The organism is Nitrospirae bacterium YQR-1 (assembly GCA_039908095.1).
Taxonomy (GTDB): Bacteria; Nitrospirota; Thermodesulfovibrionia; order Thermodesulfovibrionales; family Magnetobacteriaceae; genus Magnetomonas.
Genome location: JAMOBJ010000008.1, coordinates 1 through 57,671 on the forward strand (window position 1 = coordinate 1; position 57,671 = coordinate 57,671).

Genomic DNA, 57,671 nt, shown 5'->3' on the forward strand with positions numbered 1-57,671 from the left:
ACTGTGCCCCCTCTTTTTTCACACAAGTATGACACCTCTACTTATTTTTTTGAAGATGGGGTTTACTTGACGCTTACATTGCCCCGTTGTTGCATAAACAAATGTTATTGTGTTATAACAGCGAAGGCTGCGTTTTGATGGTTAACCCTGTTTAAGCAGCCACGTCCAACATTGTACGGCTCCTGTTGCAAGGACCGCACATGTGTGACTCAGGTAACCGGAGTGCTGGTGACTTATGTTATTGTTGGGGTGTTTTTATAAATGTTTACATGTTACCCATATTTTGGTGGTGTATGAGACTTAATCAGGGCAAAGAAGTCTGCGGTGCGGGTTCTTATGGCGCCCTTTTTTTAATTTAAAAGAAAAGGAGGATGACGTATCGGAAAAGTCCGGAGTTTTAATGTATAACGTGTAACAAAAGTCTCCATTTGGTTATGTTTGTGCAGTATATTAATTTGTACCATAAGTATCTGCACACCAACTCTTAAAGAGACAGAGAAAATCAGGAACCAGGAATTGGGAGGGTAAGAAATGGTAAGAAATGCCGTAGGGTTGAGCAGATTGCTTGTTTTTTTGTCGGTTTTTCTATGTTTAGGGATAATATCCACATTGGTAGTAAATGACGCCTCCGCCGCCGGTGCCGCCGACCTTGGCAAAAAGGTATTTGAAAGCCGTTGCGTAATCTGCCACGGTGCTAAGGGAGACGGTAAAGGATTGGTTGATGTCGTGCACCGTAATGAGAAAAAGGGTATGGTCTGGGCTGTGTTTCCAAGGGATTTTACCTCAGGAGTGTTTAAGTTCAGAACTACCCCGACAGGTTGTTTACCCACTGAGGAGGACCTTGTCAGGGTGATAAGCGGAGGAATTCCCAGAGCATATATGCCCTCATCGGCAGATCTCTCGAAAGAGGAATTGAAGGCCGTAACAGGGTATATAAAGACATTTTCCAAGCGTTGGAAGGAAGAAAAGGCGTGTAACAGCATACCCATTAAGAAGCCCTCTTTTGTAGGCACCCCTGACTCAGTTGCAAAGGGTGAGAAACTATGGGAGAATATGAAATGCTGGGAGTGCCATGGTAAAGAGGGTAAAGGTAACGGCACAAAGGCGGACAGCCTGAAGGATGACTGGGGCGATAAAGTTATACCCTTTGATTTTACATCGGGTGCAACAAAGATGGGTTTTGCTCCTGAGAATGTATATGCCGCTTATACCACAGGGCTTGACGGGACAGGTATGCCCTCTTATCAGGATTCTTTAAAAGAGGACGACAGATGGCATCTGGTTTCTTATACTTTAAAATTAATGGGAAGGCTTTAGATAGGAGGAGGTAGATATGTCTTTTGATAGAAGGAGCTTTCTTAAGTATTTGGGAGTGGCAGGGGCCTCTGTAGGCGCCGGTATTGTCGCCCTTGAAAACGTAACGAAAGGTAGCACCCAAAACAAGATTCTTGGCGCCACAGAGGCGCACGCAGAGACCAAGGGCGGCACTCAGAGCTATGAGGTAAAGCCCGGCGAGCTGGACTCTTATTATGGTTTCTGGAGCGGCGGACACTCCGGTGAGGTCAGAATTCTCGGACTGCCCTCAATGAGAGAACTCAAGAGAATACCTGTATTTAACATGGATGTGGGTTCGGGTTACGGCGTAACCAACGAAAGCAAGGCGCTGCTGCGCGGAAAGTTCTGCGGCGATACCCACCACGTTCACGGTTCATATAAAGACGGTATATATGATGGTAAGTATCTGTTTGTCAATGACAAACTCAACAACCGTGTAGCACGTATCAGGATGGACTACATGGAAGTGGATAAGATACTGGATGTTCCCAATGTTCAGGGAATGCACGGTCTGTTTACACAAAGAGCGCCTAAGACCGAGTGGCTGGTCTGCAACGGTGAGTTCCAGGTGCCGGTTCCAAATAATCCCGCCGATCCGCAGAGCAAGTACTACGGAGTGCACACAATAATTGACGCCGAGAAAATGGAAATTGTGTGTCAGGTTATGATAGACGAGAATATGGATTTGGCGGCAACCGACTATGCCGGAAAGTACTCCATGACTACGTCATATAACACGGAAAAAGGCGTCACGGTATCTGAAATGCTTGTTAACGACAACGACGCACTTTTTGTCTTTAACTGGGAAAGAATCCGCAAGGCCCTAAAGGACGGCAAGTTTACCACTGTTGGCGGTGTTAAGGTGATTGACGGCAGAGAGGGAAAATCCGACATCGTGCTACGCATTCCAATTCCTAAAAACCCTCACGGAGTAAATGTCACCCCGGACGGCAAGTATGCCGTATGCTCAGGGAAGGTTGCAACGGTTTGTTCCATTGTCGAAATAGCTAAGCTGGATGACGCCTTTAACGGAAAAATTAAGCCTAAAGACTGCATTGTTGCACAGCCACACATCGGTCTTGGCCCCTTACACACCACTTTTGACGGCAGAGGGAATGCCTACACCTCCGTGTTCATAGACAGCACCAACGTGAAGTGGAACATCCAGAAGGCTATAGATGCTGAGAAAGCAGGGGCGGAGGAAAAGAAGAAAAACGCCCACATCGTTGACGTTTTAGATATCCACTACCAGGTGGGGCACATAATGGCCTCAATGGCGGAGACAAAAGAGGCTGACGGTAAATGGCTCGTTTCTCTTAATAAGTTTGCCAAAGACAGGTTTCTAAATGTAGGCCCTGCTAAAAACGAGTGTGAACAGCTTATTGACATATCCGGAGAGAAACTTAAAATTGTTCATGACTCAGCCACCTACATTGAGCCTCATGACTGTATCATAGTAAGAAGAGACTTAGTGGAGAAAGTCGTAAAGGACAGATACAATATGTTTGAGCACCCTCTTGCAGTTACAAAGAGCGGTGTGGAGAGAAAAGGAAACAAGGTCACTGTAAAGCTCACGGCTAACGCTCCTGTTTATGGTTTGCAGGAGGTTAAAATCAAAAAAGGTGAGGAAGTTACAGTTATTGTCACCAACAATGATGAGATTTCCGACCTTGGACACGGCTTTGCACTGTCCAACTACAATATCAATTTTGTTGTAGCTCCCTTCCAAACTAAGTCGGTAACATTTAAGGCTGATAAACCGGGTGTTTACTGGGCATATTGCACGAATTTCTGCCATGCCCTCCATCTGGAGATGAGAATGAGGTTTATCGTAACTTAAAACAATTTGCATTAATCACTCTCAGGCGGCGGACACAGTGTCGCCTGAGAGCCATCAATTAATGAAAAAAAGGGGTTTAAATTGAAAGTCAGGTGGTTTAGCAAAACAACAACAATGACAGTGCTGTTAATATCTTTTTTATACACAGCAGCGTTTGCAGGAGCTGGAAGTTGGTCTTATTTCGAACACAGGTACAGTTCTAAACCGGAGGATGTGTTAAAGGCTGATAAGTTTGTACAAAAGGACCGCTTCCTGGAGGGGTATCTGGGTGGTAAACTTGTGGGTTATGTTATTAACTCAAAGGACTGGAGCTTAAAACATGTCGGATATTCCGGCAAGCACATTGAAACCCTTATTGGAATGGACACAGCTGGTAATCTTACAGGAGTTAAAGTACTATTCCACTCTGAACCTATTGTACTGATAGGACTCAAGGAAGAAAACTTTATCAATTTCATAACCCAGTACGTGGGCAAGAGTGCACTTAAGGGGTTATACCTTGGTAACGATGTTAAAATGGATGCTCTGACCGGAGCTACCGTTACGGCGGTAGTTGAAAACGCCATAATATTGGAAACGGCAAAGAAGGTTGCCTCGGCAGCCGGCTTGATTAAATACAGCGATAAAAAGGGTAAAAAAATCGGGAAAAACTATGAGGCTATGGGTTTTAGCGATATTGTGGCCTCAGGGGGCGTGAAAAACCTTGTCATAAATCCAAAAGACCTTGGGTTAGAGGGTAAGGAGGCATATTTGGATTTATATTTTGCAGTAGTGTCGGTACCTTCCATAGGTAAAAACATTTTGGGTGAGCGTGCTTTTAATGAACTGATGTCTGTGCTAAAGGAGGGGGAAACTCCTATTTTTATAGCAGCCCGGGGACAGGGCTCGTTTAAAGGCTCGGGGTTTGCCCGCGGCGGCGTTTTTGAGAGATTCAGCTTAGAGCAGCAGGACAGAACCTATGTGTTTAACGATAAGGACTACAGAATTCTGACTGAAATATCAGCTAAGGGGGCGCCTGAAATTAAAGAGGGCGGAGTGTTTATTATAAGAGCAAAGGACTTTGACCCCACAGCGGCTTTTAAATTGAAACTCATACTGACTTTCAGAGAAGGAGTGGCAAAGAAGTTTTACTCAACAGCTGTTGACTACGAGTTGCCGGAAAGGTTTATGGAGTGACGGACAGTCCGATGGAGGCGTCTCTGTGGAAATTTATCTGGGCACAAAAGACCGTTGAGATAACGTTTTTTGTGGCCGCAATTGCAGCAGTATCAGTGGTTTTTATTCTGAGAGACTATCTGACAAAAAGGCCCGCTGTTTTTAATATAGTACGCTATCTCATTTTAGCGGCCTCGTTTTTTTATGCAGGATTGTATTTAAAAGCCCAACCCACAACTACAAATATTGCCATTGCTATTAGTGCAGCCAAAGACGGCACATTTCCGTTGGAACTGTTTCTTATGGAGCCGTTTATTTTTCTGTCTTTTGTGTTTATAGGCATCAGCTCCATTATCTGGGGCAGGGGGGCTTACTGCGGATGGCTGTGTCCATATGGCGCCATGCTTGAGTTGCTAAACTCCATTACCCGCCGGATACCGCGGCTTAATCTCAAAGTCCCCGGCTCTGTGCACAAAGTGCTGTTGAAGCTAAAGTACATAATTCTTGCCGCTATACTTGGGGTTGCATGGTTTAACTTTATGCTCTCGGAGTTTCTGACAGAGGTGGAGCCGTTTAAAACCTTTGTGCTTAAACTCAACAGGCCGTGGTATTTTGTTGCGTACTTCATTGTGCTTACTATTGCATCAGTTATTATTTATCGTGCTTTTTGCCGATACCTTTGCCCATTGGGGGCTGCTATATCAATTCCTGCATTTTTAAAATTTTTGACGGTAAGCAAACTTAAAAGAAGAACTTTGTGCGGCAGTTGCAGGGTATGTGCGAAGTTATGCTATAGTGCCGCAATAAGCAGCTCAGGCGCCATTAATTACTCCGAGTGTATGCACTGCTTTGACTGCCAGGTGCTCTACTGGGACCAACACAAGTGCACTGAACTTATAGGTAAAAAGAAGTGAAACTGAGAAGTTTTTTGTCAGCGGTTACAGTTTTTATTTTGGCGGCATTAGCATTTTCCGTTACGACGGAGGCTGCTGTTTTGAAAGTAGGAGAGGGAGGCTTTAAGACGATTAACGATGCGTTAAGTAAGGCAAAGCCCGGGGATACAATAGAGGTCAACGGCGGCACATATGCCGAGACACTTAAATTAAAAAAGAAAATACATATAAAGGGAATAAATAACCCGGTTATAACTTCAAAAGGCGGAAATATTATAGATATAACCAGCTCAGGCGTAACCTTTGAGGGTTTTAAGATTATTTATGAGGGAAAACACGTAGGGGATGATGTGGCCGTCCTTATCCATAATGATTCACTGGCGATAAGGATACAGAACAATGTTTTTAAAAATGTTATGTTTGGGATAAAGGTTGTGTCAAGTTTGGATGCTGCAATTGTTGACAATACGATAGAGGGAATAAATGATAAGGATGAAATAAACAGGGGAACATGTATAACCGCGGTGGGCACATTGAATCTTGAAGTAAGCGGAAATAAGATTACAAACTGTCGGGACGGAATCTACATGGAAGTCTCCCACTATGCTACAATAACCGGCAATGAGATAACAAAGTCACGTTATGGCATCCATACTATGTGGGTTGATTCGGGTACCTTTAACGACAACACTGTCATTGACAACCTCGTGGGTATGGCCATTATGTACACCAAGCATTCAAGGATAAGCGGAAATATTGCCGTTGGAAACAAGACTCACGGCTTTTTAATAAATCAAACTATACGAAGCGAGATAAATGAAAATGTTTCTATCGGTAACACAAAAGGGATTTTTCTGTACAATTCCATAGAAAATGAGGTAAAATCAAACCTTGTAATGAACAATAATCTTGGCATACACAGTTGGGGCGGCTCAGAGGAAAACAGGATAACCGGCAATTCGATAATTGACAACGAGGTGCAGGTTAAGTATGTAGCTGCAACAGATCAGCGCTGGGACGGTAACTACTGGAGCGATTACCTTGGCTGGGACATGTCAGGGAAAGGCTCAGGTGACATGCCTTATGAGTCAAACACAGTGGTTGACCATATTTTTTGGCGGTATCCCATGGCAAAACTACTATACAGCAGCCCTGCCCTGCATGTTTTAAAAATTATAGAAAAACAATTTCCTGTATTGAAAGTCCCTAAGGTGACAGACATTGCTCCCTCGATGGTGCCTTTTCATAAAGACTGGAAAACACTAAGGACAAAGTATGAAAACTATCAACCTGCCCATTACCCCGTTGACATAGAGAAACTCTCCATTTCAGGAGGCATGTATTGAAAATTAGCTTTAATGAAGTAACAAAGCGTTATGGAGAGGTCACGGCTCTGGATAGCATTACGCTTGAGATAGTGCAGGGTGAGACATTTGGCCTTGTGGGACCAAACGGCTCCGGTAAGTCAACACTGATGAAACTGCTGCTTGGTATCATAAAGCCGACTATGGGCGGCGTGTTATTTGACGGCGTATCACCGGATGAAAAAGGCTGGACGGAACTTAGAAAACAGATCGGGTATATGCCTGAACGGGTGTCGTTCTATGACAACCTGACAGGAATTGAAACGCTTGAGCACTTTGCCCGTATAAAGGGTGGAAGTGTAAACAATATCAAAGATGTGCTTGCAAAGGTGCTCTCTGAGGAGGCGCTCAACAGAAAGGTGGGGGGATACTCTAAGGGGATGAGACAGCGGATTAATCTTGCTCAGGCACTTCTTAATAACCCTGCCCTGCTGGTGCTGGATGAACCCACATCGGGGCTTGACCCCGTAGGGGTGCGGCAACTATACGGAATACTTGATGAATTAAAAAGAACAAGGGATGTGACTATAGTGCTCTCCTCCCATATATTGGCTGAGATTGAGGAAAAGGTTCAAAGAGTGGGGATAATGAAAGAGGGAAACATTAAAGCAACCGGAACACTTGAAGAGCTCTACAGGGGTTTTAATCTGCCTCTTAGGTTGGTTATCATACTAAGTGGCGGCAATCAGAGCTTTGTAGAGCAGTTGAGAGCCGAGGGGCTGGAAAATGTTGTTGTCAGAGACGCTACATTGACTGCCGATTTGCCCAGGGATAAAAAAATGGGGATTCTCAGTTATGTTTTAGAGCATAAGGACTCATTTGCAGATTTCTCAGTGCGTGAGCCCAGCCTTGAGGAGGTATTCTTTGGTATTCACTGATGCTTTGAAAGCCATGGCCGTTAAGGAGCTTTCAGATAAGTTAAAAAGCAAATGGGTTATTGTTATAACCTTGTTGTTTGCTCTTTTCACTTTGATAATTGCCTATTTTGGTTCGGTATCATCGGGGGTTGTTTCATTTATGAATATGAGCGCTACCATTGCAAGCCTCACAAGCCTTGCCGTGTATTTTATTCCGATTCTGTCACTGACTCTGGGCGGGGGCATTATCGCAGATGAACGGGACAGGCAAACGCTTGATTTGTATCTGGCCTCGCCAATTTCGGTTTTTGAATTTTTGGCTGGAAAATTTCTGGGTCTTGCCGTCTCTTTGGCTATCCCTATAGTTGTAGGGTTTTGTCTGCCCGGCCTTATGCTTATTTTTAAAGCCGGTTCCGGGGCGCTTCCAGGGTTTTTGATGTTTGTGCTTAATTCCATGTTTTTGGGAATTATGTTTTTAAGTATTTCGTTTCTTGTATCGGTGGTTATCGCAGAGAGAAGCAAATCCATAGCATTCACTGTTTTTTTGTGGCTTTTGTTTACTATCCTTTACGATTTGGCCCTTGTGGGAGTGTTGATTGTTACAAAGGGGGTGCTTAGCCCTAAAATATTTTCTCTCCTGCTTGTGCTTAATCCGGTGGATGTCTATAGAATACTTAATTTTCTCACAATAGGGCAGTACTCGATAATCCTGGGGCTTGCCTCTGTTGACCTTCCGGGGTTTATGAACAGGTATATTTTATGGGTGGTTAATTTCCTCTGGATTATTATACCGTTGTGGATTAGCTATTTTGTTTTCAAAAAGAAGTATCTAACTTAAGCATATAAAAGGAGGGGTTTTTTTATGCGTATCAAGACATGGATTTTGATGTTTACCGGTTTAGCATTGGCGGTGGGCACTGTGGCCTATGGGTATGACAGCGTTGACGTTAAAAACGGTGCAACCATAAAGGGAGTTATAAAAAACAGCGGCGGTACACCACCCGATGAGGTTATAACAGTGACGGCGGATGAGCCGGTCTGCGGTAAGACGATTAATGCTGAAAAATATTTAATTTCAGATTCAAAAGTAAAGAATGTTGTTGTCTTTGTCACAGATGTAAAAAAGGGGAAAACGGTACCTAAGAAAAACGTGGAAATTACAATAGATAAATGTAAGGTATTACCGCATGTTTCGGTAGGCTATGCCGGTAACGAGTACATTATTAAAAATAATGATCCCATTTTACACACGGTTCAGTTGAAACAGGGCCTTGCTTACCAAAAAGAGGCCTCAAGACGGCCGCTTGAGGACGGTTCCACTATTTTAAACCTTGCATTCCCCACACAAGGCATGGAACTTAAAAAACCGATATTGGATTTTCATAAGTTTACAAAAGATACAGGCTATGTACGCGTTAAGTCTAATTCCCATCCGTGGTTAAGGGGCATCGTGTTTGTCTTTGATCATCCATACACAGCGCTTTCCAACGAAAAAGGAGAGTATGAGATAACCGGACTGATGCCGGGAAAATACACTTTGAGATTTTGGCATGAGGGGCTTGGTGAGGTGGAAAAAACCGTGGTGGTATCAGAGGGGGAAACTAAGACACTTGATGTTGACTTAAGCGATAAAGCCAAAGCTCAGACTGATTCTCAGGATAAAGCATCACAGGCAGGTTCTAAAATAAAGTTTAAGGAAACCGTTTACAACTTTGGTACTGTGCAAAGAGGTGACAGCATAACCCATGCGTTTAAATTTGAAAATATGGGAACGGATGCTTTAGTTATTAAAAACGTGGTGCCTGCATGAAAGCGCTGTACTAAAGCTTCCGCCGGTTCGGTGGAAATAAAACCTGGTGAGGCATCGGAAGTGAAAGTTACCATACTGTTTGACGGCCTGCCGGGTGCCGCCAAAAAGACGGTTGAGGTGTGGAGCAATGACTCAGACACAGGGATGGTTACTTTAGTCATTGAAGGAATTATCACAGACAATGGTACAATGACCGGTGGGAATAGATAATTGTGGCAGAGATAAACAGAAGAGAGTTTGTGATGGGTGCTCTGGGGGCGGCGGGGATTGTGTTGTTAAGCAGACTGCCGGCCTTTGGAAAAACCATTGATGACAGAGCTGTAAAGAGCGTTTCCTTACGGGTAACGTGCAGGACTGAGTTTTTAATGTCTGTAAAAAAAGAAAAAGTTTGTATATGGATGCCAGTACCGCAAAATGACATGTGGCAAAGTGTTACGGGCTTTGAGTTTAGCTCTGCACTGAAACATAAGTATTACGGGGATGAAACAAGTGCATTTAAGCTGCTTTATCTGGAGTCAACAGGCGTCAAAAAGGGGCTTTCGCTTACTATGAAGTACAATCTGAAAAGGCGGGCCTGCAGCGCCGCCGCCGATAGCGGCAGGACCCCGAAAGACTTCCTTAAACCATCGGAGTGGGAAAAAATCAATGACAAGGTAGCGGCTTTTACCGGCCATCTTGCCGGTGGACAAAATGACCCTGTTAAAGCAGCACGTATTTTTTATGATGCCGTAATTGACAGGATTAATTATGTGCACGAGGCTTGTACCCGCGGCGTTAGTGTGATGGCTTTTGAAGACAAAGCAGGTCGTAGTGATGACTATAATGCACTTTTCAGAACTATGATGATTCACAGGGGGATACCCACTGTGTGGGAGCAGGGAATAGCGCTGCCGTTGCCGTCAGAGACGAAAAATGAAGGAAAAGTGGAGGCCGACTGTATAAACGCCCACAGTTGGGTTAGTTTTTTTGCGGCAGATAATAAATGGTACCCGGTTGACCTGACACTGGGAAAGACAAGGCCGGAACTCAGGGACTATTGTTTTGGAAATCTTCCTCCCAACAGAATAAAAATATCTGTGGGGCGTGAAATTACCCTGACACCGCCTCAAAAAGAGATACTCAATACTTTTGCCTACACATATGTGGAGTCAAACGGCATTCCTTTGATCTACGGCCACCATTACAGAAATGTTATTAACTATGAGCTGGTTGGTATGGAAATATAAATGGTTATCGGAATAAAAAAAATTCTTTCATCAATAATTGTTTTTATGGTAATATGTGTTGCTGTTGCTTATGCGTCAGAGGGTGTAAAGGAGGGAGAACCTCCACCCACGTTTATAATGATTGATGAAAACGGTAAGGAGTTTGATATAAAGAAACTGATGGACAAGCCGGCAATAATGTACTTTACTCACAACAACTGCCATTATTGTACACAGATTGTGGCTTTTTTGAAGCGCGCTCAGAGTAAGTACGGTAAGGATAAACTTAGTATTATGGGAATAAACATAATGGCGCGGGATGCCACCCTTGTTAAGGCCTACAAGAGGGATTTGGGTTTTACCTTTCCCATGTTTGCCGGCAACAGGGCTGATGTGCTCACTGCGTATAAAATTAACTATGTGCCGGTGATTGTTTTTATAAATTCTAAAGGGCTGGTAAGTAAAGTTGTTGGACATTACATACATGAAAATGTGCTTCAGGAATATATAGAGGAGATTATGAACAGATAAAGTATTTTTAATGTCAAAATCTTGATTTTCAAGATAGGTGAGAAAATTTTAACGGTAAATGTGGAGGTAAAGTAAATGAAAAAATTAGTAGCTGTGTTTTGTATGATGGTTTTTCTTTGTGTAAGCGCTGTTGCGTTTGCGGCTGATAAGTATGAGGTGGTGGATGTAAAGGATGGTGGCAGCATTAAAGGTACAGTGAAAACCTCAGGTGCTCCTAAGGACCCTGTACTGGATATCAACAAGGACACAGAGTACTGCGGCAAATCACACCCTGCCGGGATGTATTTAGTAGGCGGCGGCGGCGAGGTTAAAAACGCTATCGTAGTAATAGAGGATATAACCAAAGGAAAGGCCGTACCTAAGACCGACACCGTTGTTGATAACAAAAAATGTGCCTTTGAGCCATTGGTAAGTGTTGCATATATGGGACAGAAGTATATATTGAAAAATAGTGACGCCATATTCCACAACACATCACTTGGATTAATTCTTGGTGAGGGCAAGAAAAGAACCGTTTATAATTTAGCTCTGCCTAACAAAGACCAGACAATAGAGAAGCCGGTAAAAGTAGCGGGTCTTCAGAATGTCTCCTGTGACGCCCATGCCTGGATGCGTGCATTTGTCTATTCTTCACCGCACCCGTACATAGCAATCACTGACGACAAGGGAGGTTTCGAGATAAAGGACATTCCTGCCGGCAAGTATAAAGTGAAGTTCTGGCATGAGGGATTCGGCGAGGCTGTAAAGGATGTAGAGGTAAAGGCAGGGGCGGCCTCAACACTTGATCATTCATTCGCAAAAAAATAACTAAAAGTTAAATATAAAGGGTTCACCCGAAAAGGGTGAGCCCTGTTGTTTTTTTTTTGAATAATGATTGAGTGCAGACTAATAAATACATAGGGAGATGATTATGGCAGACGTTAGCCCATCTAAAAGCCTGATAAAAGGTGTTATAAAGCTAACATTGTTTTTGGGCATAGGTTTTGCTGTACTTTTTATCTTAAACAAGGTTTTGTCGGCGCCCACGGAAGATGGTTACAGATTTTTCCCTGTAATCGGAAGCCGAGTTTGGGTATGGATAATAGCACAGCTCCACATTAATTTTGCGGCGTTTGTATTGGGTGTTCCGATTTTTGCTGTTTCAATGGAGTTCTTAAGCTGGAGGCGTAACGATGAAAGGCTGGATAGAATCGCCTATGATTTTACTAAGCTCTTTACGCTGGCCTACACGCTGACGGCGGCGGCAGGTACGGTACTGATGATAAGTTTGCCCGTGTTGTACCCGAACTTTATAGGGCATTTGATGAAGATACTTGGCCAAACATGGTGGGTCTATGTTGTTGCTATGTATGTTGAAACCCTTGTTTGCTACTATTACTATTATTCATGGAAGCAGATGAAAGGCGGCAAAAAGGGAGCACACGTTGCAATAGGTGGTGTTCTTAACATTATGGGACTAGTCATGCTGCTTATAACAAGCTCGTGGGTTGGGTATATGACAACCCCTGCGGGAGTAAGCGAGACCGGAGAGCTCGTAAACAGGTGGCAGGCGATTAAGACGTATATGTGGATTCCACTGTCGCTTCACAGGCTTTTTGCCAATGTGGTTTTTGGCGCAGGTATAGCGGCGGCTTATGCAGCTTACAGATTTATAACTGCTGAAAATGATGAACAAAAGGCATATTACGACTGGATGGGTTACACATCCGCCATGATTTCTATAGGTTTTTCATTAATTCTGCCGGGAATCGGTTATTTATTGGGCGTTGAAATTTACACTTTTAACGAACAGATGGGAATTCAGCTTATGGGTGGTTTTTTTGCATGGTTGTGGGTTATGCAGGCAATACTCATAGGCGCAATACTAATGTTTGTGAACTACTACCTGTGGATTTCACTAAATAAAATGCCGGGTGGTGACAGGTATTTTAAATACGTAAAGTATCTGTTTATAGTAAACCTGCTTGGTTACGCCGTGTGGCTTACGCCTCACAGCATAGCGCTGAGCCTGGAAGAGGCAAGACGCATGGGTGCATACCACCCTGTCCTTGGCAGTCTTGGCGTTATGGCTGCTAAAAACACGGCTGTTGTTGTATCTTATCTGGCCACGTTTTTGAGTTTTTCAATTTTTAAGATAAGCAACAAAGAGCCTGTGGTAAGTTGGGCTAAAACAGGACATATTATGAGAGCACTTGTGATAATTATTTCAACTGTCGTTACAATAGCCATAGGTATTTACAGCTACATGGTGACATCGGCGGTAAGAGTTAAGGTTCTGTCTCCAATCCAGTTCGGAGTATTTTTCATTGCCATAATACTTCTCTTCGTGATTGATTCGATGATGTATAAAGGGGCTAAAATCATCGGTGAGCCTAAGTGGGGCAAGATGCCTGAACGATCGCAGTATGCGCTTATAGGGATAACCGTTACTTTTACATGGCTTATGGCAATGATGGGGTATATGAGAAGCGGAGGCCGCCAGTTCTGGCATGTTTACGGAATTCTTAAAGACACAAGTCCTGACGCTTTTTTGCCGACACACGGCTACGCTGCTGTTATCTGCTCAGTGGTTACAGTGTTGTTTTATGGCTTGATAGGGCTGCTGTTTTGGAGCATTATGAAACTTGAAAAGATGGCGGAGAAAGGGAGGGCTCAAACATGAAAGGCGGTGTGCTGAAGTTATTGATAGCAGTGGTAGGCCTCAATGTGTTTTTTGCCTATATAGGTTTATATTTTTTACCCCAGTCTGAGTCACGTCCTCCTAAGGAGTCAAAGATAGAGAAGGGTATCTCCCAGGAAGACCTGATAGCAGTGGGAGAACAGATAGTTTTTGGTAAAGGACAGTGCATGGTCTGCCATCCGGTAAAAACAGAGGTTGGAATGCGTGCCCCTGCAATATCCACAATAGGTGCTGAAATGGACAAGAGCGCCAAAGAAAGAAATATGAAATTTGACTCTTATGTGTTTGAGGCATTGGTTAACCCGGCTGAATATATTCAGAAGGGATTTGAAAACATGATGCCGTCAATCCATAAGCCTCCTACCTCGCTGACTGAGGGCGAGTTGATTGCAGTGTCTGCATATTTACAGAGCAAGGGAGCCAAGGTTGACCTGTCCTATCCTGAATCGGTCCCTGTGCTGCAAGCAGAAATTGACAAAGAAGCCAAAAAAGGAGGTAAATAATAGGAATGCTGAAAATTTATCCTATAATTGCTGCCATTGGGCTTTTAATAACGGTGGTTTCTGTTTTTAAGAAATCTCCATTTTTTAATTTCCTTGGTTTGCTTACACTTATCTATGGCCTCTTGAAAAGCGCAGGGCTTTTTATGCCGCCTTTTCCGGGACAGGTTATAACAATGTACATGGCAATGTCGGTGTTTTCACTGTTTATTTATTTCTCGATTCAAGAAAAGACCTTTGAGGCTTTTCTTGAGCCGATGAGGGCTGTTTTGGCCGATGACAATAAATTAATTCTGAGAATACTGATTGTGTTTATCGCTATCCCTGTATTTGCCGGGTATATCACTTATGAAAAGGTGAAACCCAACTATGAGCCTCCCGTATCTGCAAGGATAGTGCACCCGGAGCCGGTCTCCTCGATAGAGTTCAGGGGAAAACCCATTACCATTATCGGGCTTGAAAATCCGCTGAGAAAGGATACGGCCAATTTTGAAAAGAATTTTGAGGCAGGCAAGAAAATCTATTATCAGAACTGTTTTTATTGCCACGGTGACGATCTTGACGGCAGAGGACACCTTTCGCAGGGCTATAACCCGGTACCGCTTCCTTTCAGAGGGACTGACACTATAGCGCAGTTGCCTGAGTCCTTTGTGTTTTGGCGTGTAGCTAAGGGCTGGAGAGGATTACCTTCCGGCAGCGGCCCGTGGAATTCCTCGATGCCTTCTTTTGAGGATTTCCTTACGGAAGATGAAATCTGGCAGGTTATAATATTCATTTATGAAGCCACGGGCAATAAGCCGAGAAGTTAACTAACACAGAGGAGTTGAAAAATGAAGAGAATTCTTTTAACGATACTACTGACTGTGGTTTTATGCTCGGCGTGGTATTCACCTGCAGGGGCTGATGACAGTCAGGGCAAGAAACTTTATAATGGATGGTGCGCGCAGTGCCACGGTTATGATGGGGATGCAAAATCTTACACTGATAAATTTTCAGTGCCAAAGCCCAGAGATTTTACAATGGGTACTTATAAATTCAGATCAACTCCATCCGGGGATCCTCCGACTGATGCAGATATCACAAAAGTTGTAAGAGACGGCAACCCTGGTACTTCTATGCCGCCATGGGACAGATTTACAGACGATGAGGTAAAAGCCATTGTTGCTCACGTTAAGACATTTGCCCCTGATGCTTTTAAGGATGCCGGTAAGCCTATAACTATAGGGACACCTCCTAAGGCCAGCGCTGATTTGATAGCAAAGGGCAAAGAGCTGTTTAACAAAGCAAAGTGTGTTGAGTGCCACGGCACGGCAGGGCGCGGCAATGGAGAGAAGGGCTGGCAGGATAATTTCAAAAACGATTGGGGCGATTCGATAATGCCTGCCGACTACACCCATCCGTGGGAATTAAGAAACGGTTCAGCGGTGGAGGACATTTACAGAACAATATCGGTAGGACTAAGCGGCACGCCTATGACCTCCTATATGGATTCTCTTAAGGATGAGGACAGGTGGGCATTGGCCGTGTTTATAAAGTCTTTACAACAACAGAGAAAGCTGGGCGTGGCGTTAAAGGTCAAAAAAGCCGCCTCGATACCGGCAAAAGCAGATGACCCGGCATGGGACAGTGTTGAGTTTATGGACTTGCCGATGGGTGGGCAGCTTATGTTTGAGCCACGTGATTTTACTCCTCTTATCACAAATGTTCGCGTAAGAGGGCTCTATACTGACAAGGAGCTTGCCTTTATGGTGGAGTGGAGCGATAAAAAACCCAACAATGGCTCAGATGGTAAACCTGCTGATTCTATTTGGATACAGTTTCCGGTAAAGGTTACAGAGGCTGTGGAAAAACCCTATTTCTTTATGGGAGACAAAAAACATCCGGTGTTTTTATGGAACTGGAAAGCTTCCGCAGCTGGCGACGTTGTTGAGCAGATTGCTAAGGGAAATGAAAATGTTGAGGATTTACCAAAAAAGGATGTTACAGTTATTACAAGTTACAACGACGGCCTCTATAGGGTGGTCTATAAGAGAGCGTTGAAAACAGGTGGTAAAGATGACTTTGAGGTTATCCCCGGCAAGTTTGTACCGTTTTCTATAGCGGCCTTTGACGGCCAAAATGGGGAGAGCGGTATTAAGGGTGCAGTTTCAGCATGGTATTACCTTATGCTTGAACCTTCAACTCCTTTAAAGGTATATGTGCTTCCGCCGCTTGTTGCGCTTTTTGTTCTTGTTGGCGGTGTTTCGCTTAGCAGGAGTTTAAAGTCTAAAAAATAATGGCAGGCTTAAGGGGTATCAGTCATTGGGCTTTAGCCTTGTTATTTTTAGTTATAGTTGGTTGCTCTAAAGGGGAGGATACAAAGTATCCTCCCCTTTCATTGGACAGAAGCAGTGTGTGCAGTGTGTGCGGCATGATACTTCTGGATTTCCCCGGCCCCAAGGCACAAATGATTTATACAAATAACCGCAATGATTTCTTTTGCGGCACGTTGGATTTATTTACATTTTATCTACAGCCGGACAGCCCCAAAAATATAGCTGCAATCTATGTTAATGACATGGGCAAAGAGGACTGGAATAAGCCCACAGGGCACTGGATTGATGCAAGGAGCGCTTTACTGGTATATGGGGGAGAGGTAAGGGGCGCTATGGGAGACGTGCTGGTGCCATTTTCTGTAGAATCACAGGCAAATGATTACATAAAGAAATACCGCGGTAAATTAGTTGGTTTTAATGACGTCAATATGGATATGTTACGCCCTTTTATGTCAGGGCATCATAAGAAATAGTACAAGTGCCCTCAGGCCGGTTGGTACAGCATTTTGGAGCTTGCCACCTCGTTCCTCTTTTGACTGCAACCCTGTAAGAGTTTTCATTTGAGAAAATAAAAAAAGTGACTTTGTTTAAATAAATATGCTATTATCAAAAGCAAATATGACAGCGACTCTGTAGCATCACGGATGCAGTAAAAAAAAGCACAGTATTTTTGAAAAATGTTAAACGTCATCCGTTAGGATTTTACAGCGGCAACTACAAGGGTTGATAACTTTCTTAAATGCAGTCGGGCAATGGCCCTGTGCAACGGAGCTGTGTGAACCCCGTCAGGTCCGGAAGGGAGCAGCGGTAAGCGCTTGCTGCGTGTGCCACAGTAAGTCTTTGCCCGGTTGCATTGAGGAAAGATTGTTCACCTCATAATCTCTGTTGACGGAGCGTGTTTTTTTGGCTTATATAGTTTTAGCAAGGAAATGGAGACCCCAATCGTTTGATGACTTAACAGGTCAGGAAACTGTAGCTAAGATACTCAGAAATGCACTGGCCGAAAAAAGGGTTGCTCATGCTTACCTCTTTTCCGGTCCAAGAGGTGTGGGGAAAACCACAACAGCGAGGATTTTTGCTAAAGCCCTCAACTGTGAACGTGGCCCTACCCCTGAGCCGTGCCTTAAATGCCCACAGTGCCTCTCTGTTGCAGGGGGCTCATTTCTCGATGTTATCGAAATAGACGGTGCTTCCAACACCGGTGTTGATGACGCCCGGGATATCAGGGAAAAAGTAAAATACACTCCCTCATCCGGCAAATACAAGGTTTACATAATTGATGAGGTGCATATGCTTTCGGTACAGGCTTTTAATGCACTTCTTAAAACTCTTGAGGAACCTCCCCCTCATGCCGTCTTTATTATGGCAACCACATCTCCGCAAAAGGTCATACCCACTGTGCTGTCCCGTTGTCAGCATTTACAGTTCAAACGAATACCGTCTGAGAAAATCATAGAGAGAATTACACATATTACTACAACAGAAGGCTTCAGCATTACAGCAGAGGCGGCAAATTTATTGGCAAAGGCCGCTGACGGCAGCATGAGAGATGCACTGACGCTGCTTGACCAGATTGTTTCCATCTCCCCGGAAATTACACAATCCAGCGTGAACACTCTCCTTGGGCTCGTTAACATTAATGTTGTAAAAGATGTTTTTGAAAGTCTGTTTACAGGAGATAGAAAGGCAATCCTTCAGTGGGTTGATTATCTCTATGAAAATGGCTACGATTTAAAGATATTTCTCAGAAATCTTATTGATTACACAAGGGATGTGCTGGTCTCACTTTATGTAAATCCTCAGGATAACCCACACCGTAAGCTGTGTTCTGAGGAGCTGGTGGTTGTGCTTCTTAGTGAGCTTGTTAAGGCGGATGGATTATTAAAAACAGCATTTTCAACGCGCATAGTGCTTGAGATGTTTTTAATAAAGGCGAGTTTTTTGTCCGATCTCAAGCCCATTGCCGGATTGATTGAAGAGTTTAAATCTATGAGTGCAAAAGGTGCAGACAACGCACCCCCTGCAGGGCAAACACAACCAGATACACTGAAAAGGGAAAAACTAAATCACGAAGATAAAAAAACAGTTGAAATTGAGAAGACTGAAAGTAAAGTACCACAGATGGAAGATATAGTTGAAAGTGTGGAAAATAAAACAGAAACTGCATCGGCGCTAAGCGTGGAGCCGGCAGGGGATATACCGGCAAAGCCTGAGACTGTGGTAAGTTTGTGGGAAAAATTGCTTGATGTTATAAGTGATGAAAACTCTCCTCTGTGGTCAAGACTAAAAGAAGCGGCGGCGGAGGTGACTGAAGACAAGGTTACGTTGTCCTACGGGGCCGGCCTGGATATACATAAGCAGCCAATTTTAAAACATGTCACTTATATAGAGGGGATTTTAGAGAAATTGTCCGGCAATAAATATAAGTTAATATTTAAGGAAGGCAAAAAAGTGGATAAACCGAAACCGGACTTAAAGCAGGCTGCACTTTCAGACCCCAGAGTAAAAGAGGCGATGGATCTTTTTGACGCTACCTTTGTAAAAGTGGAGCCGAGGGAAAAGGCTGGAAAATAGAATAAATAAACACACGGAGGAATGATGTCCAAAAAAATGCTTGGCAATATAATGAGAGAAGCGCAGAAGCTTCAAGAAAAGATGATGAAAATGCAGGAGGAGGCAAGCCAGAAAACGGCTGAGGCAAGTGCCGGCGGGGGCATGGTAACAGCAGTGGCAAGTGGTGCAGGAGCGATAGTATCTATAGCGATTGACAAAGAGGTGGTAAACCCCGATGATGTGGAAATGCTTCAGGACTTAGTCGTAGCGGCTTGTAATGAGGCATTAAAGAGGGCACACGATCTCGTGCAGGATGACCTTTCAAAGGTAACGGGAGGACTTCAGTTACCGGGGATGCCGGATATTTCCGGTTTGTTTGGCAAGTAACACACGGTATGTCACAGGGAATAATCGAAACACTTGTTAATGAGCTAACCAGACTGCCCTCAATAGGCAGAAAGACTGCGCAACGGCTGGCTTTTTTTATTCTATCTATGCCCGATGACGAGGCAAAATCAATAGCAGGAGCAATTTTAGCTGTTAAGGAAAGGGCACGCCTTTGTAGTGTTTGTTTTAATATCGCAGAGGGGTTGACGTGTGCGCTGTGTGCTGATACGTCAAGGGATAGTGATAAAATATGTGTAGTTGAGGAGCCCGGCAGTATTGCGGTTATAGAAAAAACAGGGTTTTTTAAGGGCCTCTATCATGTATTGCACGGCAACCTCTCGCCAATTGACGGTATAACCCCTGAGAAACTTAAATTAAACGCTCTCACAGAGAGGGTACGAACCGGTACGATTTCTGAGGTTATTCTTGCCACAAACCCAAACACAAAGGGTGAGATGACAGCCCAGTACATAGCCAATCTGCTCAGACCCTTTAATATATCCATAACGAGAATTGCGTACGGACTTCCCATGGGCGGCGACATAGAGTTTGCTGATGAGGTAACTATGGGAAAATCCTTTCAGGGAAGGACTAATCTCTGATCTTCCGTGGTATTTAGATTATTACCTGTGGTATGATAGTTAACTTTTCCTCTAACCCACGGAAACCTGTAGGTAGCAATATTAATCTGTTGATAAAAGAAACAAACCCCAACGCAAACGGATTCTGGAATAAATTTTGAATTGATAAAAACACTGGTAAATGTTAGAATAAATAACTTAAAATTTTATAAAGCAGGGAAGTGCCGATTATGCGAGTTGATGATATACGTTTAGGTTTAACTTTTGATGATGTACTCTTAGTGCCGCGCAAGTCCAGCGCATTGCCGTCTGAGGTAAACGTTGAGACCTGGCTTACAAAAGACATTAAAATGAACATACCGATAGTGAGTGCAGCAATGGATACCGTTACGGAGTCACGCCTTGCTATAGCAATAGCACGCGAGGGCGGCATTGGAATAATACATAAAGCAATGACCCCTGAAAATCAAGCATTAGAGGTTAATAAGGTAAAAAAATCGGAAAGCGGTATGATTGTTGACCCCGTAACAATATCTCCCGGCTCACTGGTTAAAGACGCACTGATTCTTATGGAAAAGTACCGTATATCCGGTGTTCCGGTTACGGAAAACAACAAATTGATAGGAATTCTCACTAACAGGGATTTGCGGTTTGAAACTGATACATCAAAGAAAGTCAGTCAGGTTATGACCGGCATTAATCTTGTTACCGCCAAAGAAGGAACTAATTTAGATGAGGCAAAGGAACTCCTGCACCAGCATAAGATAGAGAAGCTTCCCATTGTTGATAAAAACTTTAACCTTATGGGGTTAATAACCATAAAAGATATCGAAAAGAAAAAGAAGTATCCCAATGCCTGTAAAGATAAGTACGGCAGACTACGGGTGGGAGCGGCGGTGGGAATAGGCAAAGACGCTGTTGCAAGGGCTGAACTGCTGTGTGACAACGGTATAGATGTGGTTGTGATAGACACTGCACATGGGCACTCGGACGCTGTAATAAACACTTTGAAAGAGTTAAAAAAGAATTTTAAGATACCGGTACTGGCCGGCAATGTTGCAACAAAAGAGGCGGCACAGGAGCTTATAGAGGCAGGGGTGGATGGCATTAAGGTAGGAGTCGGCCCGGGCTCTATCTGCACAACACGGATAGTTGCAGGGGTCGGTGTGCCCCAGATAACAGCTATTATTGAGACCTGTGAGGTAGCGCATAAGCATGGGATACCGGTTATAGCAGACGGTGGGATTAAGTACTCAGGTGATGTAACCAAAGCACTGGCATCGGGGGCAAGCACGGTTATGATAGGGAATCTATTTGCAGGTACTGAGGAGTCACCGGGTGAGACTATCTTGTTTCAGGGCAGAAGTTATAAGGTTTACAGGGGGATGGGGTCACTCTCGGCCATGGCTGATGCTCAGAGCGCCAGGGACAGATATTTTCAGGGCGACATAGACGACGCAGGAAAGCTTGTTCCCGAGGGCGTGGAAGGAAGAGTGCCTTACAGAGGGCCGCTGTCGGAAACTGTTTATCAACTGGTCGGAGGCCTTCGTTCAGGCATGGGGTACTGCGGTTGCCGCACACTTGAGGAGTTGAGAGACAATGCACACTTTGTTCAGATTACAAATGCCGGCCTCAGGGAAAGCCATGTCCATGACGTTATAATAACCAAAGAATCACCCAATTATAGAACCGAATAATGTTTGAAGATAAAATCCTGATTTTGGATTTCGGTTCACAATACACACAGCTCATTGCGCGGCGCATACGAGAAAGACACGTTTATTCGGAGATATTTCCTTTTAATGCTCCATTTTATAAAGTAAAAAATTTTAATCCCAAAGGGATAATACTTTCCGGGGGGCCTGCAAGTGTGTTTGACAAAGACGCACATCTGATTGGCAAGGAAATCTTTTCACTTGGTGTGCCGGTTTTAGGCATATGTTACGGTATGCAGTTAATGGCACATCTGCTGGGCGGCGCCGTTGAGAAATCCGACAAAAAAGAATACGGCAAGACTGAGTTAACAGTTACCGACGACACGGACTTACTGTTTGGCCTGAGCAAAACCTCCACAGTGTGGATGAGCCACGGTGATATTGTCGTAAAGCCGCCCAACGGTTTTACAACGATGGGACAGACTCAAAATTCTTTATATGCTGCAATTGCTGACAGGTGCCGTAAATTCTACGCCCTTCAGTTTCACCCTGAGGTTGTACACACTGAGGAGGGCGGCACGATAATAAATAATTTTTTACATAACATATGCAACTGTGCCGCCACATGGGAGATGTCCTCATTTATAGAGTGGGCCACAGGGGAAATCAAAAGCACAGTCGGCGGTAACAAGGTAATTTGCGCTTTAAGCGGCGGTGTTGACTCATCCGTGGTTGCGCTTCTAATTCACAAAGCCATAGGGGAGCAACTGACCTGCATATTTGTTGACAACGGTCTTCTAAGAAAAGGTGAACGACAGAAGGTCGCAGATACTTTTCAAAAGCATTACCATATTAATCTGATAACGGTAGAGGCGTCTGATAGATTTTTGACCAAACTTGCCGGAGTAACCGAGCCGGAAAAGAAGAGAAAAATTATCGGCAATGAGTTCATCAAAGTGTTTGAGGAAGAGGCTAATAAGATAAAAGGTGTGGATTTTCTTGCACAGGGGACGCTCTATCCGGACGTTATAGAGAGCGTATCGTTTAAAGGGCCCTCTGCTACAATAAAGTCCCATCACAACGTGGGAGGACTCCCTGATGTGATGAAACTCAAGCTGGTTGAACCGCTTAGAGAGCTTTTTAAAGATGAGGTAAGGCTAATCGGGCTGGAGCTGGGGCTGCCTGAGGAGATATGCTATCGACAGCCTTTTCCAGGCCCCGGGCTTGCCATAAGGTGTATTGGTGAGATTACTGCAAACCGCCTGCATATTCTCAGAGAGGCGGATGCCATAGTGCTTGAGGAAGTAAAACGTGCCGGGCTTTATAAAGATACGTGGCAATCATTTGCCGTCCTTTTGCCGATAAAAACTGTGGGGGTTATGGGTGATGAGAGAACTTATGAGCATGTAATAGCCATAAGGGCGGTAAACAGTGTGGATGGGATGACGGCGGACTGGGCAAAGTTTCCTTACGATGTTTTATCCAACATATCCAACCGGATAATAAACGAGGTAAAGGGCGTAAACAGAGTCGTTTACGATATAACGAGTAAACCTCCGGGTACTATTGAGTGGGAGTAAGATTTTTCAGTTTATTGGATTCATGAAGGGATATTTATAAGGGGAAAGGGCTTCACCATTTCATCTTGATAATCCCGCAGGGTATAGCGGCACAGGGGCTGTCGGGGAGATTCATTAAAAAAAGGAGGGGCAACCCCCTCCTTTTTTGTGATATATATATTGTTAAATCTAAAATCCCAGAACGTTCTTATTGCCCCCCGGACCAGATGTGCTGTCGTCCTCGCAGATGTAACCAAGTACGTTACGTTTAGGGTTTGTTGTTCCCTGGAAACAGGACATTGTCATACTTTTGCAGTTAAGGTCTGAGCCGGTTGAGGCTAAAGAAAGTTTAGCGCCATAGGCAGTGACTGAGTTAACTGTACCACCGGTTTCAGTGGTAATGTCCTTACTTTCTGAACCAAATGTAACACTCTGGCTGCTAAAGGAGATCATTTTTGTGATGCCGGCTCCTAAGGTGGCAGTGAATGTGTTTGCTGTGCCTACAGGTTTGGTGCTTGAACTGGTTACAGCTACAGATACTGTAGCCTCAGCGGTGGCGGCATTGGATAAAAAACAATAAACAACATTACTGGGGTTGGTGTGAAGATACGGCATATAGTAATACACGTTAGAGGCGGCGCCGACGTGAGCAGGATTCATACCACTAATTCCTATAAACATTGAAACAGTCAGTGCAAGGGTTACTACCGCCAAAATTATCATTTTCTTAATCTTCATACTTGTCTCTCCTTTAATAATTTATTAAGTTTTAGAATTCTAATAAGTTTCTTAAGCCACCGGCTCCGGCTGTGCTGTCATCCTCACACAAGAATCCGGCAACATTTCTTTTAGGATTTGATGTTCCCTGAAAACATGTTAAGATTTCATTTTTGCAATTAACGTCTCCTCCCGTGCTTGAAACAACCCTAAGGTGGCCTGAAAAAGGCTCAGAGCTGCCAACATCGGTAGAGAACAAAACACTATCTTCAGATGAGCCGGTTAGCGGTACAAGGTACAAACCCTGGCCACTGAATCTAAACATTCTTGTTGTCCCTGCGGCTACAGTTGAAGCAAATGACTGTGTCCCCTGAGCAGGCTTTGTATTGTAACCGCTGGTCACCCCAAATGAAACTTTTACTTCAGCAGATGATGAATTTGACAGAAGACAATAGGTTACGTTGTTTGCATTGGAATGAAAATACGGTAAGTAAAATCTAACGCTTTTTGCAGTAGCCCCTACCACCGAATTATTAAAATTAGCCGTTACCATAGCCTTTGATGCAAAATTTACTGTACATTGATTTGAGCTTGCCGAGTTGCAGCCACTCCACGATGAAAAGACTGACTGCGATGAGGCTGTTGCCGTTAGTGTAATCTGTGCACCGGTTGTTTGCGAGGAAAGAATTCCCTTTGGGCCTTTCCATGTTATTGTGCCGGTATTGGCGGTTATTGTTCCGTCACCGAAACCGTTTTTAATTACATATAGGGCATCTGTTACTGTTGCCCCCGAAAAAGTTGCATAATAGTTCTTATCGCCGCCTCCTCTGAATCCTGGTCCGGGCAGTGGTGATTTTGCCTGCTCTGCTGCGCTGCGCTCATATCCGATCCTTTTTGCCGTGAAGTAGTTATACATTTCCGTCCCTGCCGGAGCAAAACTAAAAACCATTATGAGCAGTGTCAGAAAGGACAAAATGTACATAGGATTAAATATTGCTGTAGGCGCAGTAAAATTATCTTTTACATACTCCTCAATTGTGTTGACCATCCCTTATTTTCCTCCAAAACTGTTTGATTAAATGTTCACAATATACTACACTTTCGTCTTACCCCTTAATCACCTTAATCTTCCACCCCCCCTGAAAATAACCTTAATGCACCTATGCATGCTATTTCTTTACTTTCTCAAATTTTATCGTTATCACTTTACCGGGAGCAAAAACAGCTGCACAATCGCTTCCGGTAACTGTATTACAACCATTCCATGAGAAGATGACAGACTGAGATGATGCTGTCCCCATAATTGACAACTTTTGTCCTTGTTTTAACGCACCTATCTTTCCCACAGGGCCTTTCCATGATATAGTATTGCCCACAGCAGAAACCGTACCTCCGCCTGTGCCTTCTTTCACAATGTAAAGGACGTCAGGGGATGAAGCCGTAACAGCTGCAGCATGGAATTTCCCATCTCCGCCCGGAGGGCGAATTCCAAAGCCGGTCTCAGACTTCCGGTCTCTGAAATCAGGGGAAACTGAGTGCTCACTGACAACTAAGGCCTGCGGTGTGCTTAAAGAGCCCTTTAACATCTGAAAATCCGGAACAGCCCTGAATGTTGTAAGCACAATGCTCAGGAAAGACAGCACATATACAGGATTAAATATGGGATGTGCCGTAAAAAAACCTCCACCCATTATCTTTACATCTTCTCTCATTACCCCTCCATAACGATATCAGCACAATTCCACAGAAATTGTTTTAAAGTTAAAAAAACTTAAACTGATAAACCAATTGCAATAGCTAAAAAATCAGGAGACATTTTTACTAAACCTTATATCTATTCACCTGCAAGGGTCTGGAAAGTGTGATGGTGGAGCTCTTCCTCAGCCAGAATCTGCTCAAAAAGCAGCCTCGTAGTTGAGTCACCCTCATCATTAGCCTGTTTGATTATTTTTTTATAGAGTGCAATAGCATACTCCTCTTCCCTGATATTCTTCTGCAGCATTTCCTGCTCTGTGCCGGTAATATCCACAGGGTCAGGCGCGGTTACAGGCACGTCACCAAGGTAGGTAAGTCTCTCGGCGATTTTTTCTGCATGGAGCATCTCCTGCATAGCTATCACCCGAAACTCGGTACTTATAAATTTTGCCCTTTTACCTTTTATCATTATATGCTGAAACATGTACTGGATGCTTACCTGTAACTCCCTTGCTATTGCTGCATTTATTAGTTTTTTAAGTTCTGCACTTGCCACTTTTTCCCCCTTAGTAAAATAATAATAACAATAGAGAATAGTACAATAAGCGCTATCTCTTTGTCAACAAAACTGTGGAGCCGCCTCTGACTCTGCCAACCAGTTGTATTACATAATCAGCACTACACAACACACACAAGAAGAAAGGAATAAAAGCAGGCAATCTGTAACGTGCCATTGCTAAGTAGTGGGCTGTTGCAACCAGAAAAACCACCGTAGAAATTGAAAATATGAATAAAACAGTCTCTCTGCTACTTACCGCCGCAAAACCACTTTTTATCAGCTTATAAATATAGAACAACATTACTATCATTAACGAGTAAAATGGTATTAAGCAAAATATCGTGTAGTATATAAAATCAGATAACTCATAGATCAACTTCATTTTCCAGTTTTTGTATGCCATGTCAGGATATTCCTTATGATACTTTTTGATGACATCCGGGACATCGGATTTCTTAATTAGAAAAACCGCCGGAAACCAATAATAATCCCTGCCCGTAAATATTCTTTTCATGTTGTCATAAAGTACTTTCCTGAACTTATCAGGATGCTCTTTTATGTAAGCATAAGTAACAATTTTATACCCCCTGCTTAGTGCCAATTGTGCTTCATTTACAGTTTTCCCCTCTTTCAACAACTGAAGAAACAGCTCTCCCGTATATGCCGGTTCTTTCCATCTGTAGTATTTTGTGTCACTTTTATCTATCTCATAATATACATAATTTAAGAAAATGGCACTCCCGTCATTTACCGAATTAACATACTCTCCCGTCAGGCGTTTCATTCTTAATACCTGTAAGGAAAATGACATCAGAATAATTAATATTACCAATACAAATACCACAGCATTCCTGTTGTTCTTTTTCACACCGGAGTAAACACTCAGCAAGACAAATATGGGTAAAAGATATGCCACCATGTTATTTCTGCCAAAACACAGCAAAAAACTGTAAACAACCAATCCCGTAACCACTAATAAAAAAACGCTTCTCTTAAGGCTCTCCAGCAGTGTCAACATTAAAATCAACATAAACAGAAACGACATAAGCCCGGCCATTACTAAGTCTATCCCTATCCCTGCTAAGAATACTATGAATGACGGGTTGTAAATTATATAGATAGTAAATAAAATCCAGTTACGCTCTGAACACTCTTCTTTATAGAATATTTTCAACGATACAAATACACTTAGTGAAATCAGTAAAAATACAAATATGTTAATCACATGGGCAGCCTTTATCATGTCTCCACCTGTGGCATAAGAGATACCCGACATCAGCAATGGATACGTATGTAAATAGGTCATTCCATCTGTATAACTCCGGCTTTCAACATTAACCGGTATCGAATGGTACCCCATGTGCGGACTGAATTTTAAATCGCCAAAAATCTTGTAGTTCCTTGCCAAATCTATAAAGGCATCAGCATCTGAGCCGTAACCTGCATAATTACTCCTGTTGCTGTCCTTTATATGATTTGCCAAACTAAAGGTAATAACGCACAGGGCTAAAACTATAGCCAGTTCTTTAAAATTTAAAAAACTATCGGATTTTATCATTTACCTCACAGGCCGTTTCCCCTCTATAAGATCAAGAAGTGAGTTAAATGCCTCTACAAACAAGCGTACCCCGTCATCCTCAAGTGTCGCAGTTACAACATCAAGGTTGATGTTTAAATCACTAATATCATCTAAAACCGCTGAGGCTTCATCAAGGCCTCTGTCAATGGTTCTCTCAATTTTTCCATGGTCTTTAAAGGCCGTTACAGTCTCATGAGGCATAGTGTTAATTGTCTGGGGGCCTATGAGGGACTCCACATACAAGCAATCACTGTAGGCAGGGTTCTTGGTGCTTGTGCTTGCCCACAAGAGCCGTTGCAGGCGCCCCCCACGCTGCTTTAATGCCAAAAAACGCTCTGTCGAAAACAGTGCCACCATTGACTGGTAAGCACTTTTGGCATATGCCACAGCAGATTTACCCTTAAGGGACTCGATCCATTGTTTTTCATCGGGGTTGGTTGTGGCATTTATACGGGCATCAAATATTTTATCAATCGCTGTATCCATTCTACTTATAAAAAAGCTGGCTACTGAAGCCGTATTAGCTATACTACGGCCTCTTTTTAAAGCCTCTTCAAGCCCTTCAATGTAAGCCATGGCCGTCTCTTCATACCTCTTGACTGAAAAAAGCAACGTTACGTTTACATTAACTCCATTTGCCGTCAACTCCCTTATGGCCTCCACTCCCTCCTTTGTGGCCGGCACCTTTATCATTATATTGGCCATGTTGAGCCTTTTATATAGCTCCAAAGCTTCTGAAATCGTTGCCCCGGCATCATAGGCATAGTTTGGGTCAACCTCTATGCTTACATAACCATCCACCCCCTTGCTGGATTCATATATCGGATATAACATTGTAGCTGCATCAATTATGTCTTTAGTCTCAAGGCTGTAGAATACCTCTTTTGAACTCACCCCGGGCTCTTTAAAAAGCTCCGACATCTGTGCATCATACTCCTTGCCATCCCGTATAGATTTATAGAAAATACTTGGATTTGACGTAATTCCTAAGAGGCCGTCTTCATCCATCATTTTTTTTAATTGTCCGCTACCTATAAACTCACGGCTTATGTTGTCGTACCAAAAACTCTGCCCGGCCATTTTCAACTCTGTCAGCGGATTTGTTTTTACCATTAAACGTACCCTCCCCAATGATTTTTTTTGTCACCTTATCTTCAATATTATTTTCATGATTATCTTCATCTTTAAAAACAATATTACCCTCTCCATACAACAGGCTTCCTTCCGGCAACCCTTCTAATGCAGTCTCCTATATAATCACATGTTTGTAAGACACATAAATATGACGTCAAAAAAACCGGCATCCTGTATCGTACCTCTGAAAGAAAATACGCTGTGGCTGCCATGAAAATTACCGATGAACAGGAAAATATAAATAAAATTGCCTCTCTTACTACGATTTTCTCAATACCGCCGTTTAACAGTTTAACACCATTGACTAAAATCACAATCACTAACGACCAAAATGGTAATAAACAATAAACAACATAATATACTCCATCAAAATATTTGTAGATTTGTCTGAATTTCTTGTCTTTATACGCCATGTCAGGATACACATCGAGATACGCCCTGATAGTGTCACTGTAGCCATGATATTTAATAAGAAATATGGCTGGAAACCAGTAATAGTCCCTGTCTATAAATATTTTTTTCATGTTTTTATATAGTGATTTCCTAAATATATCAGGATGCTCTTTTATGTAAGTATATGATAGTTTTTTGAACTCCTTGCTTATCGACAACTGTGCCGCATTTTCGCTTTTACCGTCTCTTAATAGTTTAAGAAATAACTTATCATTATGAGCCGGCTCCTTCCACTTATAATACATCGTATCATTTTTGTCAATATTGTAAAAAACGTAATTTAAAAATAAATTATAGCCGCTGTGTATGGAATTAACATATTCACCGGTCAGGTGTTTCATTCTTGTTATTTGTATTGACATAGCTGCTAATATAATAAGTACCATTAAAATAAACACACTGAAAAGCCTCCTGTTTTTTTTGGTAAAAAAATAAACAGTAAGAAAAAAAAATATTGGTAAAATATATGCCACCATGTTATTTCTCCCAAAGCATAATAAAAAAGTGTAAAGGGCCAACCCGGCACTCATTATAACAAAGGAGCTCTTTCTGATGTTTTCGCTGAGCGTTAATAACAAAATCAACATCATTACAAATGACATGAGTCCGGTCATTACCATATCTATTCCTATTGAGGCCAGAAACAGTATAAATGCCGGATTGAGCACTATATAAATTAAAAATAAAATCCGGTTACGCTTTGACGCCATGTCCTTATATAAAATCTTTATTGATATATATGCACTACATGAAATTAATAAAAATAAAAAGATATTAATCACTCGTGCAGACTTTACCATGTCCCCGCCGGTTACATAAGAGACGCCTGAAATCAGCAACGGATACGCATGTAAATAGGTTAAACAATCCGTATAGTTACTGCTTTTTAAACTAAGTGAAACTGCATGGTAGCCGATATCAGGGCTGAACTTTAAATCACCAAATATTTTGTAGTTTTTAGCCAAATCCAGATAAATATTTACATCGGAGCCGTACCCTCCATAATTATTCTCATTATTATCTTTCATTTGACCGGATAAAAACAGAGTTAAAACACATAAGAGTGCAACCATTGCCAGCTCTTTGAAGTTCAGCAGATTATCAGATTTAATCATCATTTTTAAAGACCGCTAATGGGGCAGTAAACAGAACTAAAAACACGGTAATACCAGGGTTGAAACCAAAAATATAGTAAGTGGAAGGACTCCATCCTTCCCCTTAAACCCCATCCTGCGAGGGAAACAATTCCCCTTGCCCCCCGTTTCTCAGAGTTTAGAGGGTTCACCTTAAACTTTACCGGCAATGTAGTCCCTTTTTTATTTAAAAATTTAAACTATATCTATGAATGCAGCCTGAGATAAATCCATCTCCATTATATGCTCCGGCTTATTCAGGTACTATTTTTTAACATAAAACCACTGATTATTTCAACGGGCAGCTCCTTATGCGGGCTATAATCTGAAGCAGTCCATATCCTCCAAAAATTGAAATAACCGGCATAACCGGATGTCTGAATCTGCCGTAGCCGGTTACCCCACCACTTAGCAATATAAAGTATGCCAAAACGATAAACATAAAAATGCAGGCGGCATCCGTCTTTTTCATGTTTACCACCCCCCCCACCATAAAGACATAACAGAGGATAAGCAGCAAACCCAAAAATACATTGGCGGCAAATAAAAGCGGCGCATCCGATGCGGCATTCTTTAGCACTTTTACCGGAGACAAGTCCAGAGTGCCGCCGAAAATATCCTTCTTCCCCTTGTAGCTAAACAACTCGGCATATTCAGTTGCTCCGGGGGAAAACAACACCGCCGCTATCCCTTTTATGTATATGACTGCAAAAGTGCCTACATTATCACTTAACGTCTTCAGTGCTTGTCTTTGCATATAAGCAAAGCCGCTGGCATAATCAAGCCCTTGTTCTGCAACTATTCTTTTAAATATTTTCTCTTCCGTATCCTGTACCTGATAGAATGGAAGTTTTTCATTTTTAGCCATCACTGATACCCTGTGGTAGAAATAAAGATTAAAATCAGATACGGATGAAAAACGCCCATAGCCGGTTTCTTTGAGATTCCTCATCTGCCATATGCCTGTTAACAACAGTGAAACGAAAAGCATGAGTGCTAAATTGATGATTAACCGTTTCTTCTCCTTCTGAGTTTTTGAAAAAACTATGTAAATGCCCTGCAATATCACTGCAAATATGGAAAGATACAAAGCCACAGGGCGTATATACGAACATATGGCGGCAAAGAGGCCGGCGGCAAGCGCATATCCGGCTGTGGGGTTTTTTATAAGCTTTATAGCAAGAAAAAGAAAACACATGAGAGTGAAAGTAAACAGAGTTTCAGTAAGTAAAATTAACGAATATACAACAGATAGGGGCTCAGAGGCATAAAGAAAGGCGGATGCCGCAGCTACCGCTTTATCTTCAAAAATAATAAGGGCACTCTTAAAGACAAGATACACAGTCAGCGCACTCAGAAGGATTTGGATAAGTATCGTGGTAATTTCCACATGTGAGGACAGCAGTCCTGGAATAAGGAAAACAGGATAAGCCGGAGTTCTGAAAACTTCAGGGCTGTGGGCGTTGCTGAAGGAGTGGGAGAAAAGCAGCTGTTTTGCCAAAGCCAAATATGGGGGCGTGTCGGAGCGGGTAAAAACCGCCGGAGTCTCCGACATTAACCATGCCGGCAGAAAAACAGACAGACGTACAACAAGACAAAACAATACTATATGCCACGGGCGTGCTTTTTTCCAAAAACCCCCTGAAATTATTGTCCTGTTCTTCAATTAAGCAAAAAGGTTATACCTGATTATACAGTAGATGGCTCTGATACCGTCTTTCCAGTTGATTTTTTTACCTTCAGCGTATGTGCGGCCATAGTACGATATAGGGACTTCATAAATTTTCAGGTTCTTTTTAGCGATTTTTGCGGTAAATTCCGGTTCAAAACCGAAGCGGTTTTCCACAAGCTTTATGCCCTCAAGTATCTCCCTGCGGAAGACCTTATAGCAGGTTTCCATATCGGTAAGGTTAATGTTTGTAAGCATGTTTGAAAGCATGGTTAAAATTTTATTTCCAATGTAGTGCCAGTAGTAGAGAACTCTGTGCGGGCCTCCCAGAAACCTTGAGCCATAGACAACATCGGCCACACCCTGCTCTATCGGAGTCAGAAGTTTTGGGTACTCATTTGGGTCATACTCCATATCGGCATCCTGAATTATGATTACATCACCGGTTGCAGTCTCAAAACCGGTACGAAGGGCCGCTCCCTTACCCAAATTCCGGCTGTGGTAGGATACCTTTACAGAGTCTCCGTTTTGAACTTGTTTTAAATATTCCCTTGAGCCGTCCGTTGAGCAGTCATCCACTATGACAATCTCTCTTTCCATATTCCCTAACGGGGCGTTTTCCACCCGCCTGATTATCTCCGCTATGGTTTTCAGCTCGTTATATATCGGTATCACTATGGATGCCTTCAAATTCCCGCCTCCTTCACTGTGCCAACTCTCTTTTATAACCTCAGAGTGTAGTAATTATAATAAATTAAATCTGTAAAAGGTCAATGATTCTTTAATTTTCCCTGCCGGTGTTTTCATATAGCATCATATACAGGAAAAACTTCTCGCTCTTTACAATGCTCTTTGTGAATTGCTTTAACGGAACCAGCCTGTAGTGCCGTAGCTCATAGTTTTTAACAGGACTGTTAAAGACAAGTAAGACGTCAGACCTAACGGACTTCATATAACTCTGCGTAACCTTTAGTACGTCAACCGCCTCAGTTCTTTTTTCCGCCCTCCAAACGGTAAATGTACCCATTTTGCCTGGTACAGGGTAAAAGAAAGGTCTGTCAAGGTATGCCGACACTCCGCTGGAGGCAAAATCCCAGAAACCGGATATCGGCATATTTTGCCAGTTGTTTTGCTTTATGTAGTTTGCCGCTTCCTTACTTTCCGAAAACTGGTATATGTAATCAAGCGTATTTGCTATTAATGCACTAATTACTCCTGCTGAAAATATGACAACCGTGAAGCGGTTTTTATTTCTCTCAAAAAAATCTAAAAACACATTGAAAGAAGTTTTTTTTGTGAACTCCGCTGAAGTGTAATAACCAGCTATCCACAGAGTGCTGACAAATGCAAAATAATAATGTGCCTTGTGGCGCAGCGAGCCCTCATAAAAAATGTAACCAAACGCTGTAACTCCTACTATGGCGGTAATGTAATAAAAAACGGCTGTTTTTTTCCTCAACACAATGAACAGCGGAAACAGAAACAACACAAAGGAGGCAAACATCCTTAAAATGTATCTCGTTTCTCTTTGTACAGGCAAGTAGCTTAAAATATTCGTTCCTAAAAAAGTCATTTCAATGCGAGGTACGGGTATAAAAACATTCCACATTTCTGAAATCTGATCCTCTATTCTTCCTGCAATGTCAGTGTTAATAAGCACCGGATTGTACCAGTAGGAATCAGATGGAGGCGTCATTTGAATTAATGAAAGAACAAGTCCCGCCGTAAAAATTAAAAGTGATATGTAAAACCGTCCCGTCCTGTAAACACTGTAATCCTTCATAAGCACGGGTTCAATAAAAATAGTGGCTGCAAGGGCTATTGCCAATATTGTTGAGAGGGCATTACACTGGCACATTAAAAATAAAACGGCAGAGAGCATTATGTAATTTCTGTTTTTTAAGTCCTTACCGAAACATGCACAGAAAATGAAAAGAAATAAGGTACCGATAGCATAGTTTCTGCTTATTGTTGCAAATTCAAAGAAAGGGAAGTAACCGAAAATAAACAGTGTTCTTAGAAGTTTACTAAAGGGGGCAAAGCGTAAAAATATGAATGCTGAAACTGTGGCAATAAGGAGATGAACCGCTTGCATAGCAGCCGGATTTCGTGTTATTTTAGTCAACGGATAAAGAATCAGATGCCAGAGCATGGGATGGCCCTGATAGCGCATGTTTTCAACAAGTCCATCAAGTGAGGCGGCGTCCCGGGCTATCATCCAGGCCTCAAGCTCATCACGCCACATCTCGTGGTGCACAATGTTAAAAAGAGTAAGAATAAAGAAAGCAAGGGTACAAATATATACAAATCTCAGATTATTATGTGTATCGTCCATAGTTTCCTGCTTATTGCTCATTCTCACTCATATCTCATTATGTAGAGATAGAAATTCTCATCGGTCACAATGTTGTTTGTGAACTCTTTGAGTGGAATTAATCTGTATTGTTGAATGTCATAGTATTTTGCAGGGGTGTTTAATACGACTAAAATGTCCGACCTTACAGTACTACAGTACTTCTCAATATTTCTTAGTACATCGTCCTGTTTAAATTTCCGCGTATTCCAGACAGTGAAGGAGCCGGTTTTATCAGTAACAGCGGAATAAAATGGTTTGCCAAGATATGCTGCCACTGCGTTTACTGCAAAATCATGGTGGCCGGCAACAGGCATACTCTGTAAATTGTTTTGCTTTATATAATAAGCGGTCTCCTTACTTCCTGAAAAAGGATAAATGCAATCAAGAGTGTTGGCTATTGCTCCTGCGATAACCCCAACCAAAAAAATTACTGTAATATATGTGTTTTTATTTCTTTCAAAAAAACTAAAGAACGGGCTAAGGGAGCGGTTCTCTGCTGGATAATAGTTGTGAAGCCACAAGGCTGAGACAAATACAAAGTAATAATGTGCATTGTGACGCAGCATGCCCTCATGAAATATGTAGCCAAAGACAAACAGCCCTGCCACTGCTGTTGCGTAGTAAAAAGCCGGCATTGTTTTTCTGAATAAAATAAAAAGAGGGACCATAAATAACCCTAAAGAAAAAATCAACCTCAGGACATATCGTATTTCTTTCTGAACAGGTAAATAACTGAGAAAATTTGTATGCCAAAAATCCATTTGAATACGAGGGATAGGTACAAAAACATTCCAAAATCTTGAAATCTGATTAGCTATCCTCTGTGGTATGACGGCATCAAAAACAAATGGGTTGAAACTGTTTGTATCCGCAGGGGGGATCATTTGAGTTATCGAAATAATAAGTCCCGCAGCAAAAATTAGAATCGATACATAAAAGTTTACCGGCTTGTAAACTGTGAAATTCTTCAATAACAAGGGTTCAAGAAAAACGGTGATTGCAAGGGCTATTGCCAACACTGCTGATAGTGGATTACACTGGCACATTAAAAATAGAATTGCCGACAGAAAGAGATAATTTCTGTTCTTTAAATCTTCTCCATAACAAGCACAGAAAATAAAAAGAAATAAAATCCCGACGGCATAGTTTCTGCTTATCGTTGCATACTCAAAAAAAGGGAAATAACCGAATATGAACAGTCCCCTTAAGAGTTTGTTAAAAGGGGCAAACCTTAAAAAAATGAATGCTGAAAGTGTGGCAATAAACAGATGAACCATTTGCATAGCGGCCGGATTTGCCGTTAAATGCTTAACAAGATAAAGAATAATAAACCACAGGGAGGGATGTCCCTCGTATCTAATATTTACAAAAAGCTCCGGAAAGGAATTGGCCGACAGAGCTATCGACCATGCCTGAAGTTCATCACGCCACATCTCATGGTGCAGAATATTAAAGAGGGCAAGAATAAAAAAAACTAAGGTACAGGTATAAATATATTTTAAGTCGTTATTAGTGTTTTCCATATTTTTATTTAGATTATGCGTCAAGGTTATTCATACTTTATCATATACAAGAAAAAGTTTTCACTCTTTACTATGCTCTTTGTAAAGTGTCTAAGAGGAATTAACCCGTTTTGCTGCACTACATCATCGGGTAAAGGGTTTTCATTTACAATAAATAAAACGTCGGTTTTTATAGAATTTCTATATCTATCAACATATTTAAGCACATCCACCGTTTCATCCTTTATGGATTTCCAGACAGTGAAGGTGCCGGTTTTGTCAATTACCGGATAATAAAAAGCTCTGTCAAGATATGCTGACACAGCACTTGCCGCATAAAACCAGTGGCCGGCAACAGGCATATTTTGCTGGTAATTTTGCTTGATATAATTTGCCGCTTCCTTACTCTCTGAAAAAGGATACATGAAATCAATGGTGTTTGCCGTTAATGCTCCGGCCATACTCAGCGAAAAGACAGCAGTTATGAAACGGGTTTTATTTTTTTCAAAAAAGCTGAAAAACGCATTGAGCGGGATTGTTTGTGAGGGATAGTAACTGTTCAGCCACAAGGCCGTTACAAATGCAAAGTAATAGTGGGCCTTGTGGCGGGTATAGCCTTCATAAAAGATATAACCAAATGCCGTAACGCCAATCACACTGAGAGCATAATAGAAAGCCGGTATTTTTTTTCTAAGTACAATGAAAAGCGAAAACAGGAGTAATCCTAAGGAGAGAGACAGCTTTAAAACATATATCATTTCCTGCTGAAGAGGCAGATAACTCAGAAAATTAGTATGCCAGAAATTCAATTGAAAGCGAGGGACGGGGACAAAAACATTCCACAGTGAGGAAATCAGGCCGGCTGTTTTCTGTAGAAAAACAGGGGTAACAATGACGGGATTATAGAAACGGGCATCTGCCGGAGGAATAAGTTGAATTACAGAGAGTAAAAGGCCTGAAGTAAAAATCAAAATTGAAACGTATAACCGTCCTGTCCTGTAAACACGGTAATCCTTCAAAAGCAGTGGTTCGAGAAAGATAGTGAGCGCAAGGGCTATCGCCAGTACTGTTGAAAGGGCGTTACACTGGCACATTAAAAATAAAATTACCGAAAGAGTTAAGTAATTTCTGCTTTTTAAATCTTTACCGAAACATACACAGAAGATAAAAAGAAACAGAATGCCGGCGGCATAGTTTCTGCTTATTGTTGCGTATTCAAAGAAGGGGAAATAACCAAAGACAAACAGCGTTCTTGAGAGTTTATTAAAGGGGGCAAACCGCAAAAATACAAATGAGGAAAGTGTGGCGATAAGTAGATGAACCATCTGCATAGCAACGGGATTTCTTGTTAGCCTGGTTATCGGATAGAGAATTAAATGCCAAAGCATGGGATGCCCCTGATAGCGCATGTTTTCTATGAGCCCATGCAGTGAAGAGGCCTCTGCGGCTATCATCCATGCCTCCAGCTCATCACGCCACATTTCATGGTGCAAGATGTTAAATAGGGTCAAGATAAAAAAAACAGAGGTGCAGATATATACAAATTTCAAATCGCCGCCGGCTCTTTCCATAACTGTCACATCAGCCCTGGGGTGAGTACCTATTGATACTTACACTTATAGTTAATGCTGACAACAAAAAACCGGATACTGTATTACCGCCTGTAAGCGGCAATACAGTATATATATCTACAGGTGACGGAAACCCCTCTGCCTGAGTCAACTGGATAAGCATCAGTAAAACATTATCATCATGTTATGTATCATCAATAAGTGTTATGATACAAAAATGCAGCACAATGGTGCAATTACAAATGCAAACGGTTTTTATTTTTATACCGTTTAATTTATACTAAAAAGGTTGAACATGGACAGGATAAGTGTGATAGGGGCAGGGAGCTGGGGAACTGTGCTGGCCAATATGCTGGCACTCAAAGGCCACACTGTCACACTTTGGGCATATGAGGCGGAAACGGTGCAGAGCATATTAAGTACCGGAGTAAATGAAATCTTTATGCCTGAGCTTAACCTTTCTTCAAACGTAAAACCCACTAATGACATCAATGAGGCTGTTGATTCTGTAAAATATGTGATATTTAGTGTGCCTTCCCAGTTTTTGCGCAGAGTGCTGGATTTAATAAAGTTAAAATTACCTCAGGACGCAGTAGTGGTGACAGCGGCAAAGGGAATAGAAAAGGTGACACTTATGACGGCAAGCGCGGTAATAAGGGATTTTTTGCCTAATGAGGTGGCAGCTCTGTCGGGACCCAGCTTTGCAAAAGAGGTGGCATTAAGAAAACCGGCAGCCGTTTCCCTTGGAGTTCAAAACGATACAAACGGTCATATCCTGCAGGAGGTATTAAATACAGAGTATTTCCGGGTATATACAAACGACGATATTTTAGGGGTAGAGCTTGGCGGAGCCTTAAAAAACGTAATAGCCATAGCTTCAGGTATCTGCGATGGTTTGTCATTAGGGAATAATGCAAGGGCGGCATTGATAACACGGGGGCTGTCGGAAATAGTGCGTCTTGGAGTTAAGGCAGGCGCCCGTGAGCGTACATTTTCAGGATTAAGCGGCATAGGGGATTTGGTGTTAACCTGTACGGGGGTGCTTTCGAGAAACTATACGGTTGGAAAGAAACTTGGTATGGGGCAGAGTCCGCAGGAGATTGTCAAAGGCATGAAAGCGGTGGCGGAGGGTGTTGAGACCTCACAGTCAGCCTATGAGTTATCAGTAAGACACGGAGTTGAGATGCCGATAGTCGAACAGGTGTATAAGGTGATTCATCATGGTAAGGACCCCGGCTCGGCCGTAAAGGAGCTGATGTCCAGAGAGCTTAAGCGGGAGTTTTAGCCTGGGTGGATACAGAATCTCTGAAGAGCCTCCTAAATTCCTTTAAAAACGGAGCTACAGGACTGGATGATGTAGTGAAAACTCTGAAACATCTGCCGTATGAGGACCTGGAATTTGCCCGTGTTGACCACCACAGGGAGCTGGTATCCGGAATGGGGGAGGTGGTTTTTGGGCAGGGTAAAAGGCCTGAGGAAGCCATAGCGATAGCACAAAAGATTTATGAAAAAAGCGGTAAGGTTCTGCTGACCCGCGTAAGTGAGGACGTCTATAACGGCCTTGGCATAGAGGGCGCCGTGTATGACAAACAAGCGCGCCTTATAACAGCCTGCAATAAGAACACTGAAAACAAAGGGAAGGTGCTGGTAATAACAGCCGGCACGGCGGACATTGCGGCGGCAAAGGAGGCGGCACTGACAGCGTCCTTCTTAGGCAGTGTTGTGGAAACACTGTATGATGCCGGGGTGGCGGGGCTTCACAGAATACTAAAAAACATGGAGCTGTTCTCTACCGCCAATGCCATAGTGGTGGTAGCCGGCATGGAGGGGGCGCTTCCCTCCGTGGTAGGGGCTCTTACAGATAAACCTATCATTGCAGTGCCCACCTCAGTTGGTTACGGCACGTCTTTAGGGGGGCTGACCGCCCTGTTTGCAATGTTAAATTCATGTGTTCCGGGCATAGCCGTAATGAATATTGATAACGGTTTCGGCGGCGGCTGCTTTGCCCATAAGATAAACATGTTGTCGGTACGGGGATAGTTATGGAAGGAGAGAAACCCTCAAAGTCTCAGCGTCTTACCGGAGATTTTGTAATTAAGGCGCTCCTTGCCCAACGCACAATAAGCAATGAACAGGCTGAGACGATAACAAAAGAGTATGAGGTCAGGCGGATGCGCCTCCAAAAAGTACTTGACTCCGCACTGGTTGGTAAACACGGCGGCATACGGGAAATCATCTCTCCTGCCGAGGTTATCGCCTCTTATGAGCTTGAAATGCCGGGAGCTGCCGGTAAGATTATAAATGAAGACATTATAACGGAGGCATTAGCCAAAGAAATAGCAATCCCGTACAGAAAACTTGATCCGTTAAAGCTTGATCTCTCGGTTGTAACCGGACATGTACCGCGTCCCTTTGCCCTCAAATATACACTTGCGCCTGTTCAACAGAGTGGAGATACTATTGTCATAGCGGTAGCTGATCCTTTTAACATGGAAGGCATAGACAGCATAAAGCAGCTAAAGAGGTTGAAGCTGCAGCTGGTACTAAGTTCCCGCAGTGATATAATTAAAATAGTCAGGGAGTTTTTTGGTTTTCATTCATCTGTGGCGGCGGCAAATGCACAACTGAAACCAACCACTGATCTGGGTAACCTTGAACAGTATGTAAAGATGAAGGGCCAGGGCGAGATAGAGATGACCGACTCACATGTGATTAACGCAGTGGAGTACCTGTTGCAGTATGCCTTTGACCAGAGGGCAAGTGACATTCACATCGAGCCTAAACGGGATAAGTCAGTGGTGAGGCTGCGTATAGACGGTGTTATGCACTATGTTCATTCGATGCCAAAGCCTGTCCATGCTCCCGTGACATCCCGGTTGAAAATGATATCAAGAATGGACATAACGGAAAGACGCCGCCCTCAGGACGGCAGAATCAAAACTACATATAAAAACAAAGAGCTTGAACTGAGAGTATCCACATTACCTGTAGCATTTGGCGAGAAAATAGTAATAAGAATTTTTGATCCTGACGTTTTGATGCAAACTGTGGAAAATCTGGGATTTTATCCGCGTGAGTATCAGCAGTATAATTCATTTATAAACAGACCTAACGGTATAATCATGGTAACCGGTCCTACCGGAAGCGGTAAAACCACGACTCTGTATTCGTCACTACGGGCGCTGTCCTCTCCGGAGGTTAACATTATAACCATCGAGGATCCGATAGAGATGGTGTTGGAGGATTTTAACCAGGTGGGAGTTCAGGCCGCTATAGGAGTCACCTTTGCAAACATCTTACGGACGATTCTGAGGCAAGACCCTGACATTATAATGGTCGGAGAGATAAGAGACAAGGAGACGGCGGAAAATGCCATTCAATCGGCGCTTACCGGCCACCTTGTACTGTCAACACTTCACACAAACGATGCACCGTCAACAATAACGCGTCTGCTGGATTTAGGAATACAGGCTTTTTTAATTTCCTCAACAATAATAGGGGTAATTGCACAGCGGCTGGTGCGCAAAATATGCCTGCACTGTAAGCAGGAAAGAAAAATGTTACCGGATGAGATGGAGTACCTGCAATTGAAAGCCGGTGATTATGTGGTGCACTATGGGCGGGGTTGTGCCGAGTGCAGGGGGACCGGGTACATGGGACGCACGGCTATATTTGAAATCATGGAGTTAACGGAAAACGTTAAGCGGATTCTGACGCCCAATGTAGATGCTGCAGTGCTTTATAAAGCGGCAAGGGCAGACGGGATGGTAACCCTGAGGGAATCCGCCGTCAGAAAGATGCTTGACGGTGTAACAACCTACGAGGAAGTCGTTTCTATGACAGGGTAAGCGCTCTACCCAACTGCAGCTTGGTATGACTATTTGAGCTTGTCAAAGTATCAGATATTAAATCTTAACAATTATCGTATATAATAATCCATGCGCCGGAAAATTAAAATACGATATTATCTGACCTCTTTTGCCGTTGTTGAGACGGTACTGGTTCTGTTATTACTATTTTTTATGAACAGCAGAAAAGATGAGATACTCACTAATGCCACAGTGCGGTTGCAAGACACCTATCAGAGTGTTTTTAATAATTTCAGCCTTCAGGGACAAACCATCTACAGTGACATATCCAGCAGGCCGGAGATTCTTAAAATTATTTCTGATGCCGACACAGCAAATCAGAAAGAAAAAGCGTTGTTACGCAGCAGGTTATACGATATATTAAACCCGTTTTATGAAAAGCTGAAGAGTCTGGATGTTGTTCAACTACATTTTCATCTATCCGACGGCACCACATTTCTGAGATTTAATATGCCGTGGCTGTTTGATGATAATCTTACAAAAGTAAGATACTCCATAAACTACATCCTGAGTGAGAAACAGCCTGTTGAGGGGTTTGAGCATGGCAGATATAACAGCGCATTCCGGTATGTATTTCCCATTACTAAATACAATGTTTTTATAGGTAGTTTTGAAACAAGCATTCATTTCAAAGATTTTAAGAAAAATCTGTTTAAAATTTTTCCGGCAGAATACTTTTTAATAGTTAATAAAGAGGCCATCAATAAAGAATACACTATCTCAGCTTTAAACCAATACACGAAAACCTCCTTAAATGGTGATTATCTGATTGAGCCGTCTGAACTGAAAAATAACGACTGCGCACCCTTAAAAAAAAATAATCTTGAGGAAATTTTACAGTTTATAAAAACTGACGTTACCGGTAATCTGCAAAAGCGTATAGCTTTTTCTCATCTGCTTAAAAGTAACGGAAAGTACTACATAATTTCATTTGTACCGGTACAAAACACGGAAAAGCGTATAGGGGCCTACCTTGTGTCTGTTGTGGAAAATAATGATATAACACTATATAATGATTTTACTTTAAGATTAATTGCCGGCACGTTTTTTCTTGTTTTGATTATTTCACTGCTCTATGTTAACAACAAGATTATAAAGCATAAAAAATTAATCGAGTCTGACCTTAAGTTTTTACAATTATTTCTGGAGACTATCCCAAATCCTGTTTTTTTTATGGATTACAGCGGAAAATATAAAGGTTGTAACAGCGAATTTGCCGATATTCTCAGGTTACGCAAAGAAGATATTTTAGGCAAGGGGGCATATGAAATCCTTACTGAGGAACTTGCCGGTATTTTAAGCAGGGACGATAAAAAGCTGATGAAAACAGCAGAGAAGCAGACATATGAGGCACGGATTACATATAGTGACGGTAGGGTGCATGACGTGATAATTGTCAAAGCACCGGTAATGTCTTATCGTAGAAGCTATGGAATCGTTGGCAGTCTTTTGGATGTGACTGAGCGTAAGCAGATGGAACAGCTGCTGGTAAACAATGCCCGTATTGCCTCTATGGGAGAGCTGATAACGGCGATAGCCCATAACTGGAGGCAGCCGCTTAATGAAATCGGCCTTACAATTGCCGACATAGAGGATGCCTTTGAATTCGGCCAGCTTGATAAGGACTATCTGCGCGATTCCGTACAAAGCGCAATGAACACTCTCCATAGCATATCAAATACGATCAATGAGTTTAGAAGTTTTTATAAACCCACAGAAGTACCGGATGAGTTTGAAATCGGCTTAGCAGTTGAGGATACCTTGAAAATGTTTACAGAGGCGATAGAGAGCTCAGGAATTAGCTGCATTTCAACTCTGCTGAAAGATATAAAAGTGAAGGGTTATGAGAGCGAATTTAAACAGGTTTTTTTAAGCATTCTCAACAATGCAAAAGATGCAGTTACGGAGAATTTAATCAGAAATTCAGAAAAAGCCGGCAGCGGCAGGATTGAAATCAATATGAGCAGGGAATCAAATAAGAAAGTTACTGTTACGGTAGCAGACAATGGAGGCGGAATTCCGGAAAGAGTTATAAACAGGATTTTTGACCCCTACTTTACAACAAAGATGCAGGGTAAGGGTATCGGTATGGGTTTATATCTTGGAAAAATAATAATAGAACATAAGATGAAAGGCAGACTATATGCTGTTAATTCCGGCAGTGGAGCTGTCCTTACAATTGAACTAGGCTATTGATGACGACAATATCCTTACCCTTTGATTAAAGATTAAAGCCAAAGCAACCGATAAATAAATGAGTGCTTTAAATGTTGTGCGTGGGGGGTGTAGTAATGGAATACACCGTGGATTATGTATCAGAAATTCCTGCTTTGAGGGATGCCGTCCCTTACGAAACTAAGGATAAGCTGCTGTATAAAAGGGCAAAAAAGTTTTTTTTTAAGAAAACGTGGAAGAAAAAAACGTCTGAAATTACAAAGTCTCGCAAGAGGCATATTATTGATATAATGGTATGAAGGAGATTTACCTAAGCAGCCCAGGGTGAGCTATAACAGCTAAAACAATAGAAAGATATGTTTAAAGAAATACTACAGTACAGAGAGCTCCTTTATATGCTCACGTTGCGGGATATAAAGATCAGATACAAGCAGTCGGTGATGGGATTTTTATGGGCTTTTTTTTTGCCGATGGTAATTGTAGTCTCAGGGTTTGTAGTTAAAGCCGCATTTTCATTAACAGCCGGTAAACCTATGGAGCATCAGGGCTTTGCAGCTATGGCAATTAAATCCATCCATTGGTCATTGTTTATAAACTCTGTCAGATTTGCCACAAACAGCCTTATTCAAAATGGAAGGTTGATTGTACACATATATTTTCCACGTGAGATACTTCCTCTGTCGTCTGTTTTAGTGAATTTATTCGACTTCTTTATCCCCCTGTTTTTGATCATGTGCGTATTTGTGCTCACAGATGTGGGTATCAGTGTCCATATTCTGTGGTTACCTGTTTTACTTTTTTTGTTTATTATATTTATAGTGGGAGCAGGGCTTATTTTATCCTGTGCCAATTTGTTTTTCAGAGACGTAAAGTACATTGTTGAGGTACTGCTGGCCTTTGGAATATTCTTTACACCGGTGTTTTATGACGCAGGGATGTTTGGAAAATGGGAAAACATATTGCTGCTGAATCCTGTTGGAAGCATCCTTGAGTGCATAAGCTCAGTTACCGTGTATCATCGCCCGCCTGATATGTTTTGGTTTAGCTATAGCACTCTGTGTTCTGTTGGGATTTTCCTTATCGGCTGGAGAGTTTTTCATAAAGCAGAGTCATTTTTTGCGGAGATATTATAACATGCCGGAAATGGCTTTAGAGTGTCAGGGGCTGTGGAAGAGGTTTAAAAAGGGTGAGAGGTTTAACTCGCTGAGGGATTTACTGCCGGGAGCGTTAAAGGGTTTTTTCTCAAGAGACAGTCAATTGAAGCAGGGGGAGTTTTGGGCGCTTAAAGACGTATCGTTTGAAGTCCAAAGTGGTGAGGCCTTTGGCATAATAGGACCTAACGGAGCCGGTAAGAGCACATTATTAAAGTTAATCGCCAAAATTTTGCAGCCCAACGCAGGTGTAATAAAGGTAACGGGAAGGCTTGCCGCTCTCATTGAACTGGGTGCCGGGTTTCACCCTGACTTAACAGGCAAAGAAAATATTTATCTCAACGGCGCCATTTTGGGGATGAAAAAACGTGATATAGACAAACGATTTGAAAGCATAGTGGAGTTTTCCTCTTTGTCGGGTTTTTTGGATACACCGCTTAGGCACTACTCAAGCGGCATGTTTGCCCGGTTGGGGTTTGCCGTTGCCACGCATGTGGATGCCGGCATTTTGCTTATAGATGAGGTGTTGAGTGTCGGGGATGCCGGTTTTCAGGTAAAGTGTATTTCAAAGATGCACGACCTGATAGCCCAGGGGACAACCGTAATCTTTATAAGCCACAATGTAAGACAAGTAGCGAGGCTTTGTAAACAGGTGCTTGTACTGTCAAAAGGAGAGACTGCGGCTCTTACAAACGCCGATGAGGCGGTTAACCTCTACTATAGTCTTGTCAGCGGCACATCGTCAAAAGACACAGACGCACGGGATAAGGCCATTACCGTTACTCCCTCAGATGACATGTGTAATCCCGTGGACTCCGTGCAGTTTGGAAGTGATATTAATCTTTTTGTCAAATGCACGCTGCCTGAGAGTTTTCCAAAGTCGTATCTTATTGTCAAAGTTGGTAACCACTACGGTGTGGACTTTCTGTCGTTTAACACAGAAAGAGCCGGAATAGAGATACGTGCGGGCACAACGGAGCTGCTTTGCCGGATTGAAAACCCAAGGCTTTTACCCAACCGCTACAGAATAGCCGCATGGCTTATGGACACACTTACCGGGCAGGTCATAGATTATTTCCTGCATCAGGAAAAGGACTTGATAATAGAGCCCCCTGAGGCGGAGATGTTAAGACGGCTTCCAAACCCCGAGGCCACAGTGTTAGATGCTGTTTACACATGGAGACGTCTGTAGCTAATACCAAGTAGCAGTCATTCGATTAACTTTGTTGGCTTTGTCGAAAGCTCCTTGGTATAACGTGATTTATATCATGATGTTTTTTTCATACTATATTTTATTTTTCACCTCTGTGGCAACAGAAAATGCTTGCCGCCGTTTAGCTCATAGTTTGCCTTAAACAGAATATCACTCCATTGTTTTGTGGAATTATCAAAAGCGTCTCCGTACATGCGCCAAAAAAGCTCATGCGGGGTGGCAAGGTAAACATAATCATACTTGCCCGAACTCAACTGCTCATACCACTGCCCGATTGTCAGCTCACAGCTCCAGATATCCCCCTCAAAAAACGGCTTTCCTATTGACCAGCACCCCATGTTAAAACGCCTCGGGATTAATTCGTAACTTATAACCCTGTGCTCAAACCCCGTTGTTCCTAAAAACACTATAAATACCTTGCTATCTGCCAAAGTCTTTGTTTTAATAAACTCTATCTGTGCGCTAAGTTTGTGCCTGAACCATTTGACCTCATAATCAGGGTGCGCAAACACTGTGGTTACATTTTTAAGTACCGGATACCGTATGAAAAACAATGACGTTAACAGTACATAAAAAATCAGCAGCTTATATTGTCCATGCTTAGGCTTAAAACCACTTTCAGGAAGTATAAAGCCATATAGAACCAGTGAAAACGACAGCAGATACGTCCCCGTATATCTCTCAAATGAGGCAAGCAGTTTTCCCTCATACGGCCCAAGATTAAACAAATATACTTTTAATATCCCTGTCAGGTATATTACAAAAAACACAGCCATGACTGTAAAGACCCACAGTACCCGCCCCCTGTATCCACTTCTTAGCGCAAACACCGTAGCAAATAAGCACATAAACAGTATAAACCACGCCTTTATGTTAAATGAACCAACTTCTCGTCCCCGGTCTTTAAGTGCACTAAGAAAGTTATTTACTATTTCCCTCTGGGTTTCATCTTTTGGGGATTTCACGGCGTCAATAAGGGACTGTTTGGATGATTGAATCAGATTTGGAATCTGTCCGCCATTTTCGTGCTTTATGTGCATTTTCCAACTGGTTGAGGCTATTGGTGAACTCAGTGCAAAGGCTAGGACTGTAATAATGAGCGCACTGCTTTGAACAGGCAGCTTATCCCGTAAAACTCTGACGATGAAATGCCCTGAAATCATAACAGTTAACACAACTGCAAAGAAAAACCCTGAGGCTTTAAAAAGAGTGAGGGCAAATAAAACAGGTATATACACGGCCAAAGATTTTTTGCCGCCGCTGTCTCTGAAATAAGCCGCTGCCGCCATGCCGAAATAGACGCCAAGTACCTGATCAACCATTATTGAGACCATTGTTTGAAAAAAAATAATAACCAGCGTATAAAAAACTGCTATTGTGATTATTATAAACAGCGCATGCCGTCTAAAGGAAAACCCACGAAAAAAAACCATAATAGGCGCAAGCAGTAGAACAAATTGAGCAAAGTAGAGAGTGTGCTCCTTAAAGCCGGAAACTGCTGTGAAAAAGTATTGAAACAAATTAGCACCGGGACTGTAATACCAGAAAGTCACAGGGCCTGCCGGGGTGCTGAGTGCCCCGCTTTGGTACATATCTTTTGTCATAAGTCCCCAGTGGGAAAACTCATCCCATGAGGAAAGTGTGTATCCACGGGTTTTATATATGAAAAATGCCGACAACACCAGGAAAGTAACGATTCCCGGTGTAAAAAATTCAAAAAACAAATTTCTATATCTTAATACAATTAACAGTACCGCTAAAATAAGAAAAAACAGTCCTAAGACAAAGACAATGAGGCTGCCGGTTTTTAAAATCCCCAGAAGTGACGACACATAGACCAGAGCAACAACAAGTGAGACGCCTGAAAACAGGGAAAGTTCGGCATCCTCCCGCATCAGAAATTTAATTGCAAATCCGTATCCTGTTATTGATAGTAATGTAATAATTTCAAACACGGCTGTTGTTAGCATAAAAATAGTTGCGCTGGTTTGTAAATAGGCTCAAAAGTTTCATACCAAGTTGCTACTTGGTATTAGTATTAGAAATTACTTATCTTTGAATTAAAATACCCTTTTTATAGTAGCTTTTCCATATCGAAAACCCAACACCAATCAATATACAGATTATGTGAATCAGCACTAATATCTTTCGCATGACCGCAATACCGCTTCCAAGAAAAAGCACTATCCAGTTTATTTTAGCCACATAAAAAAGTAAACCCAGCGGGAACATAAGAAAAAATATGGCCAAACTTGCCATATATCCAAACAAAACCCCTTTACCTATAACTATCAATAGTTTTTTTGTACTCTCTTCCATCTTCCTTCACCCTCTGTTAAGTTTTTTATACGGTTATTTTCTACCGTTTTTTTCTTTTCATAGACTTCATCCACCATGAGGTTATCTCCGGCGGCGGCGTGTTTGGATAACCGGTCACAGATTTCGTTTTCCTCATCTCCGGTGTGCCCCCGTATCCAATAAAAACCGGCTTCATGTATGAGTGTAAGCGATAATAGTTTTTCCCACAGGTCGGAGTTTAACGCAGGCTTACCATCGGCCTTGCGCCAACCGCGCTTTTTCCAGCTCTGTACCCATCCCTTTGTCATAGCATCAACAAGCAGCCGGGAATCACTATAGATATTTACAGCACACTTTCTTTTTAAAACCGAAAGGCCGGCTATTGCCGCCATAATTTCCATGCGGTTGTTAGTTGTAAGACGGTAGCCGCCTGAGACCTCTTTCCGCTTATCTTCAAATAGCAAGACAGCCGCAAACCCGCCCGGCCCGGGATTACCGATGCAGGCACCGTCTGTATATATCTCTACCAGAGGTAAATCTTCCAAGCTCACAGCAGCCTACACTCTTAACTGCCCGTCTCCCAGCACTATAAATTTCTTGCACGTCAGGTCCTCCAACCCCATAGGCCCGCGGGCATGTAACTTATCCGTTGATATACCTATCTCAGCGCCTAATCCAAACTGTCCACCGTCGTTTAGCCGTGTTGATGCGTTAACCATTACGGCTGCCGAGTCCACCTCTTTTAAAAATCTCATCGCCCTGCCGTGGTCTTTTGTCACAATGGCCTCTGTATGTGATGAGCTGTATGTGTTTATATGCTCCATAGCCTCATCTATGCCGGCCACCACACGGACATTCATCTTAAGCGCCAGGTACTCATTGTAGTAATCCTCATCTTTAACAGCCTGCAACTGCGGGCATAACTGTACGCTCTTTGCACAACCCAGAATTTCCACCCCGGCAGCCTTAAGGCGTTGTACCATGTTGGGTAAAAACTCCGCCGCCACAGGGGCGTCAACCAGCAAGGTCTCCATGGCATTACACGTGCCCGGTCGCTGCACCTTTGCATTAAAACAGATATTATAAGCCATCTCTAAATCACAATCCCTGTCTATAAACACATGACACACGCCCTTGTAGTGTTTCAGTACCGGAATTGTGGAGTTTTCAACAACAGCCCTGATTAACCCCTCCCCTCCGCGTGGTATCACTAAGTCCACAAGAGTATCCAGTTTCAGAAGTTCATTAACGGCCGCCCTATCGGTATTTTCTATAAATGTGACAACTCCGTCATGCAGTCCCCCGCCTCGTACCGCTTCTTTGAGGATAGAAACTATTGCGGCATTTGAATTAACCGCCTCAGAGCCGCCCCTTAAGATAACTGAATTACCGGCCTTTATACACAAACCTGCAGCATCCGCAGTCACATTAGGCCTTGACTCATATATTATGCAGATTGACCCTATTGGAACCATCATCCTGCCTACCATCATTTCATTAGGCCGTTTCCACATTCTAACTATCTCGCCAACCGGATCAGCCATTGCGGCCACCTCTCTGAGGCCGGCTGCCATCTCCTCTATACGCTTAGGGTTAAGCATCAATCTGTCAATCATTGCATCACTTAAACCTGCAGCTTTAGCTCTTTCCACATCTTTAGCATTTTCGCTTATTAAAGTGTCGCTCCGTGATATTAACAGGTCAGCCATTTTCCTTAAAACCTTGTCTTTAACTTCCGTGTTAGCCTTTGCTATTGACCTTGCACCGGCCTTGGCCTCCCTCGCCTTTGTTTCCACATATGCTCTTATACTCACCGTACCTCCTTATCTGTCTTGCACTTATATGCTCCTTCGCATATTTTATAAATTGATTCGGCTGTTTTATCCCATGTACAACTTTTAGCGTGTTTTAATCCCCTTGCTATCATATCATTTCTAAGGTCATTATCTCTTGCCACTGTTAAAATCAGTTTCCCCAGCGTTGCTGCATCCTCTGCCTTAAAAAAAAGTGCAATGTCCTTTCCGGTTTCATAAAGCGCCTCTATGTTTGACGATATCACCGGCACTCCGGAGGCCATTGCCTCTAATAGCTTCATCCCCGAGCCCTCTGATAGAGTCGGCTCTATGAAAATCTCCGCAGCAGAGTACCACATCGGCAGCTCCTCATACGTTACCGTATCAATGTATATCAGCCTCTCATCTTCAGGCAGTTGCCCGTCATAGTGGTCCCTCTCCCCTATTATAACAAGCTTATAGGGGATGCGGTCACATATTTCAAAGAAAGCCTTAATAACAGCCTTTAGATTTTTATACGAAAACAGTGTGCCAAAATAAAGTATATACGGTGAGTTTATATCCTTTGACATTATAAATTCCCGCTTGGCTTCACTGTGCATGGGTTTAAAAAAAAGAGTATCCACCGCCGCCCCTACCACTGCAATCCTGTCAGGGTTTAGATTAAATTCCCTTACAAGTTCGTTTTTTATAAACTCCGACAAGGTTACTACCTCTATGTGCTTTTGTGAGAGCTTCTCAAGAAAACTTTTGAAATACTGCCCGATGAGTCCGAACTCCTCCGTGGCGTACACAGGGTTTAAGTCATAAACCGTGACGACAAGAGGCGTGGTGGTTACTACAGGGAATTCAGTGTTTGGACAGAACAGGACGTCTATTTCATGTTCTTTCAGCAGATACGGCAAAATAGTGTTGTTAAACATGAGTCTGCTTAGGCTGTTTAGCACATTAAGGGGGCCTGAAATATCCTCAGGCGTCTCCACAAGACGGTAATCACCGGCCTTCCAAAGAGGGTACGGGGCAAATACAGTTGTGGTTTGCTCCATAAGACACAGGCGTCCTCCAACCTCTTTTGTAAACAGACCGGCACTAACGGGCTTTTTTCCTAAAAAAGCGGCATTTATCCCTAATTTCATCACTTTTACAGCTTCCCTTGTTTTTGACTTTCAGGTATAATGATAAGAACCTTTGAGTTATTATAGTATAAAAGGACTTGTTGTTGTAAGTTTTTTTGAAAACAGGCAGGGTGTATTAAACAGGGTATGATAGTTTCAGGGTTAATTGTAGGGTTTATGCTGGGGTGGGTGCTGCAGCGGGGACGCGTATGTATGAACTCCGCCTTCAGAGATATTATTTTTGTTGCCGACACGGTTACATTCAGAGCCTACCTGACCGCCCTTTTAATAACAATAGTCGGGGCAAACCTGCTTGAGGACTACGGGCTTGTCAAGACTCTCTATAGACAGGGGTTTATGCCATATGCCAACATCTTAGGGGGCTACATCTTTGGTATCGGGATAGTGGTGGCGGGAGGGTGTGCCAGCGGTATCTGGTACAAGGTCGGCGAGGGAATGGTACCTTCATGGGTGTCGGTTATGGGTTTTGCTATCGGTCTTCTGACCACTACAGAGGGAATACTTTTGAAGGTTTATCAGATAATTTCAAACTACCAGTTGTGGCTTACCAACAGCGGCATAAAGCTGCTCACCACAAAAGAGGTCGAAGAGTCCTGGGCGGGCGGATTTGATCTCTATCCGCTTACGCTCTTTAACTTATTTGGTGTTAACAAGTGGATAGTTATTGCCGTGTTAGCCGTGTTGTTTCTGATTATCATAATACGGGGGGAATTCTCAAGGCCGAGGGTTGGGTATGCGTGGTACGTATCGGGAGGTTTGCTGGGACTTACGGCGGTGGCGGCGTGGTGGGCCTCCGACCATTTTGGCGGCAAACCACGCGGACTGTCATTTTCCGGCCCCACCATTGAACTCTTCAGGTGGGTTGCACAAGGGGATGAGCCCACGTGGAGCATTTTTTTAATCATCGGGATGGTCATTGGCTCATTTGTAAGCGCCAAAGGATTAAAGGAATTCAAATTAAAAACCACCGCCAATGCACAGGAACTGGTAAAGGTGTTTTTTGGAGGAATTCTTATGGGATTTGGTTCGGCTATCGGAGGCGGCTGCAACATCGGACACGGCCTTACAGGTGCTTCCACCCTAGCGGTTTCAAGTATTGTCGCTATAATATTTATTGTTTTAGGTAACTGGACTATGGTCTATTTTATGTTTATCAGGCCGATGAGGGAAGATGATTGACGGCAAAAAACACAGAACATGGAGGCTTAATATGATAAAGAAATTTTTGTTTTTGACACTGCTTTTGACATTTGTTTTTAGTAAAAATGCTGTGGCTGACTCATTTGACACGATAGATACTATGGAGGATGTTTACAAATCATCAGAGGCTTGTGCCGGCTGCCACGGCAATATATACAACCAATGGAAGACCTCCGTGCATGAATCATCTGTGCTGCATTCACTTGACGGCATATATTCCTTCATTATAGAGGGAATCGAGAGAGACCCTGCAAGAAAGAGTAAACCGCTTAAGGCAGAGGTTATGAAGTGTCTGAGCTGTCATGCTCCGGTGATGGAACATGCTTCAGAGAGGCTTGTAAAGGAGGTGGTTAACGCCATAAAGATAGCCGGAGGAAGTACTCCCGATAAGGAAGCAAAGAAAAAGGCAAAGGATATGCTTTCTCACTTAAACGTCTCCTGCTTTGTATGCCACAATCTCAAGGCGGTGCATCCGCCCGGGCAGCCGGAGGGTAAAACCATGTATGGGCTTAAAGGGCATGGTTCTACCCCGTATCACAGTATAAAGAAGACTACGTTTCTTGATAACGCCATATTTTGTATGCAGTGTCATGGGGTTTACACCGCTCCGGACAGGGAGCAGATAATTTGTAGCACCATATCACAGAGCTACAGGGACCAGTATGTGGCAGCCGGAGGGCAGGTCACGTGTCAGGAATGCCACATGAGGAGACACAATCGCGGGCACACTTTCCCGGGTGCCTATGTGCCGGAGATGCTGAGGGAGTCAATGACATTGGAGGTAAGCGCCCGTGCTATTAAGAACCAGCCCTATGGGGATAAGAAGTGGATACCTGCTGCGGCAATCACGGTAGATATTACAAACAATGCCGGACACAGGATACCCGATGGCTGCATGTGGACTTCCCGAGTGCTTATGACTATAACAGCAACCGGCGAAAACGAAAAAGTCATCTGGTCCGCCAAAAAGGAATTCTTTGAGCCCGGGCTTGACATAGAAGGAAACAGAAGATATGACGCATGGGAAGTCAAAGACATCCTGGACTACGCCCTGCCTCCTAAAAAAACCACCACCGAAAAATACTATGCAGTATTTCCGGAAAAAGAAAAATTAGTGAAACTCGAGGTCAATATCGTCTATATTCATAAAGAAGGCCTCCAGTTTCAGGTCCATACCGATAGAAAAGTGCTGAGATATAATTGAGAGAGGAAAGTTAAGAAAAGATTTTGGAAAGGGCAAAGCCCTTTCCTTATTCCAATTCAAAGTCAAAAGTAAACGCAGGCGGCTGGGAGAAAGCGACACCTCCCCTTTAGAGGAGACTTCAAGGAGCTTTCAACGATGCCGGCAAAGTTAATCGAATGAATGCAACTTGTATAAGTATTTGTTTATGGAACCTTGCAAAATGTGACACTATGCAACATTAACTTATCACACAGTTTCTGCCGGTCCTCTTTGCCTCATATAGGTTTTTGTCCGCCAGGGTAATAAGCATTGCAGAGGATGCATCCGATGACGGGATGACGGTTGCAACTCCAAGACTTACTGTTACATGGTCCGTTACCACCGATTTTTCGTGTTCGATATCAAGTGCAGATATGCACTGCCTTATATTTTCGCCTACCACTACAGCTCCTTTGCTGTTGGTCTCAGGCAGGATGCAGGCAAACTCCTCCCCACCATAGCGCGCAAACATGTCCATACAACGATTCATGATTTCGGCAACGGCTTCCGATATCTTTTTAAGACAAGCATCCCCTGCCAGATGCCCGTACGTATCATTATATAATTTAAAAAAATCGACGTCAAACAGTATAAGAGAAAGCGGCAGTTTTGTGCGCAGGCCACGTTTCCATTCACGCTCGAGATAATCATCGAAGTCTCTCCGATTATGGATTCCTGTCAAACCATCTGTCCTCGATAGCCACTCAAGCATGTCCTTATAACGTTTCAATTTCAGATGGTTATCGACCCTTATTTTGACAATTGCAGGCCGTATGGGTTTGGTTATGTAATCGACAGCGCCAAGTTCAAGACCTTTGACCTCATCCTCCTCAGACATGTTGGCCGTTATAAAAATTACGGGGATACTCCGTGTACATTCCTCCGAGGAGAGCTTTCTACACACATCAAAACCGTTTATATCCGGCATCACTACATCCAAAAGTATCAAATCAAATTGGTCACGGCGTGCAATCTCCAATGCCTTACTGCCGGACATTGCAAAGGTAATGTCATAATTACCTTCCAGTACACTGTTTAGAGCGTGTATGTTAATAGGTTCATCATCTACTATGAGGATACTTTCCCTTTTTTGGTTGATTACCATAATCAGGTTTCCTTCAATTGCACATAAAGTAAGCAAGCAAAGTTTTTTATGGCATCGTCTGCACCGTCGAAATCAAGGTTAAAGATGCACTTTTCAATCTCATTGAAGCCATCCATCAGGGTATCGTCTCTAAAGCATTCCTTGAGAGCCGGCAGAAGCTTTGAAGCTTCCATCTTATTTCTCTTCACAAGAGAGTATAATTCATTGAGTATTTCTGCTATTTCCCGGCTATTTCGTTTGTTCGATTTCATATCAAAGGGTTCCTGCAAATCTTTTGTTTCATAACTATTGATTACATCAATTGATTCAAACACTGCAACAAGAGAATACCTCAGAGTTTCTATGATGTTTTCAACATTATCGTATTTACCGTCCTCAAGTACCGACTCCAACTCAGAAGCAGCATTTGCCGCACCTACCGCTCCTAACAATCCACACACTCCTTTAAGTGTATGAGCAATATCTCTTACCTCTTTGTGTTGCCTTTGTCTGAGCCAAGAGTCAATAGTGTCGATAACGCTACGATAGTCTTGTTCGAATTTACTAAGCAATTTTTTGTAAAAACCAAACCCCCCACTTGTTCTCTTTGTCCCTGCTACGACATCCAGGCCTTTTAATCCTATCGCATAGGAGGGTATCTGTTGGGATGTATAATGTTCTTTGTATAGTTTTGCGGCAATCCCAAATTGCGATTGCGTATCATAAGACAAATCATTTTTATTTGTTTTGAGCCACTTGGATAGTACCACAAACATTTTAACAGGGTCAACAGGTTTCGATAGATAATCGTTCATCCCAAGTGAGAGGCACTTATCCTCTTCCGACTTTGTGGCGTTAGCCGTCAATGCTATAATCGGGATATCAACAAGTGAAGGGTCTTTTCGAATCGTTAGAGTTGCCTCATATCCATCCATAACAGGCATGTGAATGTCCATAAGGACGATGTCTATCTCCTTTTCCTTGAGTTTGCTTAAAGCATTGCGGCCGTTGTCTGCTATGGTGACGATTACACCGGCATTTTGTAGCATCTCACATACAACTTGTTGATTTATTTTGTTATCTTCCACTACAAGCACATGTGCTCCAAACACTCTTTTCATAACCAACTCATCTGCTTCAGCTTCTTTTCGTGACGAAAAACTTCTGATAGCCGAGTGCCCGAACATACTCATTATTGCGTTATACAAAAGCGAGCGATTCACAGGCTTTGTCAAAACTGTCTGGATGCCTGTGTCTTGCAGATTCTTTAAAGCCTCTTCTCTGCCGTGAGCGGTTATCATTATTATTACATAGGAGGCAGGGTATTTTTCCCTCAAAACCCTAGCAACCTCTATTCCATCCATGCCCGGCATCTTCCAGTCCAAAAGGATAAACCTAAACGGTATGGTCTTTAACGAATGCTCTATTTCTCTGATGGCTTCCTCGCCCGAAGCTGCCGTAGTTACGTCAAAATTAAACGACTCCATGATGTTTTTTAGAACTTCACGCGCAATCAGACTGTCATCCACTACTAAGGTACGACTGTTGGCAAGTTCTTCAGGAACATAAAACGTCTTCTCTTCAATGCTCTCCCCTTTGCCAAATACTACGGTAAAGGAAAAAACACTTCCTTTCCCAGGCTCACTCTCCACCCAAATCCTGCCACCCATCATATCGACAAGTTTCTTACATATTGCTAAACCAAGGCCGGTTCCGCCATACCGTCGGCTTATAGAACCGTCAGCCTGACTAAATGACATAAACAATCCCTTTATCTGTTCCCTACTGAGCCCAATGCCGGTGTCTTTGACCGAGAAAAGCATCTCCACGTATTCACCATCCGTTTTGGTAACACTTGCGTTAATGAGTACAGAGCCGGATTCGGTAAACTTTATCGCATTTGTAGCCAAATTGAGTAAAACCTGCTCCAGTCTCAGAGGGTCGCCCTTTAAGTACCATGGAAGCACATCGCAGGAGTTGAGTAAAAGTTCAAGCCCCTTTTCCTCAGCCGGCAGACACACCACGTTAGAAACTTTGGAGAGCACTGTATCCAGCTCAAAGTTGATAATCTCGAGCTCCAGCTTGCCGGCTTCTATCTTTGAAAAGTCCAGAATGTCGTTGATTATCCTCAGCAGTGACTCCGCAGAACCCTGTATCTTGTACAAATAATCGTTCTGTTGATACGTAAGTTCAGTTTTTCGCATGAGCCGTCCAAGACCGATAATGCCGTTCATCGGTGTACGTATCTCGTGGCTCATGTTTGCAAGGAACTCACTTTTTGAGCGATTTGCAGACTCAGCTGCATCCTTAGCTACTCTCAGTTCATCCTCCGTTTTCTTTTTATCCGTAATGTCCCTGAAACTCCACACTCTTCCGATTATCTCCTCACCCTCTTTTTGCGGCTTAGAGTATCTTTCAAAGAGTTTGCCGTCTTTAAACTCTATATCGTCAATGCTCTCGGCTTCAGGTTGTGAATATAATTCCCTTACCTTTGCGATAAACCCTTCAGGGTCCTTCAACTGTTCAAGTACAAAGTTGATCACTCTGTTGTCGTTTTTGGATTCCATTATAGATTCCGGCATTTGCCACATGTCCAGAAATCTCTGATTGTATATAACGATGTTGCCTGCCCTGTCCACAGCAAGGATTCCGTCGGCTGTAGAATCCAGTGTTGCCCGCAGAAGTGAAAGTGCACTTCTCAATTCCTTTTCGGCCATTTTTCTTTCTACAATTTCGTCCTTGAGTTCCCTTGTCCTGCCCTCGACAAGTAATTCGAGGTTTTTGTGAACCCTGGCATTTTCAATCGATATGGCCATTTGAGACGACAGAAGTGTCAAGACTTCCACTCTATCGTCCGTAAAAGCACCTGCCGCAAGAGAGTTTTCCAGATATAAGACACCAGTTAAAGTGCCTCTATGAAGAAGCGGTATTGCAAGTATGGA

General features: G+C 42.9%; 49 protein-coding genes and 1 other RNA gene (1 of these 50 running past the window's edge). 31 read left to right on the top strand and 19 right to left on the bottom strand.

Features of this window, described 5'->3' with window-relative positions; all coding sequences use genetic code 11:
• Positions 1 to 531: 531 nt before the first annotated feature.
• The 22 genes from H7844_05880 to guaA all read left to right on the top strand — a co-directional run bounded on the left by H7844_05880 (position 532) and on the right by guaA (position 23,241).
• Positions 532 to 1,317 (top strand): c-type cytochrome, encoded by a 786-nt coding sequence (locus H7844_05880; GenBank protein MEO5356812.1) that lies wholly within the window; start codon positions 532 to 534, stop codon positions 1,315 to 1,317.
• 16 nt (positions 1,318 to 1,333) lie between these two features.
• Positions 1,334 to 3,175, top strand: coding sequence for a TAT-dependent nitrous-oxide reductase (nosZ, locus tag H7844_05885; protein MEO5356813.1), 1,842 nt, complete (start codon positions 1,334 to 1,336; stop codon positions 3,173 to 3,175).
• 81 nt (positions 3,176 to 3,256) lie between these two features.
• Positions 3,257 to 4,351: a hypothetical protein gene (locus H7844_05890; GenBank protein ID MEO5356814.1), complete on the top strand. Its 1,095-nt coding sequence runs from the start codon at positions 3,257 to 3,259 to the stop codon at positions 4,349 to 4,351.
• A complete protein-coding gene (locus H7844_05895; GenBank protein MEO5356815.1) occupies positions 4,348 to 5,244 on the top strand; it encodes a 4Fe-4S binding protein in 897 nt (298 codons plus the stop codon). Before H7844_05890 ends, H7844_05895 begins: the two co-directional genes overlap by 4 nt.
• A 14-nt stretch (positions 5,245 to 5,258) precedes the next feature.
• Positions 5,259 to 6,569, top strand: coding sequence for a nitrous oxide reductase family maturation protein NosD (gene nosD, locus H7844_05900; protein MEO5356816.1), 1,311 nt, complete (start codon positions 5,259 to 5,261; stop codon positions 6,567 to 6,569).
• Positions 6,566 to 7,465, top strand: coding sequence for an ABC transporter ATP-binding protein (locus tag H7844_05905; GenBank protein MEO5356817.1), 900 nt, complete (start codon positions 6,566 to 6,568; stop codon positions 7,463 to 7,465). The genes nosD and H7844_05905 overlap by 4 nt, the downstream gene beginning before the upstream one ends.
• Positions 7,452 to 8,282 (top strand): ABC transporter permease, encoded by an 831-nt coding sequence (locus tag H7844_05910; protein ID MEO5356818.1) that lies wholly within the window; start codon positions 7,452 to 7,454, stop codon positions 8,280 to 8,282. Before H7844_05905 ends, H7844_05910 begins: the two co-directional genes overlap by 14 nt.
• A 513-nt stretch (positions 8,283 to 8,795) precedes the next feature.
• On the top strand, positions 8,796 to 9,464 hold the full coding sequence (locus tag H7844_05915; protein ID MEO5356819.1) for a DUF1573 domain-containing protein: 669 nt from the start codon (positions 8,796 to 8,798) through the stop codon (positions 9,462 to 9,464).
• 2 nt (positions 9,465 to 9,466) lie between these two features.
• Entirely contained in the window at positions 9,467 to 10,480 is a 1,014-nt protein-coding gene (locus H7844_05920) for a transglutaminase-like domain-containing protein (protein ID MEO5356820.1), read from the top strand.
• The gene (locus tag H7844_05925) at positions 10,481 to 10,990 is read left to right on the top strand and encodes a TlpA family protein disulfide reductase (protein MEO5356821.1); all 510 of its coding nucleotides are present in this window, start codon (positions 10,481 to 10,483) and stop codon (positions 10,988 to 10,990) included.
• A 75-nt stretch (positions 10,991 to 11,065) separates the two neighbouring features.
• Complete coding sequence (locus H7844_05930) at positions 11,066 to 11,797, top strand: carboxypeptidase regulatory-like domain-containing protein (GenBank protein ID MEO5356822.1); 732 nt, start codon at positions 11,066 to 11,068, stop codon at positions 11,795 to 11,797.
• 103 nt (positions 11,798 to 11,900) lie between these two features.
• Complete coding sequence (locus H7844_05935) at positions 11,901 to 13,652, top strand: cytochrome ubiquinol oxidase subunit I (protein MEO5356823.1); 1,752 nt, start codon at positions 11,901 to 11,903, stop codon at positions 13,650 to 13,652.
• Positions 13,649 to 14,173 carry a cytochrome c gene (locus H7844_05940; protein MEO5356824.1) on the top strand — a complete coding sequence of 175 codons (525 nt, stop codon included), beginning with the start codon at positions 13,649 to 13,651 and terminating at the stop codon, positions 14,171 to 14,173. The genes H7844_05935 and H7844_05940 overlap by 4 nt, the downstream gene beginning before the upstream one ends.
• A 5-nt stretch (positions 14,174 to 14,178) precedes the next feature.
• Complete coding sequence (locus H7844_05945) at positions 14,179 to 14,979, top strand: cytochrome c (protein MEO5356825.1); 801 nt, start codon at positions 14,179 to 14,181, stop codon at positions 14,977 to 14,979.
• Positions 14,980 to 15,000: 21 nt separating this feature from the next.
• Positions 15,001 to 16,446 carry a c-type cytochrome gene (locus tag H7844_05950; GenBank protein ID MEO5356826.1) on the top strand — a complete coding sequence of 482 codons (1,446 nt, stop codon included), beginning with the start codon at positions 15,001 to 15,003 and terminating at the stop codon, positions 16,444 to 16,446.
• A 134-nt stretch (positions 16,447 to 16,580) separates the two neighbouring features.
• Positions 16,581 to 16,958 carry a nitrous oxide reductase accessory protein NosL gene (locus H7844_05955; protein ID MEO5356827.1) on the top strand — a complete coding sequence of 126 codons (378 nt, stop codon included), beginning with the start codon at positions 16,581 to 16,583 and terminating at the stop codon, positions 16,956 to 16,958.
• Positions 16,959 to 17,234: 276 nt separating this feature from the next.
• Positions 17,235 to 17,332, top strand: an RNA gene (gene ffs / locus H7844_05960) — signal recognition particle sRNA small type.
• A 56-nt stretch (positions 17,333 to 17,388) separates the two neighbouring features.
• Positions 17,389 to 19,059: a DNA polymerase III subunit gamma/tau gene (gene dnaX / locus H7844_05965; protein ID MEO5356828.1), complete on the top strand. Its 1,671-nt coding sequence runs from the start codon at positions 17,389 to 17,391 to the stop codon at positions 19,057 to 19,059.
• Between the two features lie 24 nt (positions 19,060 to 19,083).
• Positions 19,084 to 19,425 carry a YbaB/EbfC family nucleoid-associated protein gene (locus tag H7844_05970; protein ID MEO5356829.1) on the top strand — a complete coding sequence of 114 codons (342 nt, stop codon included), beginning with the start codon at positions 19,084 to 19,086 and terminating at the stop codon, positions 19,423 to 19,425.
• A gap of 8 nt (positions 19,426 to 19,433) precedes the next feature.
• Positions 19,434 to 20,027 carry a recombination mediator RecR gene (recR, locus tag H7844_05975; GenBank protein MEO5356830.1) on the top strand — a complete coding sequence of 198 codons (594 nt, stop codon included), beginning with the start codon at positions 19,434 to 19,436 and terminating at the stop codon, positions 20,025 to 20,027.
• Between the two features lie 209 nt (positions 20,028 to 20,236).
• On the top strand, positions 20,237 to 21,703 hold the full coding sequence (guaB, locus tag H7844_05980; protein ID MEO5356831.1) for an IMP dehydrogenase: 1,467 nt from the start codon (positions 20,237 to 20,239) through the stop codon (positions 21,701 to 21,703).
• Positions 21,703 to 23,241 (top strand): glutamine-hydrolyzing GMP synthase, encoded by a 1,539-nt coding sequence (guaA, locus tag H7844_05985; protein ID MEO5356832.1) that lies wholly within the window; start codon positions 21,703 to 21,705, stop codon positions 23,239 to 23,241. Before guaB ends, guaA begins: the two co-directional genes overlap by 1 nt.
• 168 nt (positions 23,242 to 23,409) lie before the next feature.
• Here the strand turns inward: guaA and H7844_05990 are convergent, their stop codons facing one another.
• The 12 genes from H7844_05990 to H7844_06045 form a co-directional block, all read right to left on the bottom strand.
• Positions 23,410 to 23,958 (bottom strand): hypothetical protein, encoded by a 549-nt coding sequence (locus tag H7844_05990; GenBank protein MEO5356833.1) that lies wholly within the window; start codon positions 23,956 to 23,958, stop codon positions 23,410 to 23,412.
• Positions 23,959 to 23,989: 31 nt separating this feature from the next.
• A complete protein-coding gene (locus tag H7844_05995; GenBank protein ID MEO5356834.1) occupies positions 23,990 to 24,985 on the bottom strand; it encodes a hypothetical protein in 996 nt (331 codons plus the stop codon).
• Between the two features lie 121 nt (positions 24,986 to 25,106).
• The gene (locus H7844_06000; GenBank protein ID MEO5356835.1) at positions 25,107 to 25,649 is read right to left on the bottom strand and encodes a hypothetical protein; all 543 of its coding nucleotides are present in this window, start codon (positions 25,647 to 25,649) and stop codon (positions 25,107 to 25,109) included.
• Between the two features lie 122 nt (positions 25,650 to 25,771).
• A complete protein-coding gene (locus tag H7844_06005; protein ID MEO5356836.1) occupies positions 25,772 to 26,188 on the bottom strand; it encodes a ferritin-like domain-containing protein in 417 nt (138 codons plus the stop codon).
• Positions 26,189 to 26,240: 52 nt separating this feature from the next.
• Positions 26,241 to 27,749, bottom strand: coding sequence for a hypothetical protein (locus H7844_06010; GenBank protein ID MEO5356837.1), 1,509 nt, complete (start codon positions 27,747 to 27,749; stop codon positions 26,241 to 26,243).
• A complete protein-coding gene (tal, locus tag H7844_06015; protein MEO5356838.1) occupies positions 27,750 to 28,883 on the bottom strand; it encodes a transaldolase in 1,134 nt (377 codons plus the stop codon).
• An 83-nt stretch (positions 28,884 to 28,966) separates the two neighbouring features.
• On the bottom strand, positions 28,967 to 30,475 hold the full coding sequence (locus H7844_06020) for a hypothetical protein (protein MEO5356839.1): 1,509 nt from the start codon (positions 30,473 to 30,475) through the stop codon (positions 28,967 to 28,969).
• A 304-nt stretch (positions 30,476 to 30,779) separates the two neighbouring features.
• Positions 30,780 to 32,156 carry a glycosyltransferase family 39 protein gene (locus H7844_06025; protein MEO5356840.1) on the bottom strand — a complete coding sequence of 459 codons (1,377 nt, stop codon included), beginning with the start codon at positions 32,154 to 32,156 and terminating at the stop codon, positions 30,780 to 30,782.
• Complete coding sequence (locus H7844_06030; GenBank protein MEO5356841.1) at positions 32,157 to 32,849, bottom strand: glycosyltransferase family 2 protein; 693 nt, start codon at positions 32,847 to 32,849, stop codon at positions 32,157 to 32,159.
• A 91-nt stretch (positions 32,850 to 32,940) separates the two neighbouring features.
• The gene (locus tag H7844_06035) at positions 32,941 to 34,494 is read right to left on the bottom strand and encodes a hypothetical protein (GenBank protein ID MEO5356842.1); all 1,554 of its coding nucleotides are present in this window, start codon (positions 34,492 to 34,494) and stop codon (positions 32,941 to 32,943) included.
• A gap of 23 nt (positions 34,495 to 34,517) precedes the next feature.
• Entirely contained in the window at positions 34,518 to 36,038 is a 1,521-nt protein-coding gene (locus tag H7844_06040; protein MEO5356843.1) for a hypothetical protein, read from the bottom strand.
• Positions 36,039 to 36,064: 26 nt separating this feature from the next.
• On the bottom strand, positions 36,065 to 37,588 hold the full coding sequence (locus tag H7844_06045) for a hypothetical protein (GenBank protein MEO5356844.1): 1,524 nt from the start codon (positions 37,586 to 37,588) through the stop codon (positions 36,065 to 36,067).
• A gap of 295 nt (positions 37,589 to 37,883) precedes the next feature.
• Between H7844_06045 and H7844_06050 the strand changes: the two genes are divergently transcribed.
• From H7844_06050 to H7844_06080, 7 genes are all read left to right on the top strand, one after another.
• Positions 37,884 to 38,873 (top strand): NAD(P)-dependent glycerol-3-phosphate dehydrogenase, encoded by a 990-nt coding sequence (locus H7844_06050; protein ID MEO5356845.1) that lies wholly within the window; start codon positions 37,884 to 37,886, stop codon positions 38,871 to 38,873.
• 5 nt (positions 38,874 to 38,878) lie between these two features.
• On the top strand, positions 38,879 to 39,628 hold the full coding sequence (larB, locus tag H7844_06055) for a nickel pincer cofactor biosynthesis protein LarB (protein ID MEO5356846.1): 750 nt from the start codon (positions 38,879 to 38,881) through the stop codon (positions 39,626 to 39,628).
• A gap of 2 nt (positions 39,629 to 39,630) precedes the next feature.
• Positions 39,631 to 41,436, top strand: coding sequence for a GspE/PulE family protein (locus tag H7844_06060; protein MEO5356847.1), 1,806 nt, complete (start codon positions 39,631 to 39,633; stop codon positions 41,434 to 41,436).
• A 90-nt stretch (positions 41,437 to 41,526) separates the two neighbouring features.
• Positions 41,527 to 43,653, top strand: a complete 2,127-nt coding sequence (locus tag H7844_06065; protein MEO5356848.1) for an ATP-binding protein — start codon at positions 41,527 to 41,529, stop codon at positions 43,651 to 43,653.
• Positions 43,654 to 43,748: 95 nt separating this feature from the next.
• Complete coding sequence (locus tag H7844_06070; GenBank protein MEO5356849.1) at positions 43,749 to 43,931, top strand: hypothetical protein; 183 nt, start codon at positions 43,749 to 43,751, stop codon at positions 43,929 to 43,931.
• Between the two features lie 57 nt (positions 43,932 to 43,988).
• Positions 43,989 to 44,765, top strand: a complete 777-nt coding sequence (locus H7844_06075) for an ABC transporter permease (protein ID MEO5356850.1) — start codon at positions 43,989 to 43,991, stop codon at positions 44,763 to 44,765.
• Position 44,766: 1 nt separating this feature from the next.
• Positions 44,767 to 45,975 (top strand): ABC transporter ATP-binding protein, encoded by a 1,209-nt coding sequence (locus tag H7844_06080; GenBank protein MEO5356851.1) that lies wholly within the window; start codon positions 44,767 to 44,769, stop codon positions 45,973 to 45,975.
• A gap of 107 nt (positions 45,976 to 46,082) precedes the next feature.
• On the opposite strand, the gene H7844_06085 is transcribed toward H7844_06080, so the two are convergent.
• The 5 genes from H7844_06085 to H7844_06105 all read right to left on the bottom strand — a co-directional run bounded on the left by H7844_06085 (position 46,083) and on the right by H7844_06105 (position 51,223).
• Complete coding sequence (locus tag H7844_06085) at positions 46,083 to 47,966, bottom strand: hypothetical protein (protein MEO5356852.1); 1,884 nt, start codon at positions 47,964 to 47,966, stop codon at positions 46,083 to 46,085.
• Positions 47,967 to 48,045: 79 nt separating this feature from the next.
• Positions 48,046 to 48,315 carry a hypothetical protein gene (locus H7844_06090; protein MEO5356853.1) on the bottom strand — a complete coding sequence of 90 codons (270 nt, stop codon included), beginning with the start codon at positions 48,313 to 48,315 and terminating at the stop codon, positions 48,046 to 48,048.
• A complete protein-coding gene (gene rnhA, locus H7844_06095; protein ID MEO5356854.1) occupies positions 48,288 to 48,839 on the bottom strand; it encodes a ribonuclease HI in 552 nt (183 codons plus the stop codon). The genes H7844_06090 and rnhA overlap by 28 nt, the downstream gene beginning before the upstream one ends.
• Before the next feature lie 12 nt (positions 48,840 to 48,851).
• A complete protein-coding gene (locus H7844_06100) occupies positions 48,852 to 50,108 on the bottom strand; it encodes a glutamate-5-semialdehyde dehydrogenase (GenBank protein MEO5356855.1) in 1,257 nt (418 codons plus the stop codon).
• Positions 50,105 to 51,223, bottom strand: coding sequence for a glycosyltransferase family 4 protein (locus tag H7844_06105; protein ID MEO5356856.1), 1,119 nt, complete (start codon positions 51,221 to 51,223; stop codon positions 50,105 to 50,107). The genes H7844_06100 and H7844_06105 overlap by 4 nt, the downstream gene beginning before the upstream one ends.
• Before the next feature lie 126 nt (positions 51,224 to 51,349).
• Between H7844_06105 and H7844_06110 the strand changes: the two genes are divergently transcribed.
• The gene (locus H7844_06110) at positions 51,350 to 52,402 is read left to right on the top strand and encodes a YeeE/YedE family protein (GenBank protein MEO5356857.1); all 1,053 of its coding nucleotides are present in this window, start codon (positions 51,350 to 51,352) and stop codon (positions 52,400 to 52,402) included.
• 31 nt (positions 52,403 to 52,433) lie between these two features.
• Entirely contained in the window at positions 52,434 to 53,627 is a 1,194-nt protein-coding gene (gene extKL / locus H7844_06115) for a multiheme c-type cytochrome ExtKL (GenBank protein MEO5356858.1), read from the top strand.
• Positions 53,628 to 53,844: 217 nt separating this feature from the next.
• On the opposite strand, the gene H7844_06120 is transcribed toward extKL, so the two are convergent.
• Positions 53,845 to 54,750: a diguanylate cyclase gene (locus tag H7844_06120; protein MEO5356859.1), complete on the bottom strand. Its 906-nt coding sequence runs from the start codon at positions 54,748 to 54,750 to the stop codon at positions 53,845 to 53,847.
• A 2-nt stretch (positions 54,751 to 54,752) separates the two neighbouring features.
• Positions 54,753 to 57,671: the end of a response regulator gene (locus tag H7844_06125; protein MEO5356860.1), read on the bottom strand. Its footprint extends 4,227 nt past the window's final position; the window shows 2,919 of its 7,146 coding nt (coding positions 4,228–7,146); its start codon lies off the right edge, out of view — the gene reads right to left on this strand; it ends in the stop codon at positions 54,753 to 54,755.

What these genes read in the sequence shown, in the direction of transcription:
- H7844_05880 (MEO5356812.1), top strand. Translation starts at nt 532, where the DNA reads ATGGTAAGAAATGCCGTAGGGTTGAGCAGATTGCTTGTTTTTTTGTCG.
- nosZ (MEO5356813.1), top strand. Translation starts at nt 1,334, where the DNA reads ATGTCTTTTGATAGAAGGAGCTTTCTTAAGTATTTGGGAGTGGCAGGG.
- H7844_05925 (MEO5356821.1), top strand. Translation starts at nt 10,481, where the DNA reads ATGGTTATCGGAATAAAAAAAATTCTTTCATCAATAATTGTTTTTATG.
- H7844_05930 (MEO5356822.1), top strand. Translation starts at nt 11,066, where the DNA reads ATGAAAAAATTAGTAGCTGTGTTTTGTATGATGGTTTTTCTTTGTGTA.
- H7844_05935 (MEO5356823.1), top strand. Translation starts at nt 11,901, where the DNA reads ATGGCAGACGTTAGCCCATCTAAAAGCCTGATAAAAGGTGTTATAAAG.
- H7844_05940 (MEO5356824.1), top strand. Translation starts at nt 13,649, where the DNA reads ATGAAAGGCGGTGTGCTGAAGTTATTGATAGCAGTGGTAGGCCTCAAT.
- H7844_05945 (MEO5356825.1), top strand. Translation starts at nt 14,179, where the DNA reads ATGCTGAAAATTTATCCTATAATTGCTGCCATTGGGCTTTTAATAACG.
- H7844_05950 (MEO5356826.1), top strand. Translation starts at nt 15,001, where the DNA reads ATGAAGAGAATTCTTTTAACGATACTACTGACTGTGGTTTTATGCTCG.
- H7844_05955 (MEO5356827.1), top strand. Translation starts at nt 16,581, where the DNA reads ATGATACTTCTGGATTTCCCCGGCCCCAAGGCACAAATGATTTATACA.
- H7844_05970 (MEO5356829.1), top strand. Translation starts at nt 19,084, where the DNA reads ATGTCCAAAAAAATGCTTGGCAATATAATGAGAGAAGCGCAGAAGCTT.
- recR (MEO5356830.1), top strand. Translation starts at nt 19,434, where the DNA reads ATGTCACAGGGAATAATCGAAACACTTGTTAATGAGCTAACCAGACTG.
- guaB (MEO5356831.1), top strand. Translation starts at nt 20,237, where the DNA reads ATGCGAGTTGATGATATACGTTTAGGTTTAACTTTTGATGATGTACTC.
- guaA (MEO5356832.1), top strand. Translation starts at nt 21,703, where the DNA reads ATGTTTGAAGATAAAATCCTGATTTTGGATTTCGGTTCACAATACACA.
- H7844_05990 (MEO5356833.1), bottom strand. Translation starts at nt 23,958, where the DNA reads ATGAAGATTAAGAAAATGATAATTTTGGCGGTAGTAACCCTTGCACTG.
- H7844_05995 (MEO5356834.1), bottom strand. Translation starts at nt 24,985, where the DNA reads ATGGTCAACACAATTGAGGAGTATGTAAAAGATAATTTTACTGCGCCT.
- H7844_06000 (MEO5356835.1), bottom strand. Translation starts at nt 25,649, where the DNA reads ATGAGAGAAGATGTAAAGATAATGGGTGGAGGTTTTTTTACGGCACAT.
- H7844_06010 (MEO5356837.1), bottom strand. Translation starts at nt 27,749, where the DNA reads ATGATAAAATCCGATAGTTTTTTAAATTTTAAAGAACTGGCTATAGTT.
- tal (MEO5356838.1), bottom strand. Translation starts at nt 28,883, where the DNA reads ATGGTAAAAACAAATCCGCTGACAGAGTTGAAAATGGCCGGGCAGAGT.
- H7844_06020 (MEO5356839.1), bottom strand. Translation starts at nt 30,475, where the DNA reads ATGATGATTAAATCTGATAATCTGCTGAACTTCAAAGAGCTGGCAATG.
- H7844_06035 (MEO5356842.1), bottom strand. Translation starts at nt 34,494, where the DNA reads ATGGACGATACACATAATAATCTGAGATTTGTATATATTTGTACCCTT.
- H7844_06040 (MEO5356843.1), bottom strand. Translation starts at nt 36,038, where the DNA reads ATGGAAAACACTAATAACGACTTAAAATATATTTATACCTGTACCTTA.
- H7844_06045 (MEO5356844.1), bottom strand. Translation starts at nt 37,588, where the DNA reads ATGGAAAGAGCCGGCGGCGATTTGAAATTTGTATATATCTGCACCTCT.
- H7844_06050 (MEO5356845.1), top strand. Translation starts at nt 37,884, where the DNA reads ATGGACAGGATAAGTGTGATAGGGGCAGGGAGCTGGGGAACTGTGCTG.
- H7844_06060 (MEO5356847.1), top strand. Translation starts at nt 39,631, where the DNA reads ATGGAAGGAGAGAAACCCTCAAAGTCTCAGCGTCTTACCGGAGATTTT.
- H7844_06065 (MEO5356848.1), top strand. Translation starts at nt 41,527, where the DNA reads ATGCGCCGGAAAATTAAAATACGATATTATCTGACCTCTTTTGCCGTT.
- H7844_06070 (MEO5356849.1), top strand. Translation starts at nt 43,749, where the DNA reads ATGGAATACACCGTGGATTATGTATCAGAAATTCCTGCTTTGAGGGAT.
- H7844_06075 (MEO5356850.1), top strand. Translation starts at nt 43,989, where the DNA reads ATGTTTAAAGAAATACTACAGTACAGAGAGCTCCTTTATATGCTCACG.
- H7844_06080 (MEO5356851.1), top strand. Translation starts at nt 44,767, where the DNA reads ATGCCGGAAATGGCTTTAGAGTGTCAGGGGCTGTGGAAGAGGTTTAAA.
- H7844_06085 (MEO5356852.1), bottom strand. Translation starts at nt 47,966, where the DNA reads ATGCTAACAACAGCCGTGTTTGAAATTATTACATTACTATCAATAACA.
- H7844_06090 (MEO5356853.1), bottom strand. Translation starts at nt 48,315, where the DNA reads ATGGAAGAGAGTACAAAAAAACTATTGATAGTTATAGGTAAAGGGGTT.
- H7844_06105 (MEO5356856.1), bottom strand. Translation starts at nt 51,223, where the DNA reads ATGAAATTAGGGATAAATGCCGCTTTTTTAGGAAAAAAGCCCGTTAGT.
- H7844_06110 (MEO5356857.1), top strand. Translation starts at nt 51,350, where the DNA reads ATGATAGTTTCAGGGTTAATTGTAGGGTTTATGCTGGGGTGGGTGCTG.
- extKL (MEO5356858.1), top strand. Translation starts at nt 52,434, where the DNA reads ATGATAAAGAAATTTTTGTTTTTGACACTGCTTTTGACATTTGTTTTT.
- H7844_06120 (MEO5356859.1), bottom strand. Translation starts at nt 54,750, where the DNA reads ATGGTAATCAACCAAAAAAGGGAAAGTATCCTCATAGTAGATGATGAA.